This window comes from Ferrovibrio sp. (assembly GCF_036381655.1).
Taxonomy (GTDB): Bacteria; Pseudomonadota; Alphaproteobacteria; order Ferrovibrionales; family Ferrovibrionaceae; genus Ferrovibrio.
The window spans coordinates 1-43,014 of the sequence record NZ_DASVCJ010000017.1; the positions used below are offsets into that span (position 1 = coordinate 1).

The 43,014-nt window shown below is 67.8% G+C and carries 41 protein-coding genes and 1 pseudogene; 33 read left to right on the top strand and 9 right to left on the bottom strand.

Annotation, left to right across the window (positions count from 1 at the left end; translation table 11 throughout):
* A pseudogene (locus VF194_RS03440) lies at window positions 1-125 on the top strand (IS5/IS1182 family transposase); the annotation flags it as partial.
* A gap of 34 nt (window positions 126-159) precedes the next feature.
* On the opposite strand, the gene VF194_RS03445 reads toward VF194_RS03440, so the two are convergent.
* Window positions 160-1,059, bottom strand: a complete 900-nt coding sequence (locus tag VF194_RS03445; RefSeq protein ID WP_330888055.1) for a DMT family transporter — start codon at window positions 1,057-1,059, stop codon at window positions 160-162.
* A gap of 360 nt (window positions 1,060-1,419) precedes the next feature.
* Between VF194_RS03445 and sppA the strand changes: the two genes are divergently transcribed.
* Genes sppA through VF194_RS03470 form a run of 5 tightly spaced genes read left to right on the top strand, consistent with a single transcriptional unit; the run spans window position 1,420 to window position 5,154 of the window.
* The gene (gene sppA / locus VF194_RS03450) at window positions 1,420-2,349 is read left to right on the top strand and encodes a signal peptide peptidase SppA (RefSeq protein ID WP_330888057.1); all 930 of its coding nucleotides are present in this window, start codon (window positions 1,420-1,422) and stop codon (window positions 2,347-2,349) included.
* 48 nt (window positions 2,350-2,397) lie between these two features.
* The gene (gene ihfB / locus VF194_RS03455; protein ID WP_330888059.1) at window positions 2,398-2,703 is read left to right on the top strand and encodes an integration host factor subunit beta; all 306 of its coding nucleotides are present in this window, start codon (window positions 2,398-2,400) and stop codon (window positions 2,701-2,703) included.
* A 16-nt stretch (window positions 2,704-2,719) separates the two neighbouring features.
* Complete coding sequence (locus VF194_RS03460) at window positions 2,720-3,055, top strand: lipopolysaccharide assembly protein LapA domain-containing protein (protein WP_330888061.1); 336 nt, start codon at window positions 2,720-2,722, stop codon at window positions 3,053-3,055.
* Window positions 3,056-3,091: 36 nt separating this feature from the next.
* Window positions 3,092-4,036, top strand: coding sequence for an ornithine cyclodeaminase family protein (locus VF194_RS03465; protein ID WP_330888063.1), 945 nt, complete (start codon window positions 3,092-3,094; stop codon window positions 4,034-4,036).
* Window positions 4,033-5,154: an FAD-dependent oxidoreductase gene (locus tag VF194_RS03470; protein WP_330888065.1), complete on the top strand. Its 1,122-nt coding sequence runs from the start codon at window positions 4,033-4,035 to the stop codon at window positions 5,152-5,154. Before VF194_RS03465 ends, VF194_RS03470 begins: the two co-directional genes overlap by 4 nt.
* Before the next feature lie 3 nt (window positions 5,155-5,157).
* Here VF194_RS03470 and ddpX read toward each other — a convergent pair whose 3' ends face one another.
* Entirely contained in the window at window positions 5,158-5,709 is a 552-nt protein-coding gene (ddpX, locus tag VF194_RS03475) for a D-alanyl-D-alanine dipeptidase (protein ID WP_330888067.1), read from the bottom strand.
* Between the two features lie 56 nt (window positions 5,710-5,765).
* Between ddpX and tsaB the strand changes: the two genes are divergently transcribed.
* The 4 genes from tsaB (at window position 5,766) to VF194_RS03495 (ending at window position 9,027) form a co-directional block, all read left to right on the top strand.
* A complete protein-coding gene (gene tsaB / locus VF194_RS03480; protein WP_330888069.1) occupies window positions 5,766-6,971 on the top strand; it encodes a tRNA (adenosine(37)-N6)-threonylcarbamoyltransferase complex dimerization subunit type 1 TsaB in 1,206 nt (401 codons plus the stop codon).
* Between the two features lie 117 nt (window positions 6,972-7,088).
* On the top strand, window positions 7,089-7,514 hold the full coding sequence (locus VF194_RS03485; RefSeq protein ID WP_330888071.1) for a MucR family transcriptional regulator: 426 nt from the start codon (window positions 7,089-7,091) through the stop codon (window positions 7,512-7,514).
* Window positions 7,515-7,617: 103 nt separating this feature from the next.
* Window positions 7,618-8,055: a Fur family transcriptional regulator gene (locus VF194_RS03490; protein ID WP_330888073.1), complete on the top strand. Its 438-nt coding sequence runs from the start codon at window positions 7,618-7,620 to the stop codon at window positions 8,053-8,055.
* A 66-nt stretch (window positions 8,056-8,121) separates the two neighbouring features.
* Window positions 8,122-9,027 carry a 1-acyl-sn-glycerol-3-phosphate acyltransferase gene (locus VF194_RS03495; protein WP_330888075.1) on the top strand — a complete coding sequence of 302 codons (906 nt, stop codon included), beginning with the start codon at window positions 8,122-8,124 and terminating at the stop codon, window positions 9,025-9,027.
* On the opposite strand, the gene VF194_RS03500 is transcribed toward VF194_RS03495, so the two are convergent.
* From VF194_RS03500 to VF194_RS03515, 4 genes are all read right to left on the bottom strand, one after another.
* Entirely contained in the window at window positions 9,024-10,436 is a 1,413-nt protein-coding gene (locus VF194_RS03500) for an FAD-dependent oxidoreductase (protein WP_330888077.1), read from the bottom strand. The two genes, VF194_RS03495 and VF194_RS03500, sit on opposite strands and share 4 nt — an antisense overlap.
* A complete protein-coding gene (locus VF194_RS03505) occupies window positions 10,411-11,583 on the bottom strand; it encodes a polysaccharide pyruvyl transferase family protein (protein ID WP_330888079.1) in 1,173 nt (390 codons plus the stop codon). The genes VF194_RS03500 and VF194_RS03505 overlap by 26 nt, the downstream gene beginning before the upstream one ends.
* Window positions 11,584-11,663: 80 nt before the next feature.
* Window positions 11,664-13,496: a tetratricopeptide repeat protein gene (locus VF194_RS03510; protein ID WP_330888081.1), complete on the bottom strand. Its 1,833-nt coding sequence runs from the start codon at window positions 13,494-13,496 to the stop codon at window positions 11,664-11,666.
* 100 nt (window positions 13,497-13,596) lie between these two features.
* Window positions 13,597-14,346: a 2OG-Fe(II) oxygenase gene (locus VF194_RS03515; protein WP_330888083.1), complete on the bottom strand. Its 750-nt coding sequence runs from the start codon at window positions 14,344-14,346 to the stop codon at window positions 13,597-13,599.
* Between the two features lie 770 nt (window positions 14,347-15,116).
* Between VF194_RS03515 and miaB the strand changes: the two genes are divergently transcribed.
* From miaB to VF194_RS03610, 19 genes are all read left to right on the top strand, one after another.
* The gene (gene miaB, locus VF194_RS03520; RefSeq protein WP_330888085.1) at window positions 15,117-16,490 is read left to right on the top strand and encodes a tRNA (N6-isopentenyl adenosine(37)-C2)-methylthiotransferase MiaB; all 1,374 of its coding nucleotides are present in this window, start codon (window positions 15,117-15,119) and stop codon (window positions 16,488-16,490) included.
* A 41-nt stretch (window positions 16,491-16,531) separates the two neighbouring features.
* Window positions 16,532-17,638, top strand: a complete 1,107-nt coding sequence (locus VF194_RS03525; protein ID WP_330888087.1) for a PhoH family protein — start codon at window positions 16,532-16,534, stop codon at window positions 17,636-17,638.
* A 45-nt stretch (window positions 17,639-17,683) separates the two neighbouring features.
* Window positions 17,684-18,262, top strand: a complete 579-nt coding sequence (gene ybeY / locus VF194_RS03530; protein ID WP_414656070.1) for an rRNA maturation RNase YbeY — start codon at window positions 17,684-17,686, stop codon at window positions 18,260-18,262.
* The gene (locus tag VF194_RS03535; RefSeq protein ID WP_330888091.1) at window positions 18,259-19,146 is read left to right on the top strand and encodes a hemolysin family protein; all 888 of its coding nucleotides are present in this window, start codon (window positions 18,259-18,261) and stop codon (window positions 19,144-19,146) included. The genes ybeY and VF194_RS03535 overlap by 4 nt, the downstream gene beginning before the upstream one ends.
* 46 nt (window positions 19,147-19,192) lie before the next feature.
* The gene (gene lnt, locus VF194_RS03540) at window positions 19,193-20,758 is read left to right on the top strand and encodes an apolipoprotein N-acyltransferase (protein ID WP_330888092.1); all 1,566 of its coding nucleotides are present in this window, start codon (window positions 19,193-19,195) and stop codon (window positions 20,756-20,758) included.
* 196 nt (window positions 20,759-20,954) lie between these two features.
* On the top strand, window positions 20,955-22,169 hold the full coding sequence (gene metK / locus VF194_RS03545) for a methionine adenosyltransferase (RefSeq protein WP_330888094.1): 1,215 nt from the start codon (window positions 20,955-20,957) through the stop codon (window positions 22,167-22,169).
* A gap of 2 nt (window positions 22,170-22,171) precedes the next feature.
* Window positions 22,172-22,906, top strand: coding sequence for a tRNA (guanosine(46)-N7)-methyltransferase TrmB (trmB, locus tag VF194_RS03550; protein WP_330888096.1), 735 nt, complete (start codon window positions 22,172-22,174; stop codon window positions 22,904-22,906).
* Window positions 22,907-22,935: 29 nt separating this feature from the next.
* The gene (locus VF194_RS03555; protein ID WP_330888098.1) at window positions 22,936-23,622 is read left to right on the top strand and encodes a hypothetical protein; all 687 of its coding nucleotides are present in this window, start codon (window positions 22,936-22,938) and stop codon (window positions 23,620-23,622) included.
* A 64-nt stretch (window positions 23,623-23,686) separates the two neighbouring features.
* Window positions 23,687-23,875 (top strand): CbtB domain-containing protein, encoded by a 189-nt coding sequence (locus VF194_RS03560; RefSeq protein WP_330888100.1) that lies wholly within the window; start codon window positions 23,687-23,689, stop codon window positions 23,873-23,875.
* 49 nt (window positions 23,876-23,924) lie between these two features.
* Window positions 23,925-24,638 (top strand): CbtA family protein, encoded by a 714-nt coding sequence (locus VF194_RS03565; protein ID WP_330888102.1) that lies wholly within the window; start codon window positions 23,925-23,927, stop codon window positions 24,636-24,638.
* Window positions 24,639-24,867: 229 nt separating this feature from the next.
* On the top strand, window positions 24,868-25,386 hold the full coding sequence (gene rimP / locus VF194_RS03570; protein ID WP_330888104.1) for a ribosome maturation factor RimP: 519 nt from the start codon (window positions 24,868-24,870) through the stop codon (window positions 25,384-25,386).
* Between the two features lie 34 nt (window positions 25,387-25,420).
* Window positions 25,421-26,956, top strand: a complete 1,536-nt coding sequence (gene nusA / locus VF194_RS03575) for a transcription termination factor NusA (RefSeq protein WP_330888106.1) — start codon at window positions 25,421-25,423, stop codon at window positions 26,954-26,956.
* A 9-nt stretch (window positions 26,957-26,965) separates the two neighbouring features.
* Window positions 26,966-27,442, top strand: coding sequence for a DUF448 domain-containing protein (locus VF194_RS03580; RefSeq protein WP_330888108.1), 477 nt, complete (start codon window positions 26,966-26,968; stop codon window positions 27,440-27,442).
* A gap of 74 nt (window positions 27,443-27,516) precedes the next feature.
* The gene (infB, locus tag VF194_RS03585) at window positions 27,517-30,384 is read left to right on the top strand and encodes a translation initiation factor IF-2 (protein WP_330888110.1); all 2,868 of its coding nucleotides are present in this window, start codon (window positions 27,517-27,519) and stop codon (window positions 30,382-30,384) included.
* Between the two features lie 34 nt (window positions 30,385-30,418).
* The gene (rbfA, locus tag VF194_RS03590) at window positions 30,419-30,892 is read left to right on the top strand and encodes a 30S ribosome-binding factor RbfA (protein WP_330888112.1); all 474 of its coding nucleotides are present in this window, start codon (window positions 30,419-30,421) and stop codon (window positions 30,890-30,892) included.
* The gene (truB, locus tag VF194_RS03595; RefSeq protein ID WP_330888113.1) at window positions 30,867-31,787 is read left to right on the top strand and encodes a tRNA pseudouridine(55) synthase TruB; all 921 of its coding nucleotides are present in this window, start codon (window positions 30,867-30,869) and stop codon (window positions 31,785-31,787) included. Before rbfA ends, truB begins: the two co-directional genes overlap by 26 nt.
* 19 nt (window positions 31,788-31,806) lie before the next feature.
* Window positions 31,807-32,076 (top strand): 30S ribosomal protein S15, encoded by a 270-nt coding sequence (gene rpsO, locus VF194_RS03600; RefSeq protein ID WP_330888115.1) that lies wholly within the window; start codon window positions 31,807-31,809, stop codon window positions 32,074-32,076.
* A gap of 266 nt (window positions 32,077-32,342) precedes the next feature.
* Entirely contained in the window at window positions 32,343-34,493 is a 2,151-nt protein-coding gene (gene pnp / locus VF194_RS03605) for a polyribonucleotide nucleotidyltransferase (protein ID WP_330888117.1), read from the top strand.
* A 228-nt stretch (window positions 34,494-34,721) separates the two neighbouring features.
* Window positions 34,722-35,573, top strand: coding sequence for a hypothetical protein (locus VF194_RS03610; RefSeq protein ID WP_330888119.1), 852 nt, complete (start codon window positions 34,722-34,724; stop codon window positions 35,571-35,573).
* 17 nt (window positions 35,574-35,590) lie between these two features.
* Here the strand turns inward: VF194_RS03610 and VF194_RS03615 are convergent, their stop codons facing one another.
* Window positions 35,591-36,043, bottom strand: a complete 453-nt coding sequence (locus VF194_RS03615) for a PaaI family thioesterase (protein ID WP_330888121.1) — start codon at window positions 36,041-36,043, stop codon at window positions 35,591-35,593.
* Between the two features lie 297 nt (window positions 36,044-36,340).
* Window positions 36,341-38,062, bottom strand: a complete 1,722-nt coding sequence (locus VF194_RS03620) for a PAS domain-containing sensor histidine kinase (protein ID WP_330888123.1) — start codon at window positions 38,060-38,062, stop codon at window positions 36,341-36,343.
* Between the two features lie 145 nt (window positions 38,063-38,207).
* On the opposite strand from VF194_RS03620, the gene VF194_RS03625 reads away from it, so the two are divergent.
* Genes VF194_RS03625 through VF194_RS03635 form a run of 3 tightly spaced genes read left to right on the top strand, consistent with a single transcriptional unit; the run spans window position 38,208 to window position 40,655 of the window.
* On the top strand, window positions 38,208-39,527 hold the full coding sequence (locus VF194_RS03625; protein WP_330888125.1) for a deoxyguanosinetriphosphate triphosphohydrolase: 1,320 nt from the start codon (window positions 38,208-38,210) through the stop codon (window positions 39,525-39,527).
* A gap of 29 nt (window positions 39,528-39,556) precedes the next feature.
* The gene (locus tag VF194_RS03630) at window positions 39,557-40,162 is read left to right on the top strand and encodes a 2-hydroxychromene-2-carboxylate isomerase (RefSeq protein WP_330888127.1); all 606 of its coding nucleotides are present in this window, start codon (window positions 39,557-39,559) and stop codon (window positions 40,160-40,162) included.
* A gap of 4 nt (window positions 40,163-40,166) precedes the next feature.
* Window positions 40,167-40,655, top strand: coding sequence for a cell wall hydrolase (locus VF194_RS03635; protein WP_330888129.1), 489 nt, complete (start codon window positions 40,167-40,169; stop codon window positions 40,653-40,655).
* A gap of 49 nt (window positions 40,656-40,704) precedes the next feature.
* On the opposite strand, the gene VF194_RS03640 is transcribed toward VF194_RS03635, so the two are convergent.
* Window positions 40,705-42,033 (bottom strand): aspartate aminotransferase family protein, encoded by a 1,329-nt coding sequence (locus VF194_RS03640; RefSeq protein ID WP_330888131.1) that lies wholly within the window; start codon window positions 42,031-42,033, stop codon window positions 40,705-40,707.
* 178 nt (window positions 42,034-42,211) lie between these two features.
* Between VF194_RS03640 and VF194_RS03645 the strand changes: the two genes are divergently transcribed.
* Complete coding sequence (locus tag VF194_RS03645) at window positions 42,212-42,760, top strand: cupin domain-containing protein (protein WP_330888133.1); 549 nt, start codon at window positions 42,212-42,214, stop codon at window positions 42,758-42,760.
* Window positions 42,761-43,014 lie beyond the last annotated feature (254 nt).

Sequence of the window (43,014 nt, forward strand, 5' to 3'; positions counted from 1 at the left end):
ACCGCATCGAGCGCTTCTTCTGCCGCCTCAAGCAGTTCCGAGCCATCGCCACCCGCTACGACAAACGAGCCGACCATTTCGCAGCAGCCACAAAGCTCGCCGCCGCCATCCTCTCATACAATTGACGACACACCCTAGCGCGCGCTCGGCCGTTGCCGATCAGGCGCTGCGGGCGGCGCGCAGCCGCGGCAGCCTGCGCGCCAGCACCAGCAGGTTGCCCAGCAGGATGAGCGCCAGGCCGGCGAAGACGCGCGGCGTCCAGTGGTAATCCTCGGCGACGGTCGAAATCGCCAGCGCGACGATCGGATAGAGCACCGAGGAATAGGCGGCCCGCTCCGGGCCGATCCGGCCGAGCAGGGTCAGGTAGCAGCCGAAGCCGAGGATCGAGCCGACCACGGCCAGATAGAGCAGCGAGCCGGCATAGACCGGCGCGGCATCGAAGCCGAAAGGCCGGCCGGCGATCAGCGCGAACAGCGTGACGAAAAGGGCGCCATAGGCCATGCCCCAGGCATTGACCTGCAGCACCGGCAGGCCCTTCGCCTGGTTCTTCGCCGAGGCGATGTTGCCCAGCGAGGCCGAATAGGTGCCGAGCAGGCAGAGCAGCAGGCCCAGGCTGGCACCGCTGGAGGGATCGAAGGCGACGATGTCGGTCCAGAAGATCGTGCTGATGCCGGCAAGGCCGAAGGCGGCGCCGAGCGCGACCCGGCGGTCGAACGGCCGGCCGAGAAAGATGACGCCGTTGACGATGTTCATCACCACCATCATCGAGAAGACGACGGCGACCAGGCCGGACGGCAGGAAGTTGCTGCCGTGGTAGATCAGCACGAAATTGGTCGAGAAGAAGCACAGGCCCAGCAGCGCGATGCCGCGATGCTGGCTAAGGCTGAAGCGCAGCGGCAGGCGGCGGATCAGGCACCAGGCGAACAGCAGGGCGGCGGCCAGCCAGAAGCGGTAGGCGACCGAGACTTCCGGCGCGACCACGCCGAGCTGCAGCTTCACCGGCAGCCAGGTGGTGCCCCAGATGATGACGATGCCGAGATACAGCAGCAGGGTTTGCATGATGACGACCAGGGAGGGAACGGTTTCGCCGCCTGCTTAGGCCGCCCGCCGCGCGCATGCAATGAGGACAATGCGGGCAATCGCGGTCCGGTACGCCTTGTGCGAACCAGGCCCGTTCACAAAGATCGTCACCCTCGGGCCTGCCCCGAGGGTCCATGCGGCATTGCCGCGTCATAAGCGTTTCCGGGTGGCGGCGCGTCGGCACCGCTGGACCCTCGGATCGAATCCGAGGGTGACGATCGTTCGGGCATGTCCGCCGCCGCCACTTTAATCTCTCGGCCAATCTCCCGGCCTAATCTCGCGACCAGTCCGCCGGCCCATCCCTTGGCAAGCGCAGGGGCGCCGCTTAAGTTGTGGCCCATGGCCTTCGACACAGACGCCTGGCTGGAACGCCGCAAACTCGCCCGCCGCGCCAATTTCTGGCGCCTGATCGCCGTCCTCGCCATTCTCGTCGCCGTCATCGGCGGACTATACTGGCTCGATCCGGGCAACGTGATCGAGCGCCGGCAGGACCATGTCGCCCGCTTCGAGATTTCCGGCATCATCCATGAAAACGACTGGTGGATGGACAAGCTGCACGAGGCGGCCGACGACGACCGGGTCAAGGCGCTGATCCTCTACATCAACTCGCCGGGCGGCAGCACCTATGGCGGCGAGGCCCTGTTCACCGCGATCCGCAAGGTGGCCGAGCGCAAGCCGGTGGTGGCGGTGATCGGCACGCTCGGCGCCTCGGCCGGCTATATGACGGCGATCGCCGCCGATCGCATCTATGCCCGCGAAAGCTCGCTGACCGGCTCGATCGGCGTTCTGTTCGAGACGGCGGAATTCTCCGCCCTGCTGGCCAAGCTCGGGGTCAGCGCCGAGAGCATCGCCTCCGGCCCCCTGAAGGACCAGCCCTCGCCGGTCAAGCCGCTCAGCCCCGAGGGCCGGGCGCAGATCCGGCGCCTGGTGATGGAGACCTATGACTGGTTCGTCCGGCTGGTCGCCGAGCGGCGCCAGATGCCGCGCGAGCGGGTCGTGGCGCTGGCCGACGGCCGGGTCTATACCGGCCGCGCCGCCGTGGAAAACGGCCTGATCGATGCACTCGGGGGAGTTGAAGACGCGCGCGATTGGCTCGCGGAAAAGAAGGGAATTCCCGCCGACCTGCCGCTGCGGGACATCCCGCCCGAGCCGCCGCGCGAGGGCTGGGAGGGCCTGACCGGCCGCGCCTTCGCCGCGCTATTTGGAAAAAGCCTTTTAACCGAACGGCTTAAGCTTGACGGGCTGGTTTCACTTTGGCACCCTGAATAAATCCACAAGGGGGGCACCCGCCGCCACTGCTGCGCAGGGGAAAAGCCAATGATCAAGTCCGAGCTCATCAACCGGTTGGCCGAGCGTAATCAACATCTCACACAGCGTGACATCGAACGGATCGTCGGCACCATCTTCGACGAGATCGCCACCGCGCTGGCGCGCGGCGACCGGGTCGAATTGCGCGGTTTCGGGGCCTTTTCGGTCAAACGCCGGCCGGCGCGCACCGGGCGCAATCCGCGCACCGGCACCGCCGTCGAGGTGCAGGAGAAATTCGTGCCGTTTTTCAAGACCGGCAAGGAATTGCGCCAGAAGCTGAATCTGCCGGCGAAGCAAACCGCCGACGCCGAATAAGCCCGGGAGCGCCGTCATGCGCTTTGTGCGCGTTCTCATCGGCGCCCTGCTTCTCATCATCCTGATCATCTTCGCGGTGGCCAACCGGCAGACGGTCGGCGTCAGCCTCGATCCGCTGCCCTTCATCCTCGAACTGCCGCTCTATCTTCTGGTGTTCCTGGTGCTTTTCGCCGGCCTGCTGGTCGGCGCGCTGGCCGGGCGCTTCAGCGGCCTGGGCGCGGCGCGGCGGCGCGAGAGGCTTCTGCGGGCGAAGGCCCAGGAGGCGAAAGCCCAGGACGCGAAAATCCAGCAGGCGCAAATCCAGGCGATGCAGAATCGCGGCGGTCCCGCACCGCCGGCCCCGATTGTCTGAATCGTCCGAACGGCCCGGAACAGGCGGATGACAACGATGCGCGTAATCGAAGCGGCGAGGGTGCATGCCGCGCTGCCCTATGCCGGACTGATCGAGCGGCTGCGCGCGGCGTTCCGCCGCGGCGGCGAGGTGCCGCTGCGCAGCCATTTCCATATCGACGTGCCGGGCAGCGAAGCGGGCGGCACATTGCTGGTCATGCCGGCCTGGCAGCCCGGCCGCCATATCGGCATCAAGGCGGTCAGCGTCTATCCGGAGAATCCGCAGGCCGGCCTGCCCTCGGTGATCGGCACTTACGTCCTGTTCGACGCCAGGACCGGCGCGCCGAAGGCCGTGATCGACGGCGTGGCGCTCACCCTGCGGCGCACCGCCTGCGCCTCCGCCCTGGCGGCGAGCCATCTGGCGCGCGCAGACGCGCAGACCCTGCTGATGGTCGGCGCCGGATCGCTGGCGCCGCATCTGATCCGCGCGCATTGCGCCGTGCGCGCCTATCGCCGCATCGAGATCTGGAACCGCAACCGCGCGCGCGCCGAGGCGATGGCCGAAAAGCTGACCGACCTCGACGCGGCGATCGCGGTGGTCGAGGATCTGGAGACGGCGACGCGCGCCGCCGACACGATTTCCTGCGCGACGCTCAGCCGCGCGCCGCTGGTGCATGGCGACTGGCTGAAATCCGGCACCCATGTCGATCTGGTCGGCGGCTTCACGCCGCAGATGCGCGAGGCCGACGACGCGGCGATCGCGCGCGCCGCCGTCTTCGTCGACACCCGCGCCGGCGCCATGAGGGAGGCCGGCGATCTGGTGCAGCCGCTGCACAGCGGCCTGCTCAAGCCGGACGACATCCGCGGCGATCTCTTCGACCTGTGCCGCAACCAGGCCGCGGGGCGGCGCGGCGATCGGGAGATCACCCTGTTCAAATCGGTCGGCACGGCGCTGGAAGACCTTGCCGCCGCCGAGATGGTGGTGGAAGGCAGGGCGGCATGAAAACCCTGGTGATCGGCGGCGGCATCGTCGGCCTCTCCGCCGCCTGGGCGCTCAAGCGCGCCGGCGCCGACGTCACCGTGATCGAGCAGGGCCCGCTGCCCAATCCGCTCGGCTCCTCGGTCGATCAGCATCGCCTGATCCGCTACGCCTATGGCGCGCAGCGCGGCTATGTGCGCATGGTGCGCGAGGCCTATCATGCCTGGGAGCGGGTCTGGAGCGACCTCAGGATGCGGCTTTATGCCGAGACCGGCACGCTGATCCTGAGCGGCGCCAACGATGCCTGGGCCAAGCAGAGCTGCATCGCCCTGGCGGCGGAGGAGGTCGAGCATCTTGCCTTCGATGCCGAGATGGTCGCCGGCCGCTATCCGATGCTGATCGGCGACGATCTGTCGGATGCCTATTACTGTCCGTCCGGCGGCGTGCTGTTCGCCGAGGCGATTGTCGCCGCGCTGACCACGCATCTGCGCGAGCGCGCGGTCGCGCTGCTGACCGGCGCGAAAGCGGTCGCCATCGACGCCGCCGCGGCGACGGTGACCCTGGCCGACGGCAGCCGGCTTGCGGCCGACCGCCTTCTGGTCGCCGCCGGGCCGTGGACGGCGCAGCTGCTGCCCGATCTTGCGCCGCTCTCGCGGTCCTCGCGCCAGGTGGTGGTGTATCTGACGCCGCCGGCCGAGCTGGCCGCCGCCTGGCATGCCGCGCCGATGCTGCTCGAAATCGGCGAGGCCAAGGGCTTCTACCTGGTGCCGCCGCGCATCACCCGCGACGGCATGCGCACCGGCCTGAAGATCGGCGATCACCGTTTCGGGCCGACCGCCGATCCCGGCGGCGAACGCCTGCCGCGGCAGGACGAGATCGACGCGATTCTCGCCAATGCGCGCCATCGCATCGCCGGCCTGGAACGCTATCGCGTCGCGCAGGCCAAGACCTGCTTCTACGATGTCGAGGCGGACGAACGCTTTCAGCTGCGCCGCCTGGGCCCGCGCGCGCTGGCGCTGTGCGGCACCTCGGGGCATGGCTTCAAGTTCGGCCCGGTGCTGGGCGAAAGGATCGCCGCCGTCCTGCAGGACAAGGCCGAGTTCGATGCCGCGGCCCGCTGGGTGGCCGGGCATGGCGCGTGAGGGTCACATCATCCCGGTGCCGGCGGCTTCATCCGACAGCAGCGGAAAGCGGCGCGGCTGGAACAACTGGTAATGCCACCATTCATTGCGGTAGAAGTCCCAGCCGGCGGCGGTCATGATCCCGAGCAGCAGGGCGCGGTTGCGCTGCTGCTCCGGCGCGATGTCGAGCGCGCCGTGGAAGGCGCGCGGCGTGAAATCGTCGAAGCCGGTGCCCATGTCGAGTTCGCGGCCGGCCGCATCGACGAGGGTGAGATCGACGGCCGCGCCGCGCGAATGCGGCGAGCCCTTGCGCGGATCGGCGAGGAAATTCGGATCGGGCGTATGATGCCACAGAGCCCAGGCCGCCTCGGTGGGGCGGAAAGCGTCGAAGATTTTCAGCCGCAGGTCCATCTGCGCGGCGAGGGCGATCGCGCGCTGCAGCAGCCCGGCGGCCTCTTCGTTCAGATAGCAGGCGGCGCGGCGATAGATCGGCGCGCCGGTGAAATTGTCGGCGCCGGCATAGCGCAGGTCGAGCAGCACCTCGAAAGCGGGCGGCGTGATGTCAATCAGCCTCATGCGGCGGGCCCCGGCAGGACAATGGCCGCTTCCTCCTATCATTGCGGGGCGACGCCGTGAAGCTGCTGGCGCTCGATACCGCGCTGAACGCCTGCTCGGTCGCCATCGTCGAGGATGGCCGGCTGCTGGCCAGGACCGTCTCGCCCGGCGGCAAGGGCAATGCCGAGCGGCTGCTGCCCGTGCTGGAAGAGACCCGCGCGGCAGCGCGCATCGGCCTGATCGAACTGGACGGCATCGCGGCGACCATCGGGCCGGGCTCGTTCACCGGCATCCGCACGGCGCTGGCCACGGCGCGCGCGCTCGGCCTGGCGCTGAACCGGCCGGTCTGGGGCGTCACCACCACAGAAGCCCTGGCGATGGCGGCGGCTGGCCCGGGCCGCGCCGTCGTCGCCGTAATCGATGCGCGCCGCGGCGAGGTCTATATCCATGGCTTCGCCCCGGCCGCGCATGGCCTCGGCGCCGCCCTGAGCGAGCCGCGCCTGCTGCGCCTTGACGATGCCGCCGCGCAATTGCCGGCCGGGCCGGTGACGCTGGTCGGCAGCGGCAGTGCGCTGCTGCGCGATGCGGCGGGACGGGACGACATCGTGCTGTCGCCGGCCGCTCCCGATCCCGATCCGGCGATCGTCGCCCGGCTCGCGCTGACGCAGGCAAAGCAGCAGCCGGCGCCGAAACGGCCGCCGGCGCCGCTTTACATCCGCCCGCCCGACGCGGCCTTGCCGAAGACGGCGCAGCCGCGCGCCCGGCTCGCCATCGCCATCGCGCCGGGCGGCCCGGACAGCGCCGCCGCCCTGGCCGAGCTGCATGACGACGCCTTCGGCAAGGCGCATGGCCAGGCGGTCGGCGAGGTCTGGACCGCCGGGCAGATGACGACGCTGCTGGAAATGCCCGGCACCTTCTGCCTGATCGCGCGCAGCGGCGATCAGCCGGCCGGCTTCCTGCTGCTGCGCCGCGCCGCCGACGAGGCCGAGGTGATCACGCTGGCGGTGCGGCCCCGGCTGCAGCGGCTCGGCGTCGGCCAGGCGCTGATGCAGGCCGGCCTGCAGGCGCTGGCGCGGCAGGGCGTCGCCGCCTGCTTCCTCGAGGTCGCCGAGGACAATGCGCCGGCCCGGGCGCTGTATGACCGGCTCGGCTTCCGGGAGGTCGGCCGCCGCCCGGGCTATTACGAGCCGCTGCCGCCCGGCCCGGATGGCGGCGCGGAAAAAGCCGCCCGGCCGCGAAGAAATGCGATTGTCATGAAAATACCGGTTGCCCCGGCAAATTGACGGTCGCAAAATGTTTCGCGGCAATTTACTGGATTAACCGAAATACTTTGAAATATACTTGCGGCGGCCGAATAATACTTGGCCGTTTTTCTGCCGGACCGGGAAAGGGCATCGGTGATGGGCGATACCGCCGACAAGTCGGAACTGCTGGCGCTGACGGCCGAGATCGTCGCCGCCCATGTCTCCAACAACCGGCTGGATGCCGGCGATCTGCCCGGCCTGATCCGCAATGTCTACGGCACGCTGGCCGGCATCGACGGCCGCGCCGGCGCGGCGGCGCCGAAGCTGGCGGAACGGCCGGCGCCGGCCGTCTCGGTGAAGAAATCCGTCACCCCCGATTACATCGTCTGCCTGGAAGACGGCAAGAAGCTGAAGATGCTCAAGCGGCATCTGATGAGCCATTACAATCTGACCCCGGAGCAGTACCGCGAGCGCTGGGGCCTGCCGCCGGATTATCCGATGGTGGCACCGAATTATGCCTTGCATCGTCAGGTCTTGGCGAAGAAGATCGGCCTCGGCAGGGGGCGCCGTCGCGGCCGGTGACGGCAGCCGGGGAGGACCCGGTAGGCGGCGCTGGGTCTTGCCTGACCGGCCATACTGGGATACGTCGCCGGTCAGGATGGATTGACAGAGAGGATCCCGGCGCATGAGCAGCCGCCTCGAACAGCTTTGCGAACAGCTCGGCATGCGCATGACCGACCAGCGGCGCGTGATCGCCCGCGTGCTCAGCGCCGCCGACGATCATCCCGATGTCGAGGAACTGCATCACCGCGCCGCCGCGATCGACCCGCGCATCTCGATCGCCACGGTCTATCGCACCGTGCGCATGTTCGAGGAGAACGGCATTCTCAGCCGCCTTGATCTCGGCGATGGCCGCGCGCGCTACGAGGAGATGCCGGAATCGCATCACGACCACCTGATCGACACCCGCAGCGGCAAGATCATCGAGTTCAACGATCCCGAACTCGAAGCCCTGCAGGAGAAGATCGCCGCCCGGCTCGGCTACAAGCTGGTCGATCACCGGCTCGAACTCTTTGCCGTGCCGCTGGGCGACGGCGGCGAGCGCAAGAAGAGCAAGAGTTGAACCCGCTGCCCGCAGACCAGGCCGGACCAGGATCGCCCGTGACCGATAAGCTGTGATGGCTGGCCGATGATGACCGCCCGGGCGATCGCCACGCTCGTCCTCTTCATGGCGTGGACGCTGCTGCTGATTCCGGTGCAGATGCTGCTGATCAAGATCGGCAGCCCGTGGATGCGCCTTTTGCCGCATCTCTATCACCGCAGCGTCGCCTGGCTGCTGCGGCTGAAAATCCGCAAGCTGGGCGAGCCCTCGACGGCCGGGCCGGTGCTGTTCGTCAGCAACCACATCTCCTGGCTCGACATCGTCGCGCTGTCGGCGGCGCTGCCGGCCAGTTTCATCGCCAAGCGCGAGGTCGCCGACTGGCCCTTCTTCGGCACGCTGGCGCGGCTGCAGCGCACCGTCTTCGTCGACCGCAACAACCGCCACCGCACCGCCGCGCATCGCGACGAGATCGTCGAGCGGCTGGAGGCCGGCGACAGCCTGATCCTCTTCCCGGAAGGCACCTCCTCGGACGGGCTGCGCATCCACAATTTCAAGTCCGCCTTCTTCGGCGTCGCCGAACAGGCCGTGCGCGGCCGCCTGCCGATCGTGCAGCCGGTCAGCCTCGGCTATTGCCGGCTCAATCACATGCCGGTCGGCCGGCGCTGGATGCGCATCTTCGCCTGGGTCGGCGACGAGGATCTGGTGCCGCATCTGTGGCGCTTCCTGAAATCCGGCCCCAGCGAGGCGGTGGTCGAATTCCACCAGCCGGTCACCATGGCCGAATTCGCCTCGCGCAAGGGCCTGGCCGCCTGGTGCCATCAGCGCGTGCTGGAAGGCCTCAGCGACATCAATGCCGGCCGCGCGCCCGGGCGCCGCACGCCGCCGCAGGTCTTCGCCGGACCCAGGCCGCCGGCGCAGGGCCCGTCGATCGACGGCCTCGCGAACGGCGACAACGGCAATACCGCCGACAACGGCAATACCGGCCAGCCCTAGACGATCGCGCCCTGGCGGCGCAATTCGTCGCGCACGCGGCGCGCGGCGATGGCGCGCGGCGGCCGCGCATCGCGGGCGGCGAAAGCGGCGCAGACGCCGGCGGCCTGGCCGGTCGCCATCGCCGTGGGGGTCACCCGATAGCTCGAATGCGCCTCATGCGTGCCGCTGATGCAGCGGCCGGCGACCAGCATGGTGTCGACATGCCGGGGCAGCAGGCAGCGCAGCGGCACCTCGTAATACGCGCCGGGCGGCAGGCGGCGCAGCACGGTGCCGGCGCCCTGCGGATTGTGGATGTCGATCGGATAGCTCGAGCGGGCGATGGCGTCGTCGAACTTGCGCGCGCCCAGCACGTCGTCGGCATTCAGCGTGTAGTCGCCGAGGATGCGGCGCGTCTCGCGCACGCCGATCTGCGTGCCGCTCTGCGCCACATAGGCATCCCGGAAACCCGGCACGTATTGGCGCAGGAACCGCATGATCTGCGTCATCTGCCGGCGCGCCTCGCCCTCGGCGCGCGACAGGTCGAACACATCCGTGCCCAGCGCGCCGGTCACGCGGGTCGAGTTGACCGACAGCTCGCGCGGATGCGGCGTGGCGAAGAACAGAATGTCCTCGCGCGGCAGGTCGAGTTCGCCCTCGCGCGTCGCCTGTTCGACCAGGTCCCACAGGCCATGCACGCCGCGCCACTGGTCGGGATGCGCCCGGATATATTCCGTGAACGCCGCGCGGTCGAAATCGACGATGCGGAACATCAGGGTCATCGGCTGCACCAGATGATCGCTCTCGCGTCCGATCTGGAATTCCGCGCCGGCTTTCGCCGCCAGATCGCCGTCGCCGGAGCAATCGACGATGCATCCGGCGCGGATCAGCAGCGGCCCGCTCTTGCTTTCGAAGACCACGCCGCAGCTTGCGCCCTCCTCGTTGCGCCAGACATCGTTGGCGAAGGCATGCAGCAGGATGCGCACGCCGGCCTCTTCCAGCGTCTCCAGCGCCACGGTCTTGTAGATCTCCGGATCGAACGGAACGGTATAGCCGGTCGCTTCCGTCGGCGGCAGCGCGCCCTGCGCCTTCAGCAGGTTGCGCAGGAACACGTCCAGCGCGCCGGCCACCACCGGATCACCGGCGCCGTGATCCTGCGGCAGCAGCCGGGCCGGATCGGCCTGCTGCGGCGCCGCGCGCTGCGTATGCCAGGACATCAGCGGATTGACCAGGGCGACGGTCGGATTGCCGCCGAGGAAGCCGAAGCGCTCGGCCAGCAGCACGTCGGCGCCGGCCCAGGCCGCGCCCATCGCCGCCGCCATGCCGGCGGGGCCGCCGCCGGCGACCAGCACGTCGCAGTCGGCGACGACGCGCGCCTGGCGCGGCCGCAGCGTCACCGTCTCGGCGTCAGAAGGACAATGGAGGGTTGGCAAGATCTTCTCCCGTCTGGATCGAGGGCATCGAGTCGGCGCCCGGGCCGCGGCCGATGATGCCGAGGGCATGCAGCGGCGTGCGGCGCGCAAGCTGCTCCAGCGCCGGCAGGCGCTCGGCGACGCGGGCCAGATGGCTGCCGCGGTCGTCCCACATACGGTCGAGCGCGGCGAGGAAGCTGCCCGTGCCGTGCTCGCCGAGCTGCATCGAATCGCGGATGCCGAGGCTGGAGACCAGGTCCTTCACCTTCGAGGCATAGGGCAGGGCGACGAAGGGCGTGCCGGTGCGGGCGGCGAAGATGAGGAAATGCAGCCGCAATCCGGCGGCGAAGGCGAAGCGGCCGACCAGGCCCATGATCTCGCGCGGATGATAGTCGCCGCGCAGCACATGGGCGTTGCCCGACTGCTCCATCAGGGCGATCACCTGATGGATCTCGTTGCGGTCGACCTTCTCCATCGGCACGAAGACCGCGTCGGCATCGTAGCGCTGCACGCAGAAATCGGCGATCTCGGCCACCACCTCGTGATAGCGCGCGCCTTCCAGGCCGGGCGCCGCGCCGCCGCGCTCGCGCACCGAAAAGCCGATCAGCGGCCGCCCGGCCGGGATGCTTTCGCGGCCGAGCATCGCGTCGGTAAACGGCAGCGGTTCGAGCAGCAGCACCGGATCGGCGGTGACCTCGACCGGCACCGAGACGCCGATCTCCTGGCAGAGCCGCTTGGCGCTGACCTCGCGCACGGTGATGCCGGCCATGCGGTTCAGCCCGTCGCGCACCGCCGCGCGCTCCTCCGCGTCGCTCAAGGGGCCGATGCCGACGGCATAGGCGAAGGTCGGGACGCCCAGCTCATGGGCGATCTGCACCTCGCGCAGATAGACCCGCGCCTCCGTGTCGTAGAGGATGCCGCCGCCGCCGAGCAGCAGGATGTCGAGCCGCCGGATTTCCGGCAGCACCTGCTCGCGCAGCGCGGTGCGCGCGTTGATCGTGCGCTCGACGTCGTGCCGCGCCCTGGTATGTTCGGCATTGCGCGAAAACACCACGATCTCGACGGCGGGTTCGAGCGCGCGCAACTGGCTGACAAGCGAGGCGAGGATAGCCTCATCGCCGAGATTGAGGCCGCCATAGGAGCCGATGATGCCGACCACCGGGGGCATGGTCCTTCCCTTTTGCATGCTCACATGACGCAGAAAGGCACCACGGATGGATAGGTTCCATCCTCGGATGCGCGGGCGGTCTAGAGCGGCGGCAGCGCGATATGCTCCGGCGGCAGGCCCCGGCGATGCCGCGCCCAGATCGCCTCGTAGGCGGCTTCCAGATTGCGGGCGATGCGCGGCGTGTCGAATAACGGCATTGTCAGACGGTTGTCATGCAGGCGCCGGCGCAGGGCGGCAAGCGCGGCGCGGTCGTTGCCCAGCCGGATCGCCGTGGCGATGTAGTCGTTCAGGCTGGCGGCGGCGAGTTCGGGCAGGCCGATTGCATGCAGGATGCTGCCGGCGACGCGCGACTGGAAGCTTGCGCCCGCCAGCGTCAGCAGCGGACAGCCGGCCCACAGACTGTCGCTGGCGGTGGAATGCGAACCGTATGGATAGGTGTCCAGCACCAGGTCGGCGGCCTGATAGCGCGCGAGATACTGATCCTGCGGCAGGCCGGCGGCGAAATGCAGCCGGGCCGGATCGAGGCCGTGCTTTTCGGCTTCCCGGCGCAGATTGGCGGCGGTTTCCGGATAAGGCGCATAAAGCCACAGAACGCCATGCGGCACGGCGCGCAGGATTTCCATCCAGGCGGCAAACAGCTTTGGCCGGATCTTGACCGGCCGGTTGAAGCAGCAGAACACCATCGCCTCGTCCGGCAGGCCGTAGTCGCGGCGCGGCAGCGGCCGGGCGATCGCGCGCTGGCGGTTGTTCGGCTGATAGCAATGCGGCAGCCGGATGATCTTTTCGGCATAGCAGCCTTCGGCGCCGGCCGGGATCACGAAGGGATCGGCGATGATGTAATCGATGAAGCCGCCGCCGATGCTGCCCGGATAGCCGATCCAGTCGAGCTGCAGCGGCACCAGCCGCTGCGACAGCAGATCGCAGAACGAGCCGATGGTGTGGCCCTGCAGGTCGATCAGGATGTCGAGTTCCGCCCGGCGGATCGCCGTTTCCAGCTCGCTGCGGTTCAGCCCGTGCAGATCGACGAAGCCGTCCATGGCGGCGTAGCGCCGGCGGATGTCGCTGTTGTCGTCGCGCGCGGTGGACAGCACCAGCACATCGAAGCGGCGGCGGTCGTGGCAATCGAACAGGTCCGCCATGATATGGCCGACGGCATGGCCGCGCAGGTCGTCGCTGAGATAGCCGATGCGCAGCCGGCGCGTCTCTTCCGCCGCAGGCCTGGGCCGGACCTGCGGCAGTTTTTCCGCCCGCAGCGGCTGCGGCCCGGCCCGCCGGCGCCGCTCGATCAGATGCGCGGCGCGGCGCCCGTTCCAGTCGTTCAGCAATGCCGGATCGTCGATGAAGAAGGTGAGCGGGAAGGGGCTGACCGATTTTCCGGGCGGCGCGGCCCGCAGCGCGGCGGCGAGCGCGCCGTCCTCGTCGCCTTGCCAGCGGCACAGCATGCCGGCGGCGAACAGCCGGCTGATCTGCATGTCGAGCGACAGGGCTTGCGCGGCGGCGGCCATGTCGAAATCGGCCAAGGCTTCGGCATAGCGGCCGGCATCGAACAGCGCCGCGGCGCGGCCCTTGCGCGCCTCGACTTGATCCGGCATCGCCTGCAGCGCCCGGTCGAAATGAGGCAGGGCGTCCTTGGCGCGCCCGAGCCGGTACAGGCAGGTGGCCAGGGCGAGCGACAGCTTCGGCGACGGCGCGAGCGCCATCGCGCGTTTGAGCAGCGGATAGGCATCGGCATGACGGCCCCGCTGGCTATGCAGAAGGCCGAGCAGGGACAGCGCCTCGGCATGGTCGGGCCATGCCGCCAGGACGGTCTCATACAGCGCCGCCGCCTCGTCGAAGCGGCCCGCGCGGTGCAGCTCGGTTGCCGCTTGCAGGGCGTCGGCCGCTGCGTCCGGCTGGATGGGGGAGGGCGCCATGCATGCCTCGGTCAAAGGCGCAGCATAGCGGCGCGAATCTTTAAGATTCCCTAGCGCATTGGCGGGCGGCGCGCCCGCCCCGTCAGTGCGCCCTGCCCTGTCAGCGCGCGTCGTGGAAGATGATGCCGAGGGTATGGCGCTGGCCGCTGACGAGCCGGCTGACGCCGTGGCGCATCGTCACCCGATAGATGCCGCGCGTGCCTTTCATGGGCCGGTGATGCACCGGGAAGATCACGCCCTCGCCCTGGCGCAGCGGCACCACCTCGGCGCGCGACTGCATGCGCGGGCGCTGCTCGGTCAGCACGAAGGCGCCGCCGGTGAAATCCGCCCCCGGCGCGGACAGCAGGATGGCGACCTGCAGCGGGAAGACCTCGTCGCCGTACAGATCCTGATGCAGGCAATTGTAATCGCCCGGCCCGTAGCGCAGCAGCAGCGGCGTCGGCCGTACCTGCCCGGCGGCATGGCATTGCTTCAGATAGGCCTCGTGACGCTCGGGATAGCGCGCATTGAGGCCGAGCAGCGCGTTCCAGCGGTTGGCGATGGCAGCCAGGGGCGGATAGAGCGCGGCGCGCAATGCGGCGATCGGCGGCGGCAACGGATAGGCGAAGTATTTATATTCGCCGCGGCCGAAGCCATGCCGCGCCATCGCCACGCGGCTGCGGAAACGCGCCTCGTCGTCATACATGGCCGCGAGCGCACGGCATTCCGCCGCGCTCAGCAGCGGGCCGGTGGTGGCGCAGCCATGCTCGTTCAGCGCCGCCTCGATGCCGAACCAATCCAGAGCGGCCCAGTCGAGGGCCGGCCGGTCGAGGGAGAGGCCGGTGGCGGTCGCGGCGTCAGCGTGTTGCAATGGCGCATGTGCGGTCATGCTCCGGATATAACCCGCGGCCGCGCCGCTGGCTTCCCGCTTCTTGCGATGCCGCGACTGGTGATCCGGCCGCCGGCCAGGATTGGCATTTATTCCTACATGATGTACTTTATATAATCCAGGACCGGCGCCTCCGGCCCGGGCCCGTCGGCGATCGTTGTCGAACATTGTGCATCGGAGAGACCGGCCCGGCGGTCCATGGACGGCGCGGCCAGGTCATGGCGTCACAGGCCGGGCGCCGCCGCCGGAGGACCCCGCGATCTGCAGCGGTCATCACCGGTCGCTGGCGGTCCAAAACGGTCCCAAACCGTCAATAGCGGTCGCCAGCGGGCACCAATGGTCACGAACGGTCGAAATTGGGCCTGCCTGGGCCGGGCGGGGCATGACGATGATGCCGGATCGGATCGGCCTCTGCCCGGCATTCCGTCGGCGTCGAACCGGCATCGAACCGGCAGCCTATTGGCACCGAACTGGCGCCGCATTGGCCGGCTATTGGCCGGAATGGGCTGCAATTGGCTCGCAACAAGCGCCGCAGCACGCCCGGCCTGCTCGCACGGGCCGTTCACCGGCCATTCTAAGTCCTTGATCTTCATACGAAGAATCCGCCGTCCGGCGCGGCCTGCCCGTTTGCGCCGCTTGATTTAGCCAGGCGGCACGCTTACCTTGGGGTCATCGGTTTACCTTCGTCATAAGGAGCGTCTGGGGCATCCGGCCGGTCGTTTGCGGCATGGCTGCCCCGCTGAAATTCGGACTTGGCCAAGAAGCTGTTCATCAAGACTTACGGCTGCCAGATGAACGTCTACGATTCCGCCCGCATGGCGGACGTGCTGGCACCCCTGGGATACGCCAAGACCGAGACGCCCGATGACGCCGACATGGTGATCATCAATACCTGCCATATCCGCGAAAAGGCCGCCGAGAAGGTGTTTTCCGAGCTCGGCCAGTGGCGCCTGCGCAAGCAGGAAGCCCGGCAGGCCGGCGGCGAGGTGACCATCGCCGTGGCCGGCTGCGTCGCCCAGGCCGAGGGCGAGGAGATCATCGCCCGCGCCCCCTTCGTCGATCTGGTGGTCGGGCCGCAGGCCTATCACCGCCTGCCCGAATTGCTGGCCCAGGCCGAGCGCAGCCGCGCCAAGAAGACCGGCAGGGGCCGCGGCATTTTGGATACCGAATTCCCGGTCGAATCGAAATTCGACCATCTGCCCGAACAGGTGGCGACGCCGCCCGGCCCGGTCGGCTTCCTCGCCATCCAGGAAGGCTGCGACAAGTTCTGCACCTTCTGCGTCGTGCCCTATACGCGCGGCGCCGAATACTCGCGCCCCGCCGCCGCCGTGATCGCCGAGGCCGAGCGGCTGATCGCCGCCGGCGCGCGCGAGATCGCGCTGCTGGGCCAGAACGTCAATGCCTGGCATGGCGAGGGGCCGGACGGCGCGACATGGTCGCTCGGCCGGCTGCTGCGCGAACTCAACGAGCGGCACCCGGATCTGCGCTGGCGCTATACCACCTCGCATCCGCGCGAGATGGACGACGATCTGATCGCGGCGCATGGCGAATTGCCGGGCCTGATGCCCTTCCTGCATCTGCCGGTGCAGTCGGGCTCGGACAGCATCCTGCGCGCGATGAACCGCGGCCATCGCGCCGAAGATTATCTGCGCATCGTGGAAAAGCTGCGCGCGGCGCGGCCGGATATCGCGCTCAGTTCGGATTTCATCACCGGCTTTCCCGGCGAGAGCGACAGGGATTTCGAAGCGACCCTGCAGCTGGTGCGCGACGTCGGCTTTGCCTCGGCCTATTCGTTCAAATACAGCGCGCGGCCCGGCACGCCCGGCAGCCTGATGCCCAATCAGGTGAGCGATGCCGTCAGCAGCGAGCGGCTCTACGCGCTGCAGGCCCTGCTGCAGGAACAGGCCACTGCCTTCAACAAGGCATCGCTCGGCCGCGAACTCGAGGTGCTGTTCGACCGGCCCGGCAAGCATGCCGGCCAGCTGCTCGGCCGTTCGCCCTACATGCAATCCGTCGTGGTGAACGAGCCGGGATTGGAGATCGGCGATCGCGCCCTGGTGACGGTCACCGGGGCTTCCGCGAATTCCCTGTCCGGCGAGATCGCCGGCCAGCGCGAGGCGGCGTGACGCGGGCGCGACGCAAAGACGTGCCGAAACCTGAAAGGCCGATGCCTGTGAGCGATGCGCGCGGACCGGAGCCTGCCGGTCAACCGACCGTCCTGGAATTCGACGACAACCGCCTGGTGGCGCTTCTGTTCGGCGAGCATGACCGCCATCTCGCCCGCATCGAGCAGCAGCTCGGCGTCTCGGTGACGCCGCGCGGCAACCGGCTGATGATCAACGGCCCGGAAGCCAGCCAGGCCAATGCCCGCCAGGTGCTGACCGAGCTTTACGGCCGGCTCGAAGGCGGCCGCATGATCGAGATGGGCGATGTCGACGGCGCCATCCGCATGGCGCAGGCGGAAAAGAGCCCGGCGGCAAGCCCGCAGACCCAGGGAGGTCCGATGAACGCACCGATGACGGCCAAGGCCCGCGAGCGCGGCGCCGCACCCGGTGACAAGCCGCTGCCCGAGGGCGCGGTGCGCACCACCAAGCGCCTGATCATCCCGCGTTCGCCGACCCAGAAGCAGTATCTCGCCGAGCTGAGCCGGCACGAGCTGGTCTTCGGCCTCGGCCCGGCCGGCACCGGCAAGACCTATCTGGCGGTGGCGATGGCGGTCTCGATGCTGCTGGAAGGCCGCGTCGACCGCATCATCCTCTCGCGCCCCGCCGTCGAGGCCGGCGAGCGGCTCGGCTTCCTGCCCGGCGACATGCGCGAGAAGATCGATCCCTATCTGCGCCCGCTATACGATGCGCTCTACGACATGCTGCCGCCCGAGCGGGTGGTGAAGGGCCTGGAAAGCGGCGAGATCGAAGTGGCGCCGCTGGCCTTCATGCGCGGGCGCACGCTGTCGAACGCCTTCGTCATCCTCGACGAGGCGCAGAACACCTCGCCGGTGCAGATGAAGATGCTGCTCACGCGCCTGGGCGAGAATTCGCGCCTGGCGGTGACCGGCGATCTGTCGCAGATCGACCTGCCGATCGGCGTGCCCTCCGGCCTGCGCCATGCGCTCGACATCCTCGAAGGCATCGAAGGCATTTCCTTCGTGCGCTTCTCGGAAAAGGACGTGGTGCGCCATTCGCTGGTCACCAAGATCGTGCGCGCCTATGCCCAGCACGAGCAGGAACTCGGCCTCAGCCGGCCCGATTCCAACGGCCGCCCGCCGAGACGCTGAAAGGGCGCCAGCATCATGTCCGACGGTCCGAGTAGCCGATCTCGCATCAGCATCGATATCCGCATCGCCGCCGGCCCCGCCGCCGCGGCCTGGCGCAAGGCCCTGCCCAACCCCGCCGCGACCCTGCGCAAGGCCGTGCGCGCCGCGCTGCGGGCCGAACTGCCCGGGACGGCCGAAACCGCGCTCAGCATTCTGCTCACCGACGATGCCGAGATGCAGAAGCTGAATGCCGGCTGGCGCGCCAGGGACAAGCCGACCAATGTGCTGTCCTTCCCCGCCGAAGCCGTGATCGATCCGGCCAGGCCGCCAGCCTATCTGGGCGACATCGCGCTCGGCCTGACCACCTGCCGGACCGAGGCGAAAGAGCAGGGCAAGCGGTTCGCCGATCACCTCGTGCATCTGACCGTGCATGGCGTGCTGCATCTCATCGGCTACGACCACATGACCGGGGCGGAGGCCGCGGCGATGGAGCCGCGCGAGGTGGAAATCCTGCGCGGCCTGGGTATTGCCGATCCGTATCGCCTGCCGGTCCGCAAGAAGACGACGAAGAAAGCCGTGAAGAAGACAGTGAAGAAGACGATCGCCGGGAAGAAAGCCGCGGCCGCGCGGCGGAGGGCGGCATGAGCGAGCATAACGGCAGCAGCCGCGCCTCGTTCTGGAAACGCCTGCTCAATCTGTTGCGCGGGCGCGACGGCGAAGAAAGCCTGCGCGAAAGCATCGAGGAATTGCTGGAGGAGCATGCCGGGCTGCCGACCACGCCGGAGGAGACGGCCGAACGCGCGCTGCTGCGCAACGTGCTCGAAGTCGGCGAATTGCGCGTCGGCGAAATCCGCGTGCCCCGCACCGACATCGTCGCCGTGCCGCACGAGATCGGTTTCGCCGATCTGGTCAAGATGCTGATCGAGGCCGAACATTCCCGCCTGCCGGTCTATCGCGGCACGCTGGACGACGTGATCGGCATGGTGCATGTCAAGGACGTGCTGCCGTATCTGGCCGGCCGCGAGGGCTTCGCCATCGAGAAGGTCATGCGCAAGCTTCTCGTCGTGCCGCCCTCGAAATCGGTGCTGAACCTGCTGCGCGAGATGCGCGATACCCGCATCCACATGGCGATCATCGTCGACGAATATGGCGGCGTGGACGGCCTGGTAACCATCGAGGATCTGGTCGAGCAGATCGTCGGCGAGATCGACGACGAGCATGACGAGGCCGAGGGCGCGCTGCTGATCGAGCGGCCGGACGGCGTCTACGAGGCGCATGGCCGCTGCCCGATCGAGGATCTGGAAGAGAAGCTCGGCCGCAAGCTGATCGATCCGGAAGAGGACGAGGAGGTCGATACCGTCGGCGGGCTGATCGTCGCCCATATCGGCCGCGTGCCGCAGCGCGGCGAATTGATCGAGCATCCGGCCGGCCTCGCCTTCGAGGTGGTCGATGCCGATCCGCGCCGCATCAAGCGCGTGCGCGTGCGCCGGCTGCCGCCCGGGCAGCCCGACACCGCCGACGCCGCGTAATACATGACGCCTCTGTCCGCAGCGGCGGCAAAGGTGAGGGCAGCCGATGATCCGCCTCGATAAGATCGTCGCGCGCCTGCAGGGCCTTGCCGGCTGGCGGCGCTATCTGCTCGCCACCGTTTTGGGCGCGCTGCTCGCCGCCGCGCAGGCGCCGCTGTTTCTCTGGCCGCTGGCATTCGTCGCCCTCGTCGCGCTGCTCTGGCTGAACGACAAGGCCGGCCAGGGCCGGCGTGCGCTGCAGACCGTCTATCTTTTTGCCTATGGCTATTTCGTCGCCGGGCTGTATTGGATCGGCATCGCCTTCTTCGTCGATGCCGAACGCTTCGCCTGGCTGCTGCCGCTGCCGGTGCTGGGCCTGCCGCTGCTGCTGGCGCTCTTTCCCGCCGGCGGCGCCTGGCTCGGCTATCGCCTGGCCGGCAATGGCGGCCCGTGGCGCATGCTGCTGTTCGCAGCCGGCTGGACGATCGGCGAATGGCTGCGCAGCTTCGTGCTGACCGGCTTTCCCTGGAACCTGATCGCCTATATCTGGGCCGGCTGGCCGGCGGCGATGCAAACCGCCAGCGTGATCGGCAGCCACGGCCTGGGGTTGCTGACCCTGCTGGCCGCGGCCGGACTGACGCTGGCGCTGCAGCCCGGCGCGTCGCGCCGCTATCGCCTCGTTGCGCTCGGCCTGCCGCTGGTGCTGGCGCTGAGCATCGGCGCCGGCGCGCTGCGGCTGCGGACCGCGACCGATGCCACCGTGCCCGGCGTGCAGCTTCGCCTGGTGCAGCCGAGCCTGCCGCAGACGCTGAAATGGCGCGACGATCTGCGGCAGAAGAATCTGCAAAGCCACATCGACCTGACGCTGGCGCCGGGCAAGGCCGCGCCGACGCATGTCATCTGGCCGGAAACCGCCGTACCCTATCTGCTCGACGAAGCCGACGGCTTGCGGCAGGCGCTGGGACGGCTGGTGCCGCGCGGCGGCGCGCTGATCACCGGCGCGATCCGCCGCAGCCATGACGAGCAGCAGCGGCTGGTGCTCTACAACAGCCTGTTCGTCCTGGATGACGCCGGACATATCGCGGCCCGCTACGACAAGCAGCATCTGGTCCCGTTCGGCGAATACCTTCCGCTGCGCAAATGGCTGCATCCCTTCGGGCTGGATGCGCTGGCCGCCGGCAGCGTCGATTTCTCCGATGGCGGCCCGGTCGAGGCGATCCGCATCCCGGGCCTGCCGCTCAGCCGGGCGCTGATCTGCTACGAGGTGATCTTCCCGGACGAGATCGTGCCGGGCGCCATGCCGCGGCCCGGCCTTCTGCTGAACATCACCAACGATGCCTGGTTCGGCCTCTCGTCGGGGCCGTATCAGCATTTCGCCGCCGCCCGCATGCGCGCCGTCGAGCAGGGCCTGCCGCTGGTGCGCGCCGCCAATGACGGCATCAGCGCCATCGTCGATTCCTATGGCCGCGTCGTCGGCCAGCTCGGCCTGGAAGCCGTCGGCGTGCTCGACGGGCCCCTGCCGGCGGCGCTGCCCGCGCCGACGCTCTATGCGCGGTTCGGCGACTGGCCGGCCCTTGCCCTTTGCCTGCTGCTGGCGCTCGTCGGCTTAAGCCGCAAATCGCTTGTGAAATAGCGCCGCGCCGCGGCTGTGATCATTCTGGACAGGCGCCGGAAATCCGTCCGGTCACGGTATTGCCCTTGACCCCCGGGATAAGCTCTGCGAAATAACCAGACTTTCGAAATTCCCAATTCCGGCGTGCGCCAAGCGCCGGTGCGGGACGAAATAAAACAGCTTCAGGCCGGTTGGCGCGGCCTTGAGGAGATACCACGTGGCGCGTTCCTCTTATCTTTTTACCAGCGAATCGGTTTCCGAAGGCCATCCCGACAAGGTCTGCGACCGCATTTCCGATTCGATCCTCGATCTCTTTCTCAAGGAAGATCCCCATGCCCGCGTCGCCTGCGAGACGCTGACCACCACCAACCGGATCGTCATTGCCGGCGAGGTGCGCGGCCCGCAGAGCCTGGTGTCGAAATCGGGCAAGCTGAACAAGAAGAAGATCGAGGACGTCGCGCGCAAGGCCGTGAAGGATATCGGCTACGAGCAGAACGGCTTCCACTGGAAGACCGCCAAGGTCGATGTCCTGCTGCACAGCCAGTCGGCCGACATCGCCGCCGGCGTCGATGCCGCCGGCAACAAGGACGAGGGCGCGGGCGATCAGGGCATCATGTTCGGCTATGCCTGCGACGAGACGCCGGAGCTGATGCCGGCGCCGATCCAGTATGCCCATAACATCCTCAAGCTGATGGCCGAGGCGCGCCATAGCGGCAAGGAGCCGCTGCTGGGTCCGGATGCCAAGAGCCAGGTCACGCTGCTTTACAAGAACGGCAAGCCGACCCGCGCCACCGCGATCGTCGTCTCGACCCAGCATGCCGCCAAGGACAAGAAGGGCCGCGAGCTGGAATCGGGCGACATCAAGCGCATCGTGCGCCCCTATGTGCAGAAGGTGCTGCCCAAGGGCTGGATGTGCGATGACGAGCATTTCTACGTCAATCCGACCGGCCGCTTCGTCATCGGCGGCCCGGACGGCGATGCCGGCCTGACCGGCCGCAAGATCATCGTCGACACCTATGGCGGCGCCGCGCCGCATGGCGGCGGCGCCTTCTCGGGCAAGGACCCGACCAAGGTGGACCGCTCGGCCGCCTATGCCGCGCGCTATCTGGCCAAGAACGTCGTCGCCGCCGGCCTGGCGCAGAAATGCCTGATCCAGCTGTCCTACGCGATCGGCGTGTCGCATCCGCTGTCGGTCTATGTCGATACCTTCGGCACCGGCCGGGCGGACGAGAACAAGATCGCCAAGGTGCTGCAGGAACTGATGAGCCTGTCGCCGCGCGGCATCCGCGAGCATCTCAAGCTCAACCGGCCGATCTACGCCCGCACCGCAGCCTACGGCCATTTCGGCCGCAAGCCGGAGAAGGACGGCGGCTTCTCCTGGGAGAAGACCGATCTGGTGAAGGATCTGAAGTCGGCCTTCAACCATCGCTAATTGTGTCTGACGACGAGTCTGCGGCCGCGCCCCGGAAAGTCTTTGGGCGGCGCCTGATCTACGGGCGCCGGCGCGGCCGCAAGCTTTCGCCGACCCGCGAGAGTCGTTTCGAGACCTGGCTGCCGCGCGTCGGCTTTGCCTTGCCGCCGCCGGATCGGCCGCTCGATCCGGCGACGCTGTTCGGCGCGCCGAAACAGGCCTATTGGCTCGAGATCGGCTTCGGCGACGGCACGCATCTGTGGACGCTCGCCCAGCAGCATCCCGAGATCGGCTTCATCGGCGTCGAGCCCTATCTGCACGGCGTCGCCAAGCTGGTCATGCGCATCGCCGACGCCGCCGAAGCCGGCGGCTATGCCGACAACATCCGTATCCTGACCGACGACGCGCGGCTGCTGCTCAAGGCCTTGCCGGACGCTTCGATCGCGCGCGGCTTCGTGCTGTTTCCCGATCCCTGGCCGAAGAAGCGGCATAACTGGCGCCGCATCGTCAATGCCGAGACGCTGGCCGACTGGGCGCGGCTGCTCCCGCCGGGCGGCGAGCTGCGGCTGGCTACCGACGTGCCGGATTATCAGCGCTGGATGCTGCGCCATGTCCTGGCCGAACCCCGCTTCGGCTGGCTGGCCGAGCGCAGCGCGGATTGGCGGCAGCGGCCCGCGGATTGGCCGGCCAGCAAATACGAGCAGAAGGCCATCGCCGCCGGCCGCCGGCCGCAGTATTATCGTCTGCGCCGCAACTAGCGTAACGCAACAAGCGAAGGGAAGGCCGCATGGCGGTTCGCCTCGGTGTCGCCGCGGTGATGGCGGCCGTCATGGCCACGCTGGCCGTGCTGATCGTGCGGGCCATCATCGACCCGCCGCAGGGCGGCGATGTCGCCAGCCGCGAAGCCTTCCTGTTCCAGACGATCGCCGTCGGCGTGATTGCCGGGCTGGGCTATCAACTGGCCTTCCGCTGGCGCGGCCTGCCCGGCTATGGCGGCGGCCTCGTCTGGGGCGCGGCCGGCTTCATCGCGGTCGTGCTGGCGCCTTTGCTGTCGCTGCCCGGCCAGCCTGCCGGCTTCGTGCCGGTCAGCGATGGTGGCGCCCTGCTGTTCTGGCTGTTCACCGTGGCGGTCAGTATCGCCGGGCTCGGGCTGCTCTGGGCCGGCAGGGGGCGCCGGCGGCTGCTCGGCATCGCGCTGCTGCTGGCGCCGCCCCTGATGGCGCCGACGCCGTCCTGGCAGAACCCGGCCGATCCCTCCGACCTGCCGTCTTCCGCCGATCTGTCCCGTTCCGGCATGCCGCCCACCGACATGTCTGCCGCCATCGCCGATCCGGCCGCCATGGCGGCGGCGCACCAGCCCGGGCTGATCCTGGGCCTGACGCTGCTTTTCTGGCTGCTGCTGGGCGGCTTCTCGGTGCTGGCCGCCCGCCGCATCGTTGAGTCCGGGCCTGGCGATCCCCGTTCCGGCCCATGACAGGCGGCCGAGATTGCGCCATTATCGGGCGCGAAACGATTCGGAATAAAGGGAGAGTTCGGCCATGCAGGCGAAGACAGCGACCACGAGCCTTCAGATCGCCGGCAGCCGCAAGGCATCGGTGCTGCTGCAGGTCGGCCTGGCGGCTTTCCTCGGCCTCTTCCTGGTCTGGGGCGTCGGCTTCTCGCCGATCGCCGCCATCCATAACGCCGCGCACGATACCCGCCATTCCAACGGCTTTCCCTGCCACTGACGGCCCTGCGCTGACGGCCCTGTACCGACGACACTGGGGAGGTTAGCCGATGGCCCTGTTTCGCAGAATCTTCTGGGTCGCCGCCCTGGGCGGATTGCTGGCCGGGCTGATCGCCACGACGATTCACCAGTTCGGCACCGTGCCGCTGATCCTGCAGGCGGAAGTCTACGAAACCGCCGCGGCCGCGGCGCCGCATCAGCATGCGGCGGATCAGCCGGCGCATGAGCATGCAACCCTGAGTGATCACCACCATGACACAGAGGCCTGGGAGCCCGAGGACGGCCTGGAGCGCACCGGCTATACCGCTTTGGCCGACGTGCTGACCGGGATCGGCTTCGCGCTGCTGCTGGTCTGCGCCTATGTCCTCAGCGGCCGCGAGATCGGCTGGCGGCAGGGCCTGCTCTGGGGGCTGGCCGGTTTCGCCGTCTTTACCCTGGCCCCGGGCCTGGGGCTAAAGCCGGAATTGCCGGGCACGATGGCCGCGCCGCTGCTGGAGCGCCAGATCTGGTGGTTCGTCACCGTGGCGGCCACCGCGGCCGGCTTGGCCATGCTGGTTTTCGGCCGCCGCCCCTGGCTGGCCGCGGTCGCCGTCGCGCTGCTGGTGCTGCCGCATCTCTATGGCGCGCCGCAGCCGGAAATCGAGCATAGCGCGGCGCCCGCTTTGCTGCGCGAGCAGTTCATCCAGCAGGCCTTCGCCGCGAATCTGCTGTTTTGGGCGGCGCTGGGCGTGCTGACCGGCTATTTCTATCAGCGCTTCCGCTGAGCGGAGCGGCCGGCCGAGGCGGTCGAGAGGCTTGCAATCATTGAATTTGTCGCTATAACAGCCTCCACATTGCTGGCCTGATCCAAGGTCGATCAGGGAGTTTGGAAATGGGCCGGCGCGGCCCATTTTTCGTTTGAGCAATGTTTCGTTTGGGCCGGGCTTGGTCCGGACCTGCCGGCCTGCCCGAAGTCAATCGGAACAAGCTGTTGGAAGGAATCGACGCCGACACATGGATACGGCCGAGCGGATCGCGACGATGATTGCGCCCACCCTGGAGGCCATGGGCTTCCATCTGGTGCGCGTGAAGCTGATCGGCGCGCAGCGGCCGGTGCTGCAGATCATGTTCGAGCGCGAGAGCAGCGCGCCGCATGACGGCGGCATCACCGTGGAGGATTGCTCCGAGGTCAGCCGGGCGGTCAGCGCCATCCTGGATGTCGAGGATCCGATCAGCGGCGCCTACCGCCTGGAAGTCTCTTCGCCCGGGCTGGACAGGCCGCTGACGCGCAAGCATGACTACGAGCGTTTCAAGGGCTTTGCCGCCAAGCTCGAATTGGGCCGTCCGCTGGCTGGCCGCAAGCGGTTCAAGGGCCGCCTTGCCGGCATCAGCGGCGAGGCCGTTTTACTGCGTGACGAGGAAACCGGGGAGGAGCAGCATCTGCCCTTTGCCGAGATCGCGAACGCGAAACTGGTCGTCACCGACGATCTGATTGCCGCCAGCCTGGCGGGCCGGCCGGCGCCGGTGAATTGAGAAGACAGGTAGAAGAGTTCGAGGAACAGAGACGATGGAAACGGTGACCAGTTTCAACCGGCTCGAGCTGCTGCAGGCGGCCGATGCCGCGGCGCGCGAGAAGGGGATCGACCGCGATGTCGTGCTGATGGCGATGGAGGACGCGATCCAGAAGGCGGCGCGCTCGCGCTACGGCCTGGAGAACGACATCCATGCCGAGATCGACCGCAAGACCGGCGAAATCCGCCTGGAGCGCCATCTGCAGGTGGTCGAGAAGGTCGAGAACGACGCCATCGAGATCGGCATCGTCGAAGCGCAGCGCCGCAATCCGGATGCCCAGGTGGGCGACGTGATCGCCGAGCCGCTGCCGCCGATCGATTTCGGCCGCATCGCCGCCCAGACCGCCAAGCAGGTGATCGTGCAGAAGGTGCGCGAGGCCGAGCGCGAGCGGCAGTATAACGAGTACAAGGACCGCATCGGCGAAGTCGTCAACGGCCAGGTCAAGCGCGTCGAATACGGCAATGTCACGGTCGATCTCGGCCGCGCCGAGGCGATCCTGCGCCGCGACGAGCTGCTGCCGCGCGAAACCTTCCGCCAGGGCGACCGCGTGCGCGCCTATATCTACGACGTGCGGCGCGAGCCGCGCGGGCCGCAGATCTTCCTGTCGCGCTCGCATCCGCAATTCATGGCCAAGCTGTTCGCGCAGGAAGTGCCGGAAGTCTATGACGGCATCATCGAGATCCGCGCCGTGGCCCGCGATCCGGGCAGCCGCGCCAAGATCGCCGTGCTCTCCAACGACAACTCGATCGACCCGGTCGGCGCCTGCGTCGGCATGCGCGGCAGCCGCGTGCAGGCGGTGGTCAACGAATTGCAGGGCGAAAAGATCGACATCATCAAATGGTCGCCCGATCCGGCCACCTTCATCGTCAATGCGCTGGCCCCGGCGGAAGTCGCCAAGGTGGTGCTGGACGAGGAGGCCAATGCCGTCGAGGTGGTGGTGCCGACCGATCAGCTCTCGCTCGCCATCGGCCGGCGCGGCCAGAATGTGCGTCTTGCATCCCAACTGACCGGCTATGATATAGATATCCTCACCGAGGAAGAGGAAAGCGAGCGGCGCCAGAAGGAATTCCGCGAGCGCAGCCAGCTTTTCATCGATGCCCTGGATGTGGACGAGACGCTGGCCCAGCTTCTGGTCACCGAAGGTTTCACCAAGGTCGAGGAACTCGCCTATCTGCCGATGGAGGAATTGGCGGAGATCGAGGGTTTTGACGGCGATATCGCGCAGGAACTGCATCAGCGCGCCCTCGAATATGTCGAGCAGGTGAATGCCGAGATGGAGAGCAAGCGCAAGGCGCTGGGCGTTTCCGACGAGGTTGCCGGGGTCGAGGGCCTGACCCCGACCATGCTGGTGGCGCTCGGCGAGAAGGGTGTGAAGACGCTGGACGATCTCGGCGACCTGGCCGGCGACGAGCTGCAGGAAATTGTCGGCGAGGGTCTTTCGAACGAAGAAGCGAACGCCATTATTATGGCGGCCCGCCAGCATTGGTTCGAAGGCGAGGACCAGCCGGAAGGCGGCAGCCCCGAAGCGTAAGCGGGGCGCATGCCGGAAGAGTTTCGCGGTCCGCTGCGCCGGTGTCTTCTCACCGGCCGGCGGGCGCCGCCGGAGCGGCTCCTGCGTTTCGCCGTGGATGCGGCGGGCGCGGTGGTGCCGGATCCGGCCCGCCGGATGCCGGGGCGGGGCCTGTGGCTCGCGCCGGGGCCGGCGGCGGTGGAGACGGCGCGGCGCAAGGGCCTGTTCGCCCGCGCCGCGCGGCGCAGAGTGCGGGTGCCGGAGGATCTGGCGGCCCGCGCGAGGACGGCCTGGACGGCGCATGTCGCCGCCCAGATCGAAAAAGCCCGGCGTGCCGGGCTGGTTTTGGCCGGGCCGGCGGCGGCCGGGGACGATGTCCTCGAAGTCGATGCGGCGGTGCTCGGCGGGGGGCGGCTGACGCTGCGGCGGACGCCGTTGACCCGAAGAATGGCGGCGGATCTGGCGCTTCTGGCGGCGCTCGGGTCCGGAAGTGATTGCCAAGAGTGATTGACTGGCCAGGACAAGGGTGCGAAGAGCGTGCGCGCCCAGGATTTTAGCGGTAGGCGGAAGCGGACCAGGTAATGAGCGACGTGAACGAGCAGGACAAGGACAAGACGGCAGCCCGACCCAAGCGGCTCGAGCTGAAGAAGACCGTCGAAACCGGCCAGGTGAGGCAGAGCTTCAGCCATGGCCGGACGAAGGCGGTGACCGTCGAGGTGCGCAAGAAGCGCACCATCGTGCCGCCCGGCGCCGCGAAAGCCGCCGAGCCGGCCGCGCCCGCCCCGGCCAAGCCCGCCGCAACGGCGCCCAAGCCGGCGCCGGCACCGACCGTGCATGTGCCTTCGCGCGCCGAAATCCTGGCCGAGCATGAGGCCAAGCAGCAGGCGGCCGAAGCGGCCGCCCGCGCCGCCGAAGCCGAAGCGGCCGCCGCCCGGGCCGCCGAAGCGAAGGTGACGGAGCAGGCGCCCGCCGCCGCGCCGGCCGCGGAAGCTGCCCGCGACGCCGCCCCGGCCGAGCCCGCGCGCATCGTCGAGACGAACCGGCCCGGGCCGCGCATGACCGCGCAGCCGACCGGCGAATACCGTCCGCGCGAGCGCGAGCGTGACCGCGGCGGCGAGCGCGCCGGCCGCGCCCAGCGCCCGACCGGCATGGTGCTGAAGTCGCTCACCGAAGAGGAAAAGCAGGCGCGCGCCCGCAGCTCCGAGCTGCGCAGCCGTCTCGGCGAGATGCGCCGCGTAGCCGAAGAGGACATGCGCCGCCGCCAGGAAGAGCTGTCGCGCGTGCATGCCGAACGCGAAGCCGCGCTGCGCCGCCAGGCCGAAGAGGAAGCGCGCAAGCGGGCCGAAGAGGAAGCGCGCAAGAAGGCCGAGGCCGAGGCGGCCCGTCGTCTGGCGGCATCGGAAGCGCCGCAGACGGCAGGAAGCCCCGCCGCGCCGGGCGCTCCGGCCGGCCGCGCCGTGGACGAGGACGAGGATGACGCCGGCGGCAAGCGCCGCAGCGGCGGCGCCAAGGCGGTTGCGCCCAAGGCGACGCCGGGCCGCGGCCGCGATGGCGCCCAGCGCCGGACCGGCAAGCTCAGCGTCACCACGGCGCTGGACGAGAACGAGCGCGTCCGCTCGGTGGCGTCCTTCCGCCGCCGCATCGAGCGCGAGAAGCGGGCGCATCATCAGGGCGCCGAGCAGCAGCAGAAAATCCTGCGCGACGTCGTCATCCCCGAGACCATCACCGTGCAGGAACTGGCCAACCGCATGGCCGAGCGCGGCGTCGATGTCATCAAGGCGCTGATGAAGATGGGCGTGATGGCCACCATCAACCAGACCATCGACGCCGACACCGCCGAGCTGGTGGTCAGCGAATTCGGCCACCGCGTCCAGCGCGTCGCCGAATCGGATGTCGAACTCGGCCTGGGCGGCGAGAAGGATTCCGAGGAGTCGCTGAAGCCGCGTCCGCCGGTCGTCACCGTGATGGGCCATGTCGACCACGGCAAGACCTCGCTGCTGGACGCGCTGCGCCAGACCGACGTAGCCGGCGGCGAAGCCGGCGGCATCACGCAGCATATCGGCGCCTATCAGGTGCGCCTGAAATCGGGCAAGGCGATCACCTTCCTCGACACGCCGGGCCACGAGGCCTTCACGCAGATGCGCGCCCGCGGCGCCAAGGTCACCGACATCGTCGTGCTGGTGGTCGCCGCCGACGACAGCGTCATGCCGCAGACGGTGGAAGCGATCCATCACGCCAAGGCGGCCGGCGTGCCGCTGGTGGTGGCGATCAACAAATGCGACAAGCCGCAGGCCAATCCGCAGAAGGTGCGCCAGGAGCTGCTGAACCACGAGGTCGTGGTCGAGCAGATGGGCGGCGACGTGCAGTCGATCGAGGTTTCGGCCAAGACCCGGAAGGGTCTCGACGCGCTCGAGGAGGCTGTCCTGCTGCAGGCGGAAATCCTCGATCTCAAGGCCAATCCGGACCGCCGCGCCGAGGGCGTGGTGGTCGAGGCCAAGCTGGAGCGCGGCCGCGGCTCCGTCGCCACCGTGCTGGTGCAGCGCGGCACGCTGCATGTCGGCGATGTCTTCGTCGCCGGCGTCTCCTGGGGCCGCGTGCGTGCGCTGATCGACGACAAGGGCAAGAATGTCGTCGAGGCGGGTCCGGCGGTGCCGGTCGAAGTGCTCGGCCTGCAGGGCACGCCGGAGGCGGGCGACGAATTCGTCGTCGTCGACAACGAGGCGCGCGCCCGCGAGGTCGCCGAGTTCCGCGAACGCAAGCAGCGCGAAGCCAAGACCGCCGTCTCGGCGCGCGGCTCGCTCGATCAGATGTTCGCCAGGATCAAGGCCGGCGAAGCCAAGGAACTGCCGATCGTCGTCAAGACCGACGTGCAGGGCTCGCTCGAGGCGATTCTGGCGGCGGCAAACAAGCTCAGCACCGAGGAAGTCGCGGTGCGCGTCCTGCATGGCGCGGTCGGCGGCATCAACGAATCGGACGTGGCGCTGGCGGCGGCCTCGAAGGGCGCCATCATCGGCTTCAACGTGCGCGCCTCGAAGCAGGCGCGCGACGTGGCCGAGCGCGACGGCGTCGATATCCGCTACTATTCGATCATCTACAACGTGCTGGACGACCTGAAGGCGTTGCTGTCCGGCATGCTGGCGCCGACGATCCGCGAGAACTTCCTCGGCTACGCCGAAATCCGCGAGGTGTTCAACATCTCGAAGGTCGGCAAGGTCGCTGGCTGCATGGTCACCGAAGGCCTGGTCAAGCGCGGCGCCAAGGTGCGCCTGCTGCGCGACAACGTGGTCATCCACGAAGGTCAGCTCTCCACGCTCAAGCGCTTCAAGGACGATGTCCGCGAGGTCAAGCAGGGCATGGATTGCGGCATGTCGTTCGAGAATTACGACGACATCAAGCAGGGCGACGTGATCGAGTGTTTCGAGCTGGAGACGGTGGCGCGCGCGCTGTAAGCCGGGCGCTACGTCCAGGACGGGGAATCGAGCCATGGCGCGAGGCAAGGGCGCGGGCCGCAATATGGCCAGCCGCGAAATGCCGGGCGGCCGCAGCCAGAGGCAGCTGCGGGTCGGCGAGGAGCTGCGTCACATCCTGAGCGACATCCTGCTGCGCGGCCATTTCCGCGATCCGGATCTGGCCAGCGGCGTCTCGGTCACGGTCACCGAGGTGCGCGTCAGCCCGGATTTGCGCAACGCCACGGCTTTCGTCATGCCGCTTGGCGGCGAGGACGCGTCCAGGACGATCGCCGCGCTCAACCGCGCCCAGGCCTATATCCGCACCGAAGCCGCCCAGCGCATCAACCTGCGTCTGGCGCCCAGCTTCTCGTTCAAGCTGGACCAGAGCTTCGATGAGGCCGCCAGGGTCGAGCGGCTGTTGCGCAGCCCGGTCGTCCAGGCCGATCTGCAGAAGGCCGGTGCCGAGGACGACGAGTCCGGGGATGAGCGCCGGGACCATGAAACGTAAGGGCAATCCGGTTCATGGCTGGGTGATCGTCGACAAGCCGCTCGGGCTGACCTCGACGCAATGCCTGGGCAAGGTGCGCCGCCTGACCCAGGCGGCGAAGGCTGGCCATGGCGGCACGCTCGATCCGCTGGCGAGCGGCATCCTGCCCATCGCCCTGGGCGAGGCGACCAAGACGGTCGCCTACGTGATGGACTCCGGAAAGACCTACCGCTTCACCGTCCGATGGGGCGAGGCGACCGCGACCGACGACGCCGAGGGTGCGGTGATCGCCCGCTCCGAGCGGCGCCCCGACGAGGCGGCGATCCAGGCCGTCCTGCCGCGTTTCACCGGTCAGATCCTGCAGCGTCCGCCGGCCTATTCGGCCCTGAAGGTCGACGGCGCCCGGGCCTATGATCTCGCCCGCGCCGGCAAGGCGCCGGATCTGGCGCCGCGGCCGGTCAGGATCGACGCCCTGCGCCTGATCGCGCGGCCCGATGCCGACCATGCGGTTTTCGAGGTGGATTGCGGCAAGGGCGCCTATGTACGTGCGCTGGCCCGGGATTTGGGAGAAGCTTTAGGCACTTACGGGCATGTGACGACCCTGCGCCGCAGCCGGGTCGGCCGCTTCGGCGAGGATCGGGCTTTTTCGCTGGATTCGCTGGCGGAACTATGCCAAAAGGACGCCGCGCACGCGTATCTGTTGCCGGTCGAAACCGCGCTGGACGACATCCCGGCCCTGGTTGTGACCGGCCCGCAGGCCGAACGCCTCAGGCATGGCCAGCCGATACGGATCGCGCTTGCGGCCCCCGGACTTCCGCCGGAAGGAGAGCTCCTGGTGAAAGCCGACGGCAAGGCCGTCGGAATCGCCGAGCGTCTTGCCGACGAAGTCAGGCCGCTGCGTTTGTTCAACCTGTGATGTCGCGGAGAAGACCCGAATGACGATTACCGCCGAGCGCAAATCCGCGCTGGTTTCCGAATATGCCACCAAGAAGGGCGATACCGGTTCGCCGGAAATCCAGGTGGCCCTGCTCACCGAGCGTATCAATAACCTCACCGAGCATTTCAAGACCCACAAGAAGGACGTGCACTCGCGGCGCGGGCTTCTGATGATGGTCAGCAAGCGCCGCCGCCTGCTCGACTATCTGAAGAAGAACGACAGCGCGCGCTACGACGCGCTGATCCAGCGCCTGGGTCTTCGCAAGTAAAGGACATGGCCGCAGCCGCGAACAGGTTCGCTGGCGGCCGTAACCGGTCACGACTTTTCGCGCCCGTCCCCGGCAATGAAACCCGGGGGCGGGCGTTGGTTTTATGGCGTGGGCCGGAAAAGGCCGATGGTCGGGATGGGCTCGACGATCGGTTCGCCGCGCAGGGCTGAGGGTTCGGTCCTGCCGGCCGGGCGGGAGGCGATGGGCGCCGTCCCGCCGGGCTCCGCGATCAGGGATCGCGGCGCCTTAGAAGGAAGAAGGTAGCGATGTTCAATATCCACAAAACCGAATTGATGTGGGGCGGGCGCAAGCTCGTCATCGAAACGGGCAAGGTCGCCCGCCAGGCCGACGGCGCCGTGATGGTGACCTATGGCGAAACCACCGTGCTCTGCACGGCCGTAGCCGCGAAATCGCCGAAGCCGGGCGTCGATTTTTTCCCGCTCACCGTGAACTACCAGGAGAAGGCCTTCGCCGCCGGCAAGATTCCGGGCGGCTTCTTCAAGCGTGAGGGCCGCCCCAGCGAGAAGGAGACCCTGGTCTCGCGCCTGATCGACCGGCCGATCCGGCCGCTGTTCGCCGAAGGCTTCCGCAACGAGACGCAGGTCGTCGCCACCGTGCTGTCGCATGACATGGAGAACGATCCCGACATCGTCGCCATGGTCGGCGCATCCGCCGCGCTGACGCTGTCGGGCATCCCCTTCATGGGCCCGATCGGCGCCGCCCGCGTCGGCTATATCGACGGCCAGTTCGTGCTGAACCCGACCGCCAAGCAGCAGGACGACAGCAAGCTCGACCTCGTCGTCGCCGGCACCTCGGAAGCCGTGCTGATGGTCGAGTCGGAAGCGCAGCAGCTGCCGGAAGACGTCATGCTCGGCGCCGTGATGTTCGGCCACAAGATGTTCCAGCCGGTCATCGAGGCGATCGTCGGCCTGGCCGAGCGCGCCGCCAAGGAGCCGATGGCGCTGGCCGACCGCTCCGGCTACGAAGCCTGCGTCAAGAAGCTGCAGGAAAGCGGCATCGAGGCCGATCTGCGCATCGCCTATCAGGAGAAGCAGAAGCAGGCCCGCTACGCCAAGGTCGCCGAGGTCAAGGCCAAGGCCAAGGCGCTGTTCGCCGAAGGCGAAGCCGATCCGGTCGACATCTCGGATGCGTTCAAGGATCTCGAAGCCAAGGTCGTGCGCTTCAACATCCTCGATACCGGTCTGCGCATCGACGGCCGCGATACCAAGACGGTGCGGCCGATCGTCGCCGAAGTCGGCGTGCTGCCGCGCGCCCATGGCGCGGCGCTGTTCACCCGCGGCGAAACCCAGGCGCTGGTCGTCGCCACGCTGGGCACCGGCGAGGACGAGCAGATCATCGACGCGCTCGCGGGTGAATACCGCGAGAGCTTCATGCTGCATTACAACTTCCCGCCCTACTCGGTCGGTGAAGCCGGCCGCATGGGTTCGCCCGGCCGCCGCGAGATCGGCCACGGCAAGCTGGCCTGGCGCGCCGTGCGTCCGCTGCTGCCCAGCAAGGAGCAGTTCCCCTACACGATCCGCATCGTCTCCGAGATCACCGAGTCGAACGGCTCGTCCTCGATGGCGACCGTCTGCGGCAGCTCGCTGGCGCTGATGGATGCCGGCGTGCCGATGAAGGCGCCGGTGGCCGGCATCGCCATGGGCCTCATCCTGGAAGGCGAGCGCTACGCCGTGCTGTCGGATATCCTCGGCGACGAGGATCATCTCGGCGACATGGACTTCAAGGTGGCCGGCACGGCCGAGGGCGTCACCTCGCTGCAGATGGACATCAAGATCGCCGGCATCACCGAGGAGATCATGCGGGTCGCGCTCAGCCAGGCGCGCGAAGGCCGCGTGCATATCCTCGGCGAGATGGCCAAGGCGATTTCCGAGAACCGTTCCGGCGTGAAGTCGACGGCGCCGCGCATCACCACCATCAACATCCCGAAGGACAAGATCCGCGAAGTGATCGGCTCCGGCGGCAAGGTGATCCGCGAGATCGTCGAAAAGACCGGCACCAAGATCGACATCGAGGACGATGGCACGATCAAGATCGCCTCGGCCGACACCGCCGCCTCGGATGCGGCCGTGCAGTGGATCAAGTCGATCGTCTCCGAGCCGGAGGTCGGCGTGATCTACAAGGGCAAGGTGGTCAAGATCGTCGATTTCGGCGCCTTCGTGAACTTCTTCGGCAACCGCGACGGCCTGGTGCATGTCTCGGAGATGGCGCCCAAGCGGGTCAACAAGCCGAGCGACGTCGTTTCGGAAGGCCAGGAAGTGCGCGTCAAGGTGCTCGGCATCGACGAGCGCGGCAAGGTGCGCCTGTCGATGAAGGTGGTCGATCAGGCCACCGGCGAGGATCTGTCGCTGAAGAAGGCCGAGCCGGCCGGCGAAGGCGAAGCCGCCCAGGCGGAGTAAGCCGGCGGATATATCCGTTGCCGCCGCGCGGCGGCAGAATGCGAAAGCCCGGGAGCAATCCCGGGCTTTTTCGTTCATGCGCCGTTCCAGGCATTGCATGAAGCGCGAGCGTCACAATATTAACACTGGCCGCGCGCCAGATTCTTGCCGTTTTTTCCCTATCTGCTTGTCGCAATGCCACGGGGGTCAGTCAGAATGAGGCCAGGAAGGCCGGAGAGGAGCGGTGCCATGATCGAGCGGTGGGCCAGCCCGTTCCGAAATAGCGTCGCAGCGACGGTGCTGATGGCCGGGTTGGGTCTTGCATCGCCGGTTTTCGCCCAGATTCAGTTCGGACCGACCAGCGATCCCGGCGCCGGCGAGGATGTCGAAGCCGGCGCGACCATCGTGCGCGGCCATTATGAAGGCGATGGCGCGCAGACCGATTGGGAAGCCGCGATCCGCGACGGCCAGCCGGAACGCGTCGTCGAATGGCGCAGCTATGGCGCCGACGGCCAGGCGAACGTGATCTTCAACTTCTATCAGGGCAAGCTGATGCATTACGCCATCGACTCGCAGCGCCGCCGCGCCGGCGCCGGCCAGTCGGACGGCCTGGTGAGCACCGAAATCGAATTGTTCTTCGATCAGGGGCGCTACAGCCGCGGCCACAAGACGGTCGACGGCCGGGCGGCGCAGCCGAACGACGAGGATGTCCGCACGGCGCAGATCCAGGCCGATGCGGCGCTGCAGCGGGTCACGGTCGCGAAACCGGCCTGGCAGCAGACGCAGAAGGGCACGACGAATTTCAGCATGGTCACCGTGCCCGACACGCAGGGTCCGTCGCCGGAAACCCGCCGTCTAGCCGGCGAAGGCGAGCAGATCGTCTTCCGCTGCCAGGACGACAGTCTATTCGCCATTCTCGGCGCCAAGGCCGATGTGCTGGTGGTGGCGCCGCCGGGCCAGGATCCGGCGGTGCTGGCGCGCCAGCCGCGCGGCTCGCGGTACGACTATCTCGGCAATGGCTGGGCGGCGGAGCGCCGCGGCGACGATCTGCGCCTGGAGCAGGTCACCGGCCGCGCCTATCTGTGTCATCATCCGAATTGACGGCCCGACCTGCGGCGCTAGCGCGGCCGCGTCTTGCCGACGATCTTGAAGATGCCGGTCGCCCGGCAGACGACCAATGCGCCGATGCGCAATTCGCAGCGGATCGTCACCGTATCGCCGGTCCGCTCCATGCCGACGAGATGGCCCTGCAGCCAGGCGCCGACCGCCGCCGGCCGGCGGTATTCCATGGTCAGGCCGGTCGTCCACATGCCGCCGATCTCCGGCAACTGGCGCTGGATGAAGGCGGCCATGAAGGTATCGGCCAAAGTCGCCAGGAAGCCGCCATGGCCGGTGCCGTGACGGTTGGCATGTTTCGGCCGGACATGCAGGCCGAAGACCGGCGGGGCGCCGTCGCCGCCCTCCTTCACATAGGTGCGGCCCAGCGTGCGGAAGAAATTCGAGCGCGGCGGCATGCGCACGAAGCCGGGCGGAATGGAAGCGGATGTACCGAAGGATTCTCTGCGCGCCATGCCGCTTGATCGCCGATCTGCCGGCGGAAGGCAAGGCGGGCGGCGGCTCCAAGGCGAAAGCTTGCGAAGGAAGCGGAAGAAAAAGAGGGGCGGCCTTGCGGACCGCCCCTCAGTCGGGGGGATTCATCGGGGAGGAAAAGTGGAAGCGAAAAGACGCTGCTTCATCGTTTCGTTCCACGCCTCTGAATATAGGAAGCCGACCGCCGGTTTACAGTGATCTTCGTCACGTCGGCGCAATTGTCATCATCATGGCAAAAGTGTGGGATGATGGCAGAAGTGTGGCGCGCCAAAGCCGCTTCAGGCCGGCAAGGCCACTTCCACCCGCGTTCCGCGGCCCGGCTCGCTGCTGATTTCCAGATGTCCACCATGCAGTTCGGCCAGGCTGCGACAAATTGACAGGCCCAGGCCGGCGCCGCTATTGGCGCGCACCCGATAGGCGTCCACCCGGTGGAACGGCTGCCTGGCGGCCAGGCTTTCGGCATCGCTCATGCCGATCCCGGTATCCTCCACGAGGATGCGCACCACGCCGTCGCTGATGTCCGCCCGCAATTCGACCCGTCCGGAAGGGCGGTTGAACTTCACCGCGTTGCCGAGCAGGTTCACCAGGATTTGCGTGAGCGCCCGCTCGTCGGCGCGCACCGTCAGATGCGTCGGTGCAAATTGCAGGGCGACTTCGGCCCGCTGCGCCTGCGGCTCCACCATGGCCAGGGCGGCGGCGGCGATCCGGTCGAAGTCGCAGCCGTTGATGTCGAGTTCGAGCCGGCCGCTTTCCAGCCGCGACAGGTCGAGGATGTCGTTGACCAGCCGCAGCAGATGCTCGCCCGACTGCTGGATATGGCGGGCATAGTCCTGCTGGCGCTCGCTCATCTGGCCGAGATAGCCGGCGCTCATCATTTCGGCAAAACCGATGATGGCGTTCAGCGGCGTGCGCAGTTCATGGCTCATATTGGCGAGGAAGGCGGTCTTCGCCCGGCTGGCCGCTTCCGCCGCCTCGCGCTGCTCGATCAGCTGCGTTTCGGTGTCCTTCAGCCGGGTGACGTCGATGCCGCAGGTAACGATGCCCTGAATGGCGCCGGTGCTGTCCTTGAGCGGCATCTTCAGCGCCCAGATCACGATCGGCCGGCCATTCGGGTCGGTCCAGCCCTGCTCCATATGCCGGGGTTCGCCCGTCGCCAGAATCTGGCGGTCCTGTTCCTCCACCACGGCGGCGGCATCGGCGCCGGCGATTTCCGACCAGGTGCGCCCGAGCAGATCGTCGCCGTAGGGGCGCAGGAACTGGCGCATCTGCCGATTGATGATGCGATAGCGCAGGTCGCGATCCTTGTAGGACATGGTCGCCGGCATGGTTTCCAGCACGGTTTCGAGAAACAGCCGGGTGGCGTGTTCCGTCTCCCGCGATTTCCGCTCGCGCGCGCGGGCATTGTCGAATTCGATCATGATCAGGCCGAGCCCGGTCAGCAGATTGACGAATACCGAAATGGCCAGGGCGACATCCAGATTGCCGTTCTGGCTGGAGAACAAAAGCGCGTAGAACAGCGCCAGGGCGCCGCGGCCGATCAGGACGATGCCGGTGGCGCTGAAAAGCAGCGAGCGGCGGTACAGCAGCAGCTCGATGCCGGCATAGAGCACGATCGCGCCGGCGACGGCGCTGGACAGACCGAAGGTCATCGATCGTCCGGCATGCTGCGCCACGGTGATGCCGGCGGTCAGCAGCAGGGCCAGCAGCAGGCTGTTGCTCAGGCGGCCCGGCTTGCCGGTCAGGACGCGGATGCCGGCGGCCAGCGACACGGCCCAGAACTGGGCGCCGGCGGTGGCGATGAGGACGCCCTGCCAGGGCAGGGCATGCCAGGGCATGGCGTGCATGGCCGTGATCGCCAGGAAGGACATGGCCAGGGCGGCATGGCCGATGGCCCAGAAGGTGAGATGGCGGCCCTCGCCGAGATTGCGCTGTACGAACAGGCAGGTCGCCGACACGATCAGGGGCGCGGCAATGGCAATCACGGCGATGGGAGCGACCATGGTCTGTGTCCGCAGGGCTGTCCCCGCATCTTCCGATTTCATTTGGCTCCATTTCAACTGAAAACTGTATTCACCCCGGAGGGAAGGGCCGCTGCCGGGGCCGCCGGCGCTTGAAAGCCACCCACCTTCTCCTCAAAGTGCCGGCATGACGATGCAATGGTCCCGGCTTCTATCGGCGCGGCGGCTCGGCCATCAGGGCGCCGAGCCAGTCACGCCCGCCCGCAATCCGTTCCAGAAGGACTGGGACCGCGTCGTCTTCTGTTCCGCCTTCCGCCGGCTGCAGGACAAGACCCAGGTCCATTCGCTGCCCGAAAGCGACTATGTGCGCAACCGGCTGACCCATTCCCTGGAAGTCTCCTCGGTCGGCCGCTCGCTCGGCGCCCAGGTCGGACAGACGATCATGCAGCGTCACGGCAAGGACCTGGCCGGCCTGAGCGCCGCCGAATTCGGGCATATCGTGGCGGCCGCCTGCATCGGCCACGATATCGGCAACCCGCCTTTCGGCCATTTCGGCGAGGCGACGATCCAGGACTGGTTCCGCTCCGGCCCGGGCGCGGCTCTGCTGGCGGGTTTGAGCGAGCCGCAGCGCCGCGACTTCCTGCATTTCGAAGGCAACGCCCAGGGTTTCCGGGTGATGGCGCGGCTGCAGAACTGGCGCGATGCCGGCGGCCTGCGGCTGACCTGCGCCACGCTTGCCACCTTCATGAAATATCCCTTCGGCTCGATGGCGGCCGATCCGCTCAAGCGCAAATTCGGCCATTTCGTCGCCGAGGAGGCCCTGTTCGAGGAGATGGCCCAGGCCGTCGGCCTGCTGCCCCTGGGGCAGGATCGCTATGCGCGCCATCCGCTCACCTATCTGGTCGAGGCGGCCGACGACATCTGCTATTCGGTGATCGACATCGAGGACGGCTACAAGCTGGGCCGCATCACCTTCGCCGAGGCGGAGGAACGGCTCTGCAGCCTGCTGCGCCGCATGCCGCCGCGCTACAAGGAGATCGCCGACGAACCCTGGAAGATTGCCTATCTGCGCGCCAAGGTGATCGGCGATCTGATCGACATGGCGGTCGAGGTCTTCCTCGAGCGCGAGGCGGATATCGTCGCCGGCCGGATGGCGGGCGATCTCATGGCCGAAACCCCGGTGGCGGGACAGCTCGAGACGATCGCGGCCTTCACGCGCCAGCGCATCTTCGAAACGCGCGAGCGTTTCCAGACCGAAGTGATGGGCGGCGAAATCCTGACCAGTCTGCTGGACGCCTTCTGCGGCGCGCATCTGGCGTTTGAAAACAGCGGCTGGCGCGATGACGACCTGGGGCCGCGCCAGCGCGCGCTGCTGCGCCTGATGCCGCAACCGCCCGCCGCCGGCGCCAGCCGCTATGAATGGCTGCTCAGCGTGACCGATTTCATCAGCGGCATGACCGATTCTTACGCCCTGACGCAATTCCAGCGCCTGCGCGGCCTGCAATAGCGCGCCGGCTCTTCAATCCGGGAGGAAACATGGCTGCCCGTATCGATTACTACTTCGTCCCGATCTCGCCCTGGGCCTATCTCGGTGCGCCGCGCTTCAATGCGATGGTCGAGAAATACGGCGTCGATGTGCAGGTCATGCCGGTCGATTTCGGCAGGATCTTCTCCGTTTCGGGCGGTCTGCCGCTGGCGAAACGGCCGCCGCAGCGCCAGGCCTATCGCCTGATGGAACTGAAGCGCTGGCGCGAGCATCTGGATATGCCGCTCGTCCTGCAGCCGAAGGGCTTTCCGATGGATTCCGGCCTTGCCTCGCGACTGATCATCGCTGCGCGCATGGTATCGCAGAAGGATGCGCTCGATCTCGCCTATGCGCTCGGTCGCGCCGTCTGGGCCGAGGAGCGCAATATCGCGGATGCGGAAATTCTCGAAGAGATCGTCACCGAGTGCGGCCAGGACCCCGCCAAGCTGTTCGCGGCCGCCGACAGCGCGACGACGCAGGCCGCGTTCGAGGCGGATACCGAGAAGGCCATCGCGGCCCAGGTCTTCGGCGCGCCGACCTACGTGCTGGACGGTGAATTGTTCTGGGGTCAGGACCGGCTCGATTTCCTGGAGCGGGCCCTGCAGCGCAGGGCGTAGGCGATTGCCGGCCTGCATCCGACGGCTTGCGGGCGTCCTGGTCCTGGCGCTGGCCGCCAGCGGCGCGCTCGCGGCGCGGGCGGCCGAGCCGGAGCCGCAACGGCCGGATGCGGAGATGCGCTGCCTCGCCCTCGCCGTCTATTGGGAAGGCCGGGATGAAAGCCATCTCGGGCAGGTCGCCATCGCCCATACGGTGCTGAACCGCACCAGAAGCCCGGCCTTTCCGCAATCAATCTGCGCCGTGGTCAAGCAGAGGAACGCACCCGGCAAGAAGGGCTGCCAGTTTTCCTGGTGGTGCGACGGCAAGGCCGACAAGCCGCGCAACGAGGAGCAATGGAGCGACGCCGTCGCCGTCGCCGAGGGCGCCATGGCCGGCCGCTCGCATGATCCGACCGGCGGCGCGCTGTTCTTTCATTCCGCCCGGATCAGGCCGAACTGGACCGGACACCGCAAGCGCCTGATCCGGATCGGCAACCACGTCTTCTACAAGTAGCCGCGCCTTCTGCAAGGAGATGGCCCGGCCATGACGGCGGGCAGCGGACTCAGTCGGTCTCCTCGATGGCCGATTTCAGGATCTCGAACATCTGGTCGATATGGCCCTTGTTCAGGATCAGCGGCGGCGACAGCGCGATGATATCGCCGGTGAAGCGTACCATCAGGCCCTTCTGGTAGCATTTCAGGAAGACGTCATAGGCCCGCTTGGTCGGGCCGTCCTCGCGCGGCTGCAGCTCGATGCCGGCGATGATGCCGATATTGCGCAGGTCGATGACGTTCTTGGTGCCTTTCAGGCCGTGCACGGCGTTTTCCCAGTAGGGCGCCAGCGCCTTGGCATTCTCGAAGATGCCCTCGTCGCGATAGACGTCGAGCGTCGCCAGGCCGGCGGCGCAGGCCAGGGCATGCGCCGAATAGGTATAGCCGTGGAACAGCTCGATCATGTGCTCGGCGCCGGTCATGAAGGCGTCGTAGATATGCTTGCGGGCGAAGGTCGCGGCGGCCGGCACGGCGGCATTGGTCAGCCCCTTGGCTACCGTCATCAGGTCGGGCAGCACGCCGAAAGTGTCGGCGCCGAAAGCGTTGCCGGTGCGGCCGAAGCCGCAGATCACCTCGTCGAAGATCAGCAGGATGCCGTGCCTGTCGCAGATTTGGCGCAGCTTCTGCAGATAGCCCTTGGGCGGGATCAGCACGCCGGTCGAACCGGCGACCGGCTCGACGATCACCGCGGCGATGGTGCTGGCATCGTGCAGCGCGACGATGCGCTCGAGCTCGTCGGCCAGTTCGGCGCCGTGTTCCGGCTGGCCCTTGGTGAAGGCATTCTTGGCCGGCAGATGGGTATGCGGCAGATGGTCGACGCCGTTCAGCAGCGGCCCGAAGGCCTTGCGGTTGGAGACGATGCCGCCGACGGAGATGCCGCCGAAGCCGACGCCGTGATAGCCGCGCTCGCGGCCGATCAGGCGGGTGCGGGTGCCCTCGCCGCGGGCGCGGTGATAGGCGATGGCGATCTTCAGCGCCGTGTCGACCGCCTCCGAGCCGGAATTGGAGAAGAAGACATGGTTCAGATCGCCCGGCGCCAGATGGGCGAGGCGGGCGGCGAATTCGAAGGCCTTGGGATGGCCCATCTGGAAGGTCGGCGCGAAATCCATTTCGGCCGCCTGTTTCTGGATCGCCTCCACGATCGGCTTGCGGCAATGGCCGGCATTGACGCACCACAGGCCGGCGGTGCCGTCGAGGATCTGGCGACCGTCATGGCTGGTGTAATGCATGTCCTTGGCGCCGACCAGAAGGCGCGGGGCGGCCTTGAACTGGCGATTGGCGGTGAAGGGCATCCAGAAGGATTCGAGATCGTTCGGCACGGTGGCAGTGGCGGGGGCCATGACAGCTTCTCCAGACGGCAGACGGCAATTGCGATGCGCCATCATCGGGGAGTTTGGGATGCCGAAACAACGCTTTTTGTTTCGGCGGCTAAACTATTGATCGTAAACGGCGCGGCCGGCAGAATGTTGAATATCTTGAACAACGAAACAGCCCAGACGCGGAAATCGGGAGCGCGCCATGGAGATCGATATCGGCACACGGCTCAAATCGGTGCGCCAGAGCCGCAAATTATCGCAGCGCGAGCTGGCGCGGCGCGCCGGCGTGACCAACGCGACGATCTCGCTGATCGAGTCGAACCAGGTGAATCCCTCCGTCGGCGCGCTCAAGCGCGTGCTGGACGGCCTGCCGATGAGCCTGGCGGAATTCTTCGCCATCGAGGCGGCGCCGCCGCGCAAGGCCTTCTACAGCGCCGAGGAACTGGTCGAGGTCGGCAAGGGCAAGATCAGCTACCGCCAGGTCGGCGCCGATCTGAGCGGGTGCGCCCTGCAGATTCTGGTCGAGCGCTATGCGCCCGGCGCCGATACCGGCCGTATCATGCTGCGCCATGAAGGCGAGGAAGGCGGCATCGTCATCCGTGGCCGGCTGGAGATCACCGTCGCCGGCCAGGCGCGCCTGCTCGGGCCGGGCGATGCCTATTATTTCGAAAGCCAGCAGCCGCATCGCTTCCGCAATACCGGCAAGGAGGTCTGCGAAGTGATCAGCGCCTGCACGCCGCCGACCTTTTGAGGCCCTCTGCAGCGGCCGGTCTGGTCGATCCTCGATCTGCTGAACCTGTTGCGGGCGGAGCTGCGGCCGCGGGCTTTTTGACCCGCCGCCGCGCTTTTTTCTCAGCCCGCGATGCCGATCATCTTGGCTGGCAGCCAGGTGGCCAATTCCGGGAAGAAGAACATCAGCGCGACGGCGACGCACATCAGCAGGAAGAGCGGGAAGGCGACCCGGCCGATATAGGTGATCTGGTGCCCGGTCATGCCCTGCAGCAC

What these genes read in the sequence shown, in the direction of transcription:
- VF194_RS03470 (WP_330888065.1), top strand. Translation starts at nt 4,033, where the DNA reads ATGAAAACCCTGGTGATCGGCGGCGGCATCGTCGGCCTCTCCGCCGCC.
- rbfA (WP_330888112.1), top strand. Translation starts at nt 30,419, where the DNA reads ATGGCGCGAGGCAAGGGCGCGGGCCGCAATATGGCCAGCCGCGAAATG.
- ihfB (WP_330888059.1), top strand. Translation starts at nt 2,398, where the DNA reads ATGATCAAGTCCGAGCTCATCAACCGGTTGGCCGAGCGTAATCAACAT.
- VF194_RS03485 (WP_330888071.1), top strand. Translation starts at nt 7,089, where the DNA reads ATGGGCGATACCGCCGACAAGTCGGAACTGCTGGCGCTGACGGCCGAG.
- VF194_RS03460 (WP_330888061.1), top strand. Translation starts at nt 2,720, where the DNA reads ATGCGCTTTGTGCGCGTTCTCATCGGCGCCCTGCTTCTCATCATCCTG.
- VF194_RS03465 (WP_330888063.1), top strand. Translation starts at nt 3,092, where the DNA reads ATGCGCGTAATCGAAGCGGCGAGGGTGCATGCCGCGCTGCCCTATGCC.
- sppA (WP_330888057.1), top strand. Translation starts at nt 1,420, where the DNA reads ATGGCCTTCGACACAGACGCCTGGCTGGAACGCCGCAAACTCGCCCGC.
- VF194_RS03625 (WP_330888125.1), top strand. Translation starts at nt 38,208, where the DNA reads ATGACGATGCAATGGTCCCGGCTTCTATCGGCGCGGCGGCTCGGCCAT.
- nusA (WP_330888106.1), top strand. Translation starts at nt 25,421, where the DNA reads ATGGAAACGGTGACCAGTTTCAACCGGCTCGAGCTGCTGCAGGCGGCC.
- ddpX (WP_330888067.1), bottom strand. Translation starts at nt 5,709, where the DNA reads ATGAGGCTGATTGACATCACGCCGCCCGCTTTCGAGGTGCTGCTCGAC.
- VF194_RS03555 (WP_330888098.1), top strand. Translation starts at nt 22,936, where the DNA reads ATGGCGGTTCGCCTCGGTGTCGCCGCGGTGATGGCGGCCGTCATGGCC.
- rpsO (WP_330888115.1), top strand. Translation starts at nt 31,807, where the DNA reads ATGACGATTACCGCCGAGCGCAAATCCGCGCTGGTTTCCGAATATGCC.
- lnt (WP_330888092.1), top strand. Translation starts at nt 19,193, where the DNA reads ATGATCCGCCTCGATAAGATCGTCGCGCGCCTGCAGGGCCTTGCCGGC.
- VF194_RS03535 (WP_330888091.1), top strand. Translation starts at nt 18,259, where the DNA reads ATGAGCGAGCATAACGGCAGCAGCCGCGCCTCGTTCTGGAAACGCCTG.
- infB (WP_330888110.1), top strand. Translation starts at nt 27,517, where the DNA reads ATGAGCGACGTGAACGAGCAGGACAAGGACAAGACGGCAGCCCGACCC.
- VF194_RS03645 (WP_330888133.1), top strand. Translation starts at nt 42,212, where the DNA reads ATGGAGATCGATATCGGCACACGGCTCAAATCGGTGCGCCAGAGCCGC.
- pnp (WP_330888117.1), top strand. Translation starts at nt 32,343, where the DNA reads ATGTTCAATATCCACAAAACCGAATTGATGTGGGGCGGGCGCAAGCTC.
- VF194_RS03640 (WP_330888131.1), bottom strand. Translation starts at nt 42,033, where the DNA reads ATGGCCCCCGCCACTGCCACCGTGCCGAACGATCTCGAATCCTTCTGG.
- VF194_RS03560 (WP_330888100.1), top strand. Translation starts at nt 23,687, where the DNA reads ATGCAGGCGAAGACAGCGACCACGAGCCTTCAGATCGCCGGCAGCCGC.
- VF194_RS03490 (WP_330888073.1), top strand. Translation starts at nt 7,618, where the DNA reads ATGAGCAGCCGCCTCGAACAGCTTTGCGAACAGCTCGGCATGCGCATG.
- VF194_RS03495 (WP_330888075.1), top strand. Translation starts at nt 8,122, where the DNA reads ATGATGACCGCCCGGGCGATCGCCACGCTCGTCCTCTTCATGGCGTGG.
- VF194_RS03445 (WP_330888055.1), bottom strand. Translation starts at nt 1,059, where the DNA reads ATGCAAACCCTGCTGCTGTATCTCGGCATCGTCATCATCTGGGGCACC.
- VF194_RS03615 (WP_330888121.1), bottom strand. Translation starts at nt 36,043, where the DNA reads ATGGCGCGCAGAGAATCCTTCGGTACATCCGCTTCCATTCCGCCCGGC.
- VF194_RS03525 (WP_330888087.1), top strand. Translation starts at nt 16,532, where the DNA reads ATGCCTGTGAGCGATGCGCGCGGACCGGAGCCTGCCGGTCAACCGACC.
- VF194_RS03610 (WP_330888119.1), top strand. Translation starts at nt 34,722, where the DNA reads ATGATCGAGCGGTGGGCCAGCCCGTTCCGAAATAGCGTCGCAGCGACG.
- VF194_RS03510 (WP_330888081.1), bottom strand. Translation starts at nt 13,496, where the DNA reads ATGGCGCCCTCCCCCATCCAGCCGGACGCAGCGGCCGACGCCCTGCAA.
- VF194_RS03580 (WP_330888108.1), top strand. Translation starts at nt 26,966, where the DNA reads ATGCCGGAAGAGTTTCGCGGTCCGCTGCGCCGGTGTCTTCTCACCGGC.
- VF194_RS03620 (WP_330888123.1), bottom strand. Translation starts at nt 38,062, where the DNA reads ATGGTCGCTCCCATCGCCGTGATTGCCATTGCCGCGCCCCTGATCGTG.
- VF194_RS03630 (WP_330888127.1), top strand. Translation starts at nt 39,557, where the DNA reads ATGGCTGCCCGTATCGATTACTACTTCGTCCCGATCTCGCCCTGGGCC.
- truB (WP_330888113.1), top strand. Translation starts at nt 30,867, where the DNA reads ATGAGCGCCGGGACCATGAAACGTAAGGGCAATCCGGTTCATGGCTGG.
- rimP (WP_330888104.1), top strand. Translation starts at nt 24,868, where the DNA reads ATGGATACGGCCGAGCGGATCGCGACGATGATTGCGCCCACCCTGGAG.
- VF194_RS03505 (WP_330888079.1), bottom strand. Translation starts at nt 11,583, where the DNA reads ATGCCCCCGGTGGTCGGCATCATCGGCTCCTATGGCGGCCTCAATCTC.
- VF194_RS03565 (WP_330888102.1), top strand. Translation starts at nt 23,925, where the DNA reads ATGGCCCTGTTTCGCAGAATCTTCTGGGTCGCCGCCCTGGGCGGATTG.